Origin of the sequence: Halobacterium rubrum, assembly GCF_021729015.1 — an archaeon.
GTDB classification, from domain to species: Archaea; Halobacteriota; Halobacteria; order Halobacteriales; family Halobacteriaceae; genus Halobacterium; species Halobacterium rubrum.
The window spans coordinates 1-54,651 of sequence record NZ_JAJQQZ010000002.1 but is presented as its reverse complement, the minus strand read 5'-3'; the positions used below and the strand labels follow the sequence as shown (position 1 = coordinate 54,651).

Genomic DNA, 54,651 nt, shown 5'->3' with positions numbered 1-54,651 from the left:
GTAGGGGACGTGGCGGGCGGTGACGTCGGGACCGTCGACGTGCCAGGCGTCGAACTCGTCGCGGTCCCGGACGTCGAGGACGCTCACGGGTTCGTCGCCGCGGAGCCGGTCGTAGAGGTCGCGGGCCGAGATTGCGGGCGCGCTCATGGGGAAGCCTACGCTCGCTGGGGGCAAAAGCTCACGTCAGCCGGCGACCAAGACGGGGACATGGACGCCGACAGCTTCCGGGACGCGGTCGAGGCGCGAACGCAGACCGAACTCGACCGTCTCGGCTCCTCGAAGCGCCTCGTGGCCGTGACCGGCGCCGACCTCTCGACGGAGACCGTCCTCGAGCGCGCGGCCGCCAGCGAGGCCGCGGCGGCCGAGACGTTCGACGTGCTCGCCGCCGCCAGCGACGACCCGGCCGCCGTCGAGACCTTCGAGTCGTTCGCCGCGACGGAGCGCGAGCACTACGAGCGCGTCACGGCCGACCTCGACGACGGGGACGTGGCGGCCGAACCGGGAGCGGTCCACGACGTGCTCCGCGAGCAGACGGACGACGTGACCCGGGCCGGCACGGTGGTCGGCCGCGGCCTCGTCGCCGACCGGACGCTCGCGCAGTTCGTCGGCTTCTTCGTCAACGACGCCGACGAGACTCTGGCCGACCGCTTCCGGGACCTCCGGCGTGACACAGACGACGACACCGACGAGGCGGTCGCCCTGCTCGCGTCGGTCTGCGAGGGCGACGACGACTGGGGGCGAGCCGCCGAAGCCGCAGAAGCCGCCGTCGACGCCGCCTACGAGGAGTACGTAGCTGCCCTGAACGAACTGGGCGTCGACGCGAAGTCGGTCTGTTGACCCGCAACGACTTCCCTCGCGGGGGCCCAGAGACTGGTGTGCCCTCGTTTCGTCGCGTCGCCGACCGGTGGTTCGCGCTCGGGCTCGCCGTCAGCCCGCTGTGGACGATGGTCGCCGGCACGAGCGTCGGCTTCTCGGCCGCCTGGACCGCCGGGCTCGCCTCGCTGACGGTGCTTGCCGTCGCGCTCGTCGCGTACGGCCCCGGCCACGAGAGCGACGACGTCTGGTGGTTCGGCGGCGTGACGCTGCTCGCGGACTTCCTCGTGACGCTTGCCGCCCAGTACGGCTTCGGCGTCCAGCTCGACGACTACCCCGTCGCGGCAGTCGCCGTCTGGCTGGCCGCTCTCGGCGCCGGGCTCGCGGTCGCTATCGACCGTCACAGCCGGCCCTAAGACATTTCTCGGCAGTGAGCGAATCGTCTCCGCGTGAAGTGACGCGCCCTCCTCGCAGTCGCCAGCAGCGGCGCCGCCGGCACACTCGCCGGCGTCTTCGAGCCGACATTCCGGCGTCGTTCGACGGTGGACTCTGCCGGCGCCTCGACTGACGGACCGGCTACGGGAAGATGCTCTCCGGGAGGTACGCCGAGACCGTCCAGTTCGGCGCGTCGACGACCTCGCTGACCTTGAGGTCGACGGCGGCCGAGCAGAGGATGTACGCCTCGGCCCGGGAGAGCCCGCGCTCCTCGTGGAGGTGCGTAATCATGTGCCGGACGGCCTCCTTCGTGGCGTCCATCAGGTCCGGTGCGATGCCGGTCGTGCCGTACATCGGCTCGTCCTCGCCCGTCGCGGTGTAGGGGTGGTCGGACTCGAACTCGGGCTGCTCGATGTCCCTGTCTTTCAGGACGTCGAAGCGCGCCGTGACGAACATCGGCGCCTCGATGCCGGTGACACACACCTCGCCGTCGCCCTGCGCGGCGTGGCAGTCCCCCGTCGAGAACAGGGCGCCCTCGTTCTCCACCGGGAGGTAGACCGTCGACCCCTCAGTGAGGTGTTTCACGTCCATGTTCCCGCCGACGTCCCGGGGCGGGAGCGTGTCGTGCTCGCCGGCCTCGCCGGGCGCGTTCCCGATGGTGCCCGGGAACGGGTCCAGCGGCACCTCGATGCCGTCGACGAAGTGGCCGACGTCGCCGTCGAGCTCCCACGCGTGGTAGCCGGGGTCCTCGAAGTCCTCCGGCAGCAGCCCGAGACCCATGTCGCCCGGCATGAATCCCGTGTACCCCCAGCCCTTGTGCTCGAAGTCGAGCAGTTCGACCGCCAGCACGTCGCCGGGCTCGGCGCCCTCGACGTACACCGGCCCCGTGAGCGGGTGGACGGGGTCGAAGCTCACCTCGCCGAACTCCTCGGCCGTAGCCTCCATCCCGACCTGGCCGTCGACGGCGTCCCGGCACTCGAAGCGCACCACCTCGCCGGGCTCGACGGTCAGCACCGGGTCGAGGGAGTTGTCCCACGCGTGGTGGACGTTCGCGTCGTCGTCGCTCAGCTCGTAGTCCGGACTGACGTCTGGTGACATACACCGAACACTATCACGACGGCCGACATAAAGCCGCACCCGGATGGAATCGGGTGGCCGCTTCGCTACGCCTCGTCGAACGTGGTGAGACGGTCGCTCACTCCTCGTCGAACGCCGACAGAACCACTGCGCTCGCCTGTCGAGCTCGACCCGGCTACGCCGGGTCGAAGAGGGTCTCGCCGTCGACCATGTGCGCCTCGACGGCGTCCATGTCCAGCGTCAGGCCCAGCCCCGGCTGCTCGGGAATCTCGATGTAGCCGTCCTCGATGACGTCCTCCTCGACGAGGTCCGACCACCAGTCGAGTTCGTAGGAGTGGTACTCGACGGCCAGCGAGTTCGGGATGGCGGCGCCGACGTGCGCGCTCGCCATCGTCGCCACCGGCGAGGAGACGTTGTGCATCGCCACCGGGACGTAGTACTGGTTCGCGACGTCCGCGACCTTCCGGGTCTCCCGCATCCCGCCGACCTTCGGCAGGTCGGGCGCGACGATGTCCACGGCCTGGTTCTCGACGAGCCGGCGCTCCTCGGTCACCCGGTAGCGGTTCTCGCCGACCGCGATGGGCGTCGTCGTGGACTTCGTGACTTCCTCCTGGACCTCGAGGTTCTCCGGCGGCACGGGGTCCTCGAGCCACCAGACGTCGTACTCCTCCAGCTCCGACGCGAGGCGCTTCGCGGAGCCGCCGGAGAACGTCCAGTGGCAGTCGAAGGCGACGTCCGCGCGGTCTTTCACGCGCTCCGTGACCGCCTCCACGATGTCGACCTTGTGCCGGATCTCGCCCGGGCGCAGGTGACGGTTCGCGCGGTCCTTCTCCAGCCCGCTGGGGACGTCGAGGTCGAACTTGAGGGCGTCGTAGCCCAGTTCCTCGACGACGCGCTCGGCCTCGTCGGCACAGGCCTCGGGGTCGGCCTCCGCCTCGGTGTGGCAGTCACAGTACACCCGCACCTCGTCGCGGTACTTCCCGCCGAGCAGCTGGTAGGCGGGGACGCCCAGCACCTTCCCGGCGAGGTCGTGTAGCGCGAGCTCGATGCCGGAGATGGCAGTGACGGTGACGCCCTCGACGGAGCCCTCGCCGCTCATCTTCTGGACGAGGTGCTCGAACAGCCGGTCGATGTCGAGGGGGTTCTCGCCGACGACGAACGGCTTCATGCGCTCGATGAGCTCGGGGACGCCGGCGCCCCAGTAGGCTTCGCCGGTGCCGACGACGCCCGCGTCGGTGTAGACGCGGACGAGCGTCCACGGGAAGTTCCCGTCGACCATCGTGGTCTGAATGTCCGTGATTTCGAGGTCGCGGGGCGCCGGCCGGGCGTCGTCCGCGCCCATCGTCTCGGCGGACAGCTCCCGCATGGTGTACTCCGCGTTCGGGTCGTGGAGGTCCGTGTAGTCCTTCGTCATGGATGAATGTTCACTCGGGTCCGTGTAAACCTACTGTTCACAGCAGGTCGAGGGCCGCGAGGTCGGCCTCGAGGGCGGCGCGGTCCTCGGCGTCCATCCCGCGCAGCGGCGACCGCAGCGGCCCTGCGTAGAACCCCTGGAGGTCCAGCGCGGTCTTCACGCCCGCCATGTAGGGGCCGCGCTTGAGCGCCGACCGGACGTCGTAGACAGTGCTCTGGAGGTCCTTCGCGCGAGCCACGTCGCCGTCGTCGTAGGCCTCGTAGAGGTCCACGACGAGTTCGGGGAAGGCGTTGGCGACGGCCGACACCATCCCGGAACAGCCGAGGTCCAGCCCCGGCGCGAGCAGGGAGTCCGAGCCCGCGAGGAACGTCAGCTCGGGGTGGCCGTCGACGGCCTGCCCGAGCCACGGCACGTCCTTCGAGGAGTCCTTGAGGCCGGCGAGGTTGTCGATGGCAGCGAGCTCGTCGAGGGTCTCGAGCGAGAGCTCGTTGCCGGTCTTCGACGGGATGTGGTAGACGTACACCGGGCAGTCGACGGCGGCCGCGACCTCCCGGTAGTGCTCGACGGCGGCCTCGCCGTCGAGGGGGTAGTAGAACGGCGTCACGACGACGACGCCGTCCGCGCCGACCGACTCGGCGTGCTCGGCGTGTGCGACGGTCTGGCGGGTCGACGGCGCGCCGACGCCGGCGATGACCGGGACGTCGCCGCCGACCTCGTCGACGACCGCCTCGACGACGCGGTCGCGCTCGCCGGGCGTCAGCAGCGGGAACTCGCCGTTCGTCCCGAGCGGGAAGACGCCGTGCGCGCCGGCGTCGACGACGAAGCGGGCGTGTTCGGCGGTGGTCTCGACGTCCAGCGACTCGTCTCGGTCGAAGGCCGTCACCGTCGGCGGGACGACACCGTGCAGGTCGAGTGGGTCGTCGCTCCCCGGGGCTGGCGCGTGCGTGGGCATGGCTGGTGGGTCGCCCGCCGCCAGCATAAACGCCGGGATTCTACGATAACTTGTTCGGTCCCGAGTAAACTTTTAGTCGATGGGGTCGTTGCGTGTGGACATGGACGTGGACGTGAAGCTCACCGGCACGCTCGCCGCCCGTACGGGCACGCACCGCGCCCGGGTCGGCGTCGGCCCGGAGGCAACCGTCGCGGACGTCGTGGACGCGCTCGCCGAACAGTTCGGCCCGCAGGTCCGGTCGGGAGTCCTCGAGGGGTCCCGGCTGCGCACGGACACAGTCGTCGTCCGCGAGTCCCCGGACGGCGAGCCGCTGTCCGCCGGCAGCACCGTCCACGACGGCGACACCGTGCGCTTCCAGCTCGCCTAACTGAGTCGGTCCAGCGCCCACACCGTTCTGAGAATCTCGTCGGCGGCGCCCTCGTCGAAGACCAGTTCGTCCGTCGACTCCACGTGCGCCAGCACGCGCTCTGAGGCGTGCTCGGGCGCGGCGGCGATGCCGGCGTCGCGCTCGTCGACGTACTCCATCACGCGCAGGTCGCTCTTCGAGTCCCCCATCACGAGCGCGAACGGGTCGTCGACGTCCAGCACGTCGAGCGCCGCCTCGACGCCGACGACCTTGTTGAGCTCGCGGGACGCGATTTCCGCGGCGTCGGCCTCGTAGTACGCGACGTCGACGCGCTCCAGCGTCTCCCGCAACTCCTCGGGGACGGCTTCGCGGTCGCTCACCTGTGCGCCCTCGGCGTCCAGCACGCCCGCGATCTCGGGGTCGGCGTCGGCGTAGAACGCCCGGACTACTTCGGGGTCGGCGTCCAGACAGTTCGCGAGCAGGTCCAGCAGGTGGACGAGCGCGTCGTCGATGAGCCTTCGCGCGCGCTCGCTGCCGGTCTCGTAGTTCGGCTTGAGCGTGACGTTGAACTCGTTGCCCTGGAGGTGGCAGCCCCGGCGGACGTCGTCCGGCGCCGACGGCAGCACGCGGGACCGGACTTCGTCGAAGACGCCCCGGACGGACTCGTCGAGGTCCTCGTAGAGCAGCTGTTTGGTGTCCGGGCCGTGGCCGGGCGTGAAGACGCCCGTGCCCGCCTCGTAGACCACCGACAGGCTGCCGGAGTGGACGAGTTCGTTGCCGAGGCCCTGACTCAGGAAACCCTTGACGTTCTCCAGAGTCTGGCCCGTGCAGATGACGATGGGGACGCCGGCCTCGTGGAACTCCGTGAGCAGGTGGAGCGTCGCGCGCGGAATCTCGTTGTCCGTGCTCCCCGCAGAACGCAGCGTCTCGTCGACGTCGAGGACGAGGACGTTGACGGCCCGGTCGTACTTCCCGAGGAGGTCCAGCGCGGTGAACGCCTGGTCGCGGCTGGCGCGCGCGGCCACCGCCGCGAACGCGCCGTCGTCGGGGAACGCCGCCCGGATCTCGTCTTTCCGGTCGGCGAGCTCCTCGCTTGCCGACTCCCAGTACTCCAGTGCCACCCGGGAGTCGACCGGCGGGAACAGGTCAACGAAGTCCTGGTGGGCGCGCAGCCCCTCCGCGTCGAACTCGTCGTAGAGGGCGTACAGCCGCTCGTGGCGCTGCATACCACAGTGTTGGCCGGCACGCACTTCAACCCCACAGCCTCGCAAGAAAATTACTCGGAGTAGAATAAATTTTGTACGTGGGGCGTGGAGTCCCGTACATGGACGCAATCGTCGTGTCGCGAGACGACCGAGAGCCGCGGGTCGTCGACCGACCGCGGCCGACCCCCGCCCCCGGTGAGGCGCTCGTGCGCACGCTCCGCGTCGGCGTCGACGGCACCGACCACGAGGTCGTCGCCGGCGACCACGGCGGCTTCCCCGACGGCGCCACCGAACTCGTGCTCGGCCACGAGGCGGTCGGCGTCGTCGCCGACGCGAACGACACCGCGCTCTCCGAGGGGCAGGTCGTCGTGCCGACTGTCCGCCGGCCCCACGGCGAACCCTCCCCACACTTCCAGCGCGGCGAACCGGACATGGCCGAACCCGGGGCGTACGTCGAGCGCGGCATCGAGGGCGCCGACGGCTTCATGGCCGAGTACTTCACCAGTCCCGCGGACTGCCTCGTCCCCGTCCCCGAGCACCTCGCCGACCTCGCGTTCCTCGTCGAACCCATCTCTATCACGGAGAAAGCCCTCGACGTGGCGTTCGCCTCGCGGTCGTCGTTCGACTGGCAACCCGAATCCGCCCTCGTGCTCGGGAACGGCTCGCTGGGTCTGCTCACGCTCGGGATGCTCGACCGGCGTGCGGCGTTCGAGTCGCTGTACTGTCTCGGGCGCCGCGACCGCCCCGACCCCACCATCGACGTCATCGAGGAACTCGGCGCGACCTACGTCGACTCCCGGGAGACGCCCGTGAGCGACCTGCCCGACGCCCACGAGCCCGTGGACCTCGTCTACGAGGCGACCGGGCACGCGAGACACGCCTTCGAGACGGTCGAGGCGCTCGCGCCGAACGGCGTCGGCGCGCTGCTCGGCGTCCCCGCGGGCGACTGGGAGTTCGACGTCCCCGGCAGCGAAATCCACCGGCAGCTCGTCCTCCAGAACAAGGCGCTGGTCGGCAGCGTCAACTCCAACGCCGGCCACTTCGCCGCCGCCATCGACGCGCTCGCCGGCCTCCCGGACTGGCTGCTCGACGACGTGGTGACCGGCGTCCACGGCCTCGAGGACTTCCGGGCAGCGTTCCGCGACGACGAAACGACCATCAAGACGGCGGTGCAATTCGACACTCGATGAAGAACGTGGACGACCTCATCGACGACGCAGCGGAGCTCGCCGCCCGCGGGCTCGCCCGCGGCGAGATCGCCGACGAACTCAACGTCTCCCGCGAGACCGCGGCGTGGCTCGTGGAGCGCGCGGACACCAGCGCCGGCTCTCAGGCCACGTCTGGGGGAGCCGGCGACGCCACTGCGGACGACGGGCCGCAGGACGTCCACGTCGACTGGAGCAACATCGGGGAGGCGGGCGCCCGGCTGTCGGCCATCGGCGTCGCACTCGCGGACGCGCTGCGCGACCACAGCCACGACGTCGACCTCGTCGTCGGTATCGAGAAGGCCGGCGTCCCGCTGGCCACGGCCGTCTCGAACGAGCTGAAGACCGACCTGGCGACGTACACGCCCCGCAAGCACCAGTGGGAGGAAGGCGACATGGCGGACCTCGGCGGGAGTTTCTCCCGGAACTTCGCGCAGGTCGAGGGCCGCGAGTGCTTCGTCGTCGACGACACCGTCACCTCCGGCACGACGATGACGGAGGCCGTCGACGCCGTCCGGGAGGCCGACGGCTCGCCGGTCGCCTGCGGCGTGCTCGCGGACAAGCAGGGGCTCGGCGCCGTCGACGGCGTCCCCATGGAGGCCCTGCTGCAGGTCATCCGCGTCGGCAGCAACGGCAGCGGCGGCGACAGCAACTGACAGAGCAAGGCCTTTCCTCGCCGACCCCCGAAGTCCGGGTATGGCTTTCGACCCGCTCGACTCCTCGATGGACCAGGAGGCCGTCGACGACATCGTCGACGCCGCCATCGAGAACAACGACGTCGTGCTGTTCATGAAGGGCACGCCCGCCGCTCCCCAGTGTGGGTTCTCCGAGCGCGCCATCCGCCTGATTTCGGACTACCGGCCGGACGTCCACACCGTCGACGTCCTCCAGAGCACCGAGGAGTTCCGGACCGCGCTCGAACGACACAGCGGCTGGGAGACCACGCCGCAGGCGTTCGTCGAGGGCGAGTTCGTCGGCGGCAGCGACATCCTCGCAGAACTCGAGGAGAACGGTGACCTCGCCGACGAACTGAACGCCGACGACGTCGACCCCGACGCAGTCGACGACAGCGACGACCTCGACGCCGACATCGACGCCCCGTTCTGAGTCTCCGGAGCGGTGCGTCGCTGTGCGGAGCGGTGCCGTGCTGTGCAGAGCGGTGCCGTGCTATGCAGTGCTGTCGCGGTCGAGCATCCGCGAGCGCCGGCGGCGCAAGCGGTTCACTGTGAGCGAACGCAGTGAGCGAGCAGGGTTTTTAACGTCTTGGCGAGCGTAGCGACCGCACTCGACGAGAAAAACGGGACAGGGGTACGTCCTAGTAGATGAGCTCGTCGTCGTTCTCCACCATGTAGACGGTCCGGGCGGAGATGTTGACGGCGTGGTCGCCGATGCGTTCGAGGTCGCGGACGGTGAGCAGCAGCCGGGAGACCTCCTGCATGAGCGGTTCGACCTCGTCTTCGGCGGTGGCGTCGTCGATCTCGGTCTCGATGAGGTCGCGCATGACCGTCTCGGACGCGCGCCGGCAGCGCTCGTCGAGGTCGTCGTCGCTGCCCGCGATGTCGTAGCAGGCGTCGACGTCTTCCTCGGCGTACGCGAGCATGGCGTCCTCGACCATCTCGGTGGTGGTGTCGCCGATGGCCTGGATGTCGACCTCGGGGAACATGTCGCGCTCGGCGTCCAGCGTGTACTCGGCGAGGTTCGTGGCGAGGTCGCCGATGCGTTCGAGGTCGGTGATGATCTTGAACGAGGACGCGATGAGCCGGAGGTCGCCGGCGACCGGCTGCTGGAGCGCGAGCAGGTCGATGCAGTCGTCCTCGAGGTCCAGATAGAGCTGGTTGATCTCGTCGTCGCCGTCGATGACGTCCCAGGCGGTGTCGTCGTCCTTCTGTGCCATCGCCTCCAGCGCCATGCGGAGGCGGTCGGTGACAACCTCGCTCATGTAGAGGACGTCGCTCTGCAGCGTCTCGAGTTTCTCCTGGTAGCTGTCTCGTGCCATATTCGTCACCCGAACTTGCCCGTAATGTAATCTTCGACGCGCTGGTGCTCGGGGTTCTCGAAGATCTGCTCGGTGTCCCCGAACTCGACGAGTTCACCGCCCGTGAGGAAGACGGCGGTCTTGTCGCTGATGCGGGCGGCCTGCTGCATGTTGTGCGTGACGATGATGACGGTGTAGTCTTCGGCGAGCTCCTCGATGAGGTCCTCGACCTGACTAGTCGCCACAGGGTCGAGGGCGCTGGCGGGCTCGTCCATCAGGAGGACCTCGGGGTCGGGGGCGATGGCGCGTGCGATGCAGAGGCGCTGCTGCTGGCCGCCGGACAGCTCTAGCCCGGAGCTGTCGAGCTGGTGGTTCACCTCGTCCCAGAGGGCGGCTCGCTTCAGGGACTCCTCGACGATCTCGTCGTGGTCGCCCTCGACGTCCTGGATGTCGAGGCCGTAGGCGACGTTGTCGTAGATGCTCTTCGGGAACGGGTTTGGTTCCTGGAACACCATGCCGACGCGCCGCCGGAGCGCGACGGGGTCGACGTCGTCGTCGTAGACGTTCTTCCCGCGCAGGGAGAGTTCACCCGTCACGCGGCAGGAGTCGATGCGGTCGTTCATCCGGTTGACACACCGGAGGAAGGTGGACTTCCCGCAGCCCGACGGTCCGATGATGGCTGTCACGCGGTTCTCCGGGATGTCGATGTCGATACTGTCGAGGGCCCGCTCTTCACCGTAGAAGACGTCGAGGTCACGCGACCGGATGATGGGGTCCGGGGTAGCTGTCGAGTCCCGGTCGTCGGTCGCGCCCGCGACGTCTGTCTCGATGACCATCTCGTCGTTCGTGGGGTCGGCGGTCGTCCCGCCGTCCGATTCGGCTCTCGTCTCTGAGGTGTTCTCTGTCATTGTGTCGCTAGTCTCCGACCTGGTACTTGTTTCTGAGGACGATGGCGATGGAGTTCATCGCGAGCAGCACCGCGACCAGCACCACGACGCCGGCCGGCACTACCTTGTTGTAGAAGTTCGGGCCGGCGTAGAGGCTCGACCACGCGTACACCTGGAGGGGCATCGCGCTCGCGGCCTCAGAGAAGCTGGTCGGGAGCGAGTACGTCACGTTTGGTGCGCCGATCATGATGAGCGGCGCCGTCTCACCGATGGCGCGCCCGAGCGCGAGAATCGTTCCGGTGAGGATACCGGAGAACGAGCGCGGCAGTACGACGTTCTTCACGGTCTGCCACTTGGTCGCGCCCATCCCGTAGGAGGCGGCGCGCTGCTCTTCGGGTACGGACCGGATCGCTTCCCGGGCGGAGATGATGACGATGGGGAGGATGAGAAGTCCGAGCGTGAGGCCACCGAGCAACACCGTGCCGTCGGGCTGCCCGAGGTACGTCACGAACAGCCCGAAGCCCAGAAGGCCGTAGACGACGGAGGGGACGCCAGCGAGGTTCGAGATGTTGACGTCCACCACGCGCGTGAACCGGTTGTCCGGCGCGTACTCTTCGAGGTAGACGGCGGCGCCGACGCCGACGGGGAACGCGAAGACGGCGACGGTCACCATCAGGAGAATGGAGCCACCGATGGCGGGGTAGAACCCAGCGTCCTCGGCGGTGTTACTGTGCGATGCCGTGAGGAACGCCCAGTCGACCCACGACTGCGGGCCGGCGAACCCGGCGAGGTCGACGGCGAACGCGCCGACGAGTGCGCCGACGATGATGGTCACCGGAATCAGGAGGGCCACGCGCTCGCGGGGGACGTTGATGGCGACGTTCGCGGCGTAGACAATCGGTGGGACGAAGCCTACGGACGCGACGACGGTCGCCGGAAGCGGGTCGACACCGACGAACGGACCGACGATGCCGCCGGCGAGTGGGACGGCGAGGATTCCCGCACCGGCGAAGAGTCGTGCGCGACGACCGCGGTCGCGGGCGACCAGACTGCCGCCGACGGCAGCCAGTGGCAGACCAACTGACAGCACCGCGAGCAGCCACGGTGCAGGCGCCAGCGGGACGCCCGCGAGCAGGCCGAAGACCCCCGGCACGACGGACGAGATGCCGGCAGCGGCGCCGAGCGGCCCGGGGACGCCGAACAGCGAGAGGTAGAACGCCGCCACGGTGACGGCGAACTGGCCGAGGAACGGAATCCGGTCGTCGTAGGCGACGACTGCGAGCGTGACGACGCCTGGCACCGCCACCGCGACGAGGAACGCCAGGAACGTCAGTGGCTCGACGATGTCCGCGAAGATCATCGCCGCCCCGCCGCTGAACATCAGCGATACGACGGCGAGGCCGATAGCGAGTGCGCCCGTCTGGAACGCCTCGCCGTCGCGGCGGTAGACGTATGCGCCCGCCGCCAGCGTCGGGACGACGAGCGCGAGGAAGAACGTGAGGTGCCAGCCGGGGTCTGCCGTCAGGGGCTGGATGGCGTCGTTGGCGACGTAGACGAGCAGAATCGTGACGAAGACGAGTCCGAAGAGGGTCGCGGCGAGCAGGAGATAGCGGAACAACTGGCCGACCGTCCGGCTGACCTGTCCGAACCCGCCCGCGACCTCGGTCGTGGTGTCGGTTGCCATCTCAGTACTCCTCCCTGTAGTGCTGTGCGACGAGGTCGCTGATGACGTTCATGGCGAGTGTGATGACGAAGAGGGTGATGCCGATTGCGAACACGCTCCGGTACGCGACGCCACCGCCGGTCACGTCGCCGCCGACGAGTTTGACCATCGCGGCGGTCATCGGGAGCGCTCGCTCGGTGTACGCCGCGGGGTTGAGGACGTTCAGGAACTGGGCGGTCGACCCGGCGGCGATGGTGACGGCCATCGTCTCCCCGATGGCTCGCGAGAGCGCGAGGATGAACGACGAGAAGATTCCCGACAGCGACGCCGGGACCACGATACCCGTCGACACCTCGAACTTCGTCGCGCCCATGCCGTAGCCGGCCTGCCGGAGCGACTCGGGGACGGCGGACATCGCGTCCTCGCTGATGGACGCGACCATCGGGATGATCATGATGCCGACGACGATGCACGCCGACAGGATGTTGAACGTCCCGAGCCCCGGCACGAACGGCTGGAGCGCGGGCGTGATGTAGATGATGGCGAAGAAGCCGTAGACGACCGTCGGGATGCCGGCGAGGATCTCGAGCCCGGGCTTCAGAACGCCGCGCAGGCGCGGGCTGGCGTACTCGCTGAGGTAGATGGCCGTGCCGACGCCCAGCGGCAGGGCGAGCAGCGACGACCCGATCATGATCATGAGCGTCGCCGACACGAGCGAGAGCACACCGAAGTTCCCCTCGGTCGGCCCCCAGTTCGTCCCGGTGAGGAACTCGACGACGCTCGCTGTCTCTCCAGTCACGCCGACCAGCGGGGCGGAGAACGAGAAGAACTTCGCCGCCTCAGTCGTCAGCAGGACGATGAGGCCGATGGTCGTCGCAATCGAGAGCGCAGCACACACGAAGAAGAACGACCGGGAGAGCAACTCGGGGGGCGCGTTGGCTGTGCGTGTGGTCAGCGCCTCCTCGAGACTGTCTCCGCTCATTGGTTTGATTCGGTCACAGTGGGCGTATAAGTTCTTTGTTGGGCTGTTCGCGGCTAGTTACCGGCATCCTCGATGGCGGCCTCCAGCGCGTCCAGTTGCTCCTGCTGGTCGTCCTCGCCGAGCGGGACGTACCCGACGCTCTCCGCGACGAGCTCCTCGCTGGTGGCGTTCTCGAGCCAGAACCGCGCGAACTCCGCGACGTGCTCCTCGGTCAGCGATGACTTCGCGGGGTACGTGAACAGTGGCCGCGAGAGCGGGGTGTACTCGCCGCTCCGCGCGGTCTCGAGGCTCGGCTCGACGGGTTCGCCGTCGCCGTCGTCGATAGCCAGCGCCTTCACGCGGTCCTTGTTCGTCGAGTAGTACGCGTACCCGAGGTAGCCCATGGCGTTCTCGGAGCCCTCGACGCCCTGGATGATGGTGCGGTCCTGTTCGGTGCCGGAGTAACCGCTGAGGTGGCTGTACTCCTCGTCGCCGGCGTGCAGGATGGACTCGATGAAGTAGTCGTACGTGCCGGACGCGTCCGAGGGGCCGTACAGCTCGAGGGGCTCGTCCGGCCAATCCGAGTTGACGTCCGACCACGTCTCGGTCTCGACTTCCGCCGCCCAGATCTGGCGGAGTTCGCCGACCGTGATGGAGTCGATGTCGAGGTCGTTGTTGACGATGACGGTCAGCGCGTCGGTCGCGACCGTGAGCTCGACGGGTTCGACGTCGTTGTCGGCGCACTGCTGTTCTTCCTGCTCCCGGATGGCTCGGGAGGCGTTGTTGAAGTCCGTGTTACCGGGACAGAAGTGGTTCGCGAAACCGCCGCCACTCCCCGTCGACTGGATGTTGAACTCGACCTCGCCGTGCTCCGATTTGAACTCCTCGGACATCGCGGTCGCCAGTGGGAACACCGTGGAACTACCAGCGATGTCGATCGTGCCCGAGAGCTCGTCTCCGGACCCCTCGCCGTCCCCCGTACTCTGACAGCCCGCCAGCGCCGCTGCCCCTGCGGCCCCGACTCCAGCGAGAACCTGGCGGCGCGTGCGAGTGTCGCGTTCGACGTCGTCTCTTGACATCACCGTATCTTCGACGCGAGTCGAATAAATACCCTGCTATTATATCTATATATCCGTACCCATACAGACGTTCACATCCTCGTAGTGGCACACAAAACGCGCCTCAGTCGAGCGGATATAGTCTCTTTTTGACGGTCAAGAAGGTCTGAAAGTACCTTTTGGGGCTGGCGTTCGGCTACCTATGTATAGTGTGTGGGGTTTATGTTGTGTGGGGCGATAGGTGGCGTATGGAACGACGGAAGGTCCAGGTGACCGGTGGCTCTACGTTCACCGTCTCGATCCCGAAAGACTGGGCGCGCGACCACGACGTCGAAGCCGGCGACGAGGTCGGCTTCCACCCGGACAGCGGGTCGCTGCTGTTGACGCCCGTCGACGGCGCCGACACCGACGAGGGTACCCTCGACATTGCCGACATGACCGGCGACGAGCTCATGCGCGCGGTCATGACGATGTACGTCAGCGGCTTCGACGTGCTCGCGCTCGAAGCCGACCAGATAAACCCCGACCAGCGCCGTGTCATCCGGGACGCCACCCAGAGCCTCGTCGGCCTCGAAGTCCTCGAAGAGACCAACGAGCGCGTCGTCATCCAGGACCTGCTGGACAGCTCGGAGCTCTCCGTCCACAACGCCGTCCGCCGCATGCACCTCATCTCCGTCTCCATGCTCGGAGACGCCGTCGACGCGCTCGCCGCACGCGACTCCGACGCCGCCAGCGACGTGATGAGCCGCGACGACGACGTCGACCGCCTCTGGTACGTCGTCTCCCGCATCTTCCGCGGCGCGCTCCGATCCCCCACGGTCGCCCAGGAGATCGGGGTCTCTCGCGAGGTCGCGTTCGACTACCACTCCAGCGCCCGCCAGCTCGAACGCGTCGCGGACCACGCCGCCAAGATCTCGGCCACCGCTCAGGACCTCGACGACGACGTCCCCGAGGAGGTCGTCGCCGCCCTGAAGACGCTGCAGGCCGACGCCGCCGACATCATCCAGACCGCGATGGACGCCCTGTTCGCCGACGACCCCGACGAAGCCACGCGACTCGCCAATCAGGCGCGGGCCGACGTCCGCGACATCGACGACCAGACCCGCCAGATCGACGACCTCCTCCACGACCTCGACGCCCACCACGCCCAGCACCTCGGGCTCGTCGTCGACTCGCTGTCCCGGAGCGCGGACTACGGCGGCAACATCGCCGAGACCGCTCTCCAGAAGGCCGCCCCCACTCCCAGCCCGTAGCGGACAAGTGGCGTGTTGCCGTCTCACACGCGCTGGCGGTGGATATCCACAAACCTATAACCTCCCGGAGCGACGCCCGAGCCATGAGCGAGGACTTCCCCGATTACCTCGACGTCGACTACAGCGACGGTGAGGGCGAGAGCCCCGCCGACTACCCGACGCTCGAAGCGAAAATCGAGAAGGCCATCGAAGTCACGCGTGAGGGCCTCGAAGAGTACGACAACCCCGCCATCATGTGGACCGGCGGCAAGGACTCCACGCTGACGCTGTACTTCGTGAAGGAGGTCGCCGAGAAGTTCGACCTCGAAGTCCCGAAGACCATCTTCATCGACCACTTCCAGCACTTCGACGAACTCCACGACTTCGTCGACCGCTGGGCCGACGAGTGGGACCTCGAGGTCGTCTACGCCCGCAACGAGGACGTCGGCGACTACGTCGACGCCAACGACCTCGAACCCGGCGACGACATCCCCATCAGCGAGCTGAACGACCAGAACCAGCACCACATCGAGAACCTCCTCGAGTACGAGGAGGACTCCTTCCCGTTCCTGCTGGACACCTACGTCGGCAACCACCTCCTCAAGACCGTCGCGCTCAACAACGCCCTCGAGGAGCACGACGTCGACGGCATCCTGTCGGGCATCCGCTGGGACGAACAGGACGCCCGCGCCGACGAGACGTTCTTCAGCCCGCGCCACGACCCCGACGTCTACCCGCCCCACGACCGCATCCAGCCGATTCTCCAGTTCGACGAGGCCGCCGTCTGGGACGCCTTCTGGTACTACGTCGTCCCCGAGACCGTCGAGGACTTCCCGGACGACGGCTACGTCCCCCAGGACTTCGACGACCTCCCGAACGACCTCACCCACGACGATATCCCCGTCTCCCCGAAGTACTTCAAGGGCTTCCGCTCGCTCGGGAGTGAGGTCTCCACGGACAAGGCCGCCGAAGAACCCGCATGGCTGCAGGACCTCGAGAACACGACCGAGCGCGCCGGCCGCGCCCAGGACAAAGAAGACCTGATGGAGCGCCTGCGCGACCTCGGCTACATGTAGTACCTTTTTGCTGCGGTCGCGCGCCTTCGGCGCGCTCCCTGGCAAAAAGCTACGCTAAAAAGCCTCCTCACCACCTCGGCCGCGCACAGCGCGGCCTCGATGGTTCGTCGGCCCGAGCGCGAAGCGCTCGGTGAACGACGCGCTCACTACGTTCGCGCGTCGATGCTCCCTCTGTGACGGTTTCTCCCGGCTACGCAGGTTCGCAAATCATACGTACGTGGACGAACGACTCGGCAGTAGCGACGATGACGGCGACACACACCGGTCGAATCGCGCGACGCCAGCCGCGGTGTCGCTGTGGTCGTGGTCGGGGTGTCGCCGGCAGTAATGCGCCTGCGTGAGCAGGCCACCAGACATTCTACCGACGACTGACCGGACTCGCCGTCGCGACGCGCCGACAACCACCACCCGCTGGACACTACACCAATGCTCGAACGAACCTACATCGAAGACGTATCGCCCGAGGACGACGGCGAAGAGACGACTATCGCCGGCCACGTCCACGAACTGCGCGACCTCGGCGGCATCCTGTTCGTCATCGTGCGGGACGGCACCGGCCGCCTGCAGGTCGTCGCCAAGGAGGACGACACCCCCGAGCTCTTCGAGACGGCGGAGAACCTCGACAGCGAGGACGTGATTCAGGTCACGGGTACGCTGGAGGCCAGCGACCAGGCGCCCGGCGGCGTCGAACTCGCGCCCACCGAGCTCACCGTCGTCAGTGAGGCGACGGACGTCCCCTCGATCGAGATCTCGAAGGACGTCGAGGCCGACCTCTCGACGCGCCTCGACGAGCGCCACCTCGACGTGCGGAAGCCGTCGACGAAGGCGGTCTTCTCGCTGCGCTCGAAGGCGATGCAGGCGATGACCGACTGGTTCTACGACAACCGCTTCGAGGAAGTCGACACCCCCGAACTGTCGACCGCTGGCGCCGAGGGCGGCGCCGACCTCTTCCCGGTCGTCTACTACGACAAGGAGGCGTACCTCTCCCAGAGCCCCCAGCTCTACAAGCAGATTCTCGTCGCCTCGGGCTTCGACCGGCTGTTCGAGGTCGGGCACGCGTTCCGCGCCGAGGACTTCGGGACCTCCCGCCACGTCTCCGAGATCGCGATGTTCGACGTGGAGCTCGGCTACATCGAAGACCACAACGACGTGATGGACGTCCAGGAGGAGTCCCTGCGACACACCATCCGGCACGTCGCCGAGAACGCCCAGCGCGAACTCGAGGAGCTGGGCGTCGACCTCGACGTCCCCGAGGAGGACTTCCCGCGAATCACGTTCGAGGAGGCCCGCGACATCCTCGCCGACGAGTACGACCACGTGCCGGAGGACGACAACGACCTCGACACGAAGGGCGAGCGCCTGCTCGGCGAGTACTTCGAGGAACAGGGGCACCCCGCAGTCTTCGTCGTCGGCTACCCGGACGAGAAGTTCTACTACCGACAGGACGTCGAGGGCGACGACATCGCCTCCCGGAAGTTCGACCTCCTGTACCGCGGTCAGGAACTGTCCTCCGGCGGCCAGCGTGAGCACGACATCGAGCGCCTGAAGGCGGTGATGCGCGAGCAGGGCGTCGAGCCGGAGAACTTCGAGTTCTACCTGGACGCGTTCCGCTACGGCGTCCCGCCCCACGGCGGCTACGGGCTGGGCATCGACCGCCTCGTCCAGCAGCTCGCCGGCCTCGACAACATCAAGGAAGCCATCCTCTTCCCGCGGGACCCCGACCGCCTCGAACCGTAGACCGGTCGAACGACCCGCCGACCGACCCGGTTTTTCTCACTCCAGGTCGTCGATGAGTCCCTGGAGCGTCTGGACGTGTTCTTCGAACATCGATTCGCCGTCCTCGGTGAGCACCGCCGTCGTGTGCGGGCGCTTGTCCACGAACTCCTTGCGGACCTCGACGGCGCCGGCGTCCTCCATGCGCTGGAGGTGACTGGAGAGGTTCCCCTCGGTGAGGTCCAGGTCGTCAGTGAGGTCGCCGAAACTGGACTCGCCGTGCCGGTAGAGGTACGCGAACAGTTCGAGCCGGGTCGGCTGGTGGACGAGCTTGTCGAGGTCCATCCTACGGTCGAGTCAACACCCAGTAGGAGGCTGCGGCGTAAACCACGTACGATGCGCCGAAGGCGGCGTAGCCCCACGTGTGCAGGACGTCGACGTTCGGGATGGCGACACCGACGACGAGCAGGACGACGCCGCCTGCGTGCAGCGCGTACCGGTCCCGGGCGCGGATGCGGTAGGCCTTCAGCGTCTCGCCGGCGACGAGGTAGCCCAGCCCGAGCATCACCGCGACGAGGCCGAGCACGAACGCGTTCTCGGCGAGGTAGCCCAGTTCGGCGAGGAACGGCCGTGCGACGAACTGCGTGGCGAACGACCCGAAGTAGACGACGAGAATCTGGAAGCCGACGTTCGGTTCGTTCGCGCCCGGGCCGTAGGAGTAGTCGTAGCGCCGCGAGAGCACGACGCCGCTCGCGCCGAACAGCCCGAGCCACACCACGGGATACCAGAAGCCCGCGGCACGCTCGAACAACAGCACCTGCGAGATTGCGCTCCCGACGGCGACCAGGGCGCCGAACAGCAGCCACTGCTCGGGGGCACCCTCGTAGCGCTCGGCGATGCCCATCGCGTCCTTGATGCGGTCGAGGTCCTGCTGGAGGCGTCGGGGGTCGACGTCTTCCTCACTCATCGTCGGGGGCTGCGTGGACGTAGTAGTTGAACGCGTCGGTGTAACTCGGTTCGACCGTCTCGACGGTCGCGTCGCCGGCGGCCGCCCGGACGTCGTCGACCGTAGCGTCCGCGCGGAGGAACCCGCGGCGTTCGTCGCCGTGGTAGAACGGCTCGCTGACGACGTGGGGGTCGAGCGCGTCGCTGGCGGCCGCGCCACCGACGACACGGACGACGGTCGGGACACCGTCGAGCAGTGCGTCGGGGGTGTCGACCGCGAGCACGCCGCCGCCGTCCACGAACGCGACGCGGTCGGCGAGGTCGGCGTCGACGGGCCGGTGGCTCGTGGCGACGACAGTCGCTCCGTCGTCGACTCGGTCGCGGACGACCCGGTGGAACGACTGCACCATCGAGAGGTCGACGCCGGCGGTCGGCTCGTCGAGGAGGTACAGCGGCGCGTCGACGGACAGCGCCAGCGAGAGCTCGAGCTTGCGCTTCATGCCCTCCGAGTAGTGCTTGGTGCGCTTGTCGAGGTCGCCGGCGAGCCCGAGGTCGTCGACGTACTCCCGCCAGCGGTCCGTGAACTCGGGGTGGAGGCGGGCGTAGAACGCGGCGGTCTCGCTGCCGGAGAGGGTGTCCACGCTGGCGCCGCCCTGCAACAGCAACGAGAGGCTGTGGCCGCCGTCCTCGGCGACCGGCGTCCCGAACACGGAGATGGAGCCGTCGGTCGGTTCGATCGCGCCGGCGAGACACGACAGCAACACCGTCTTCCCGGTGCCGTTGGGCCCCATCAGCAACAGCACTTCGTTCTTCGAGACGGTGAGGTCGACGCCGTCGAGGACGCCGTCGTCTCCGAACTCCTTGCGGACGTTCCGGGCCTCGAGGACGGGCTGGTCGGCGCTCACTGGACCTCACCCCGGTAGAGCGAGCGGCGCGTGGCGACGACCGCCAGTCCGAGGCCGGCGACGGCGTAGCCGGCGAGCAATGCGAGGTGGCCAGTGCCGGTCGGCGCTCCGGGCGCTGCGAGGCCAGCGCGCGTCCAGTCCCCGACGGGGACGACGTGGTGGACAGCCAGCCGGGTCGCCAGCGCGTTCGGCACGACGTTGACGAAGTCGGCTGCGCCGGCGAGCATCCCGGGCTGGACGCCGTTGTAGCCGGTGAGGAAGAACGCGAGCATGACGACGCTGACCGCGACGATGCTCGCGAACTTCGCGTCCGGGACGGCGGCGACGAGGACGACGGCGACGCTCGCGGCGAACAGCCCGAGCGCCAGTAGGCCCAGCAGCGCAATCGGCACGGAGAGCGCCGACCGGAGCGCGTACTCGGCACCGGTGGCGGCGCCGACGCCGAGCACGGCGAGGACGGCGGCGACGGCGAACAGGTAAGCGGCGGCGAACCGCCCGAGGAAGTCGGCGGCGGGGACCACCGGGAGCGCCCGGAACTGGGCGTACCGGCCGTCCTCGACGTCGGCGACCAGCGACTGCGAGAACGTGTTCAGGAAGACGGTCAGCGCCGCGAACGTCCCGTAGGAGACGGCGTTCGTAGCCTTCACGACGCTGGCCACACCCTCGGGCATGCCGCTGGTGTCGATGAAGAGGTACACCGACAGCAGGTAGAATCCGGCGGGAAACGCCACCGCCCAGAAGAGGACGGCGCCGTTGCGGCGGAGCGTCTGGAGGGTTCGCACGGCGAACGCCGTGGTCTGTTCGGTGAGGCGGCCTACAGGGGGGAGGCCGCGCGTCTCGATGCTCATACCACACCCACCGGCACCCGCCCACAAATAAGTTTGCAGCACAAATTGACTTTGCGACGCAAAGTTTGGTGGCAGTCGTGGTGCTGCCGGCAGTCACGTCGCTCTCACCGCAGGGTGCCGCCACAGTCGACACTCGTAGCCGTACTCCTCCGGCGAAAAATTGTCGTCGGGCGGTCGCTTGCTCGCTACTTCCGGTTCAGTTCCAGGGGCCGAAGTCGGGGTCGACCTGCCGGTCGCGACGGTCGATGCCGTCGACCTTCGCCACGTCCTCGTCGTCGAGTTCGAGGTCGAGGCTCGCCCAGTTGTCGGCGATGTGGTCCTCGCCGGTCGCCTTCGGGATGGCCGTGACGCCCTTCTCGCGGACCCACGCCAGACTCACCTGCGCCTCGCTGACGCCGTGCTTCTCCGCGACGTCCTGAATCTCGGGCACGTCGAAGACCTCGCCGCGGGCCAGCGGCGAGTACGCCACTAGCTCGATGTCCTCGCCGTCGGCGTACTCCCGTAGCTCGTCCTGCTGGAGGAGCGGGTGGAACTCCACCTGGTTGGCGAACGGCAGCTCGCCGAGCACGTCCCGCGCCTCGTCGAGGTGCCGGGGTTCGAAGTTGCTCACGCCGATGCGGTCGGTCACGCCGTCGGCCTGCAGGTCGGCGAACGCCGACAGCGTCTCCTCGGCGTCGTACTCGTTGGCCGGCCAGTGCACGTACAGGAGGTCGACGGCGTCGACGCCGAGCTTCTCGAGGCTCTCCTCGGTCGACGCCACGACGTCGTCGGCGCCGAGTTCGCTCGTCCACACCTTCGTCGCGAGGAAGACGTCCTCGCGGTCGACGTCGGCGGCCGCGATGCCGTCGCCGACGGCGTCCTCGTTCCCGTAGATCTGGGCGGTGTCGACGTGCCGATACCCCATCTCGAGGGCCGTCTGCACGCTGTTCGCACACGCCTCGGGGTCCTCGTTCTGCCAGGTGCCGAGCCCGAGTACGGGCATCTCGTTCGCGAGCGGTGCGCGCTGCTGCGCGTCCTGTGACATACAACACGCAAGACCCGGCGCGCGGTTAGGGGTTGGGGCTCCGGCGAACCACCCGGTCGGCGATTACTCCTCGAGGCGGTCTCGCGCGAACCGCGCGAGCAGCGGGATGTCGCTGGTGTGCACGAACTGCAGCAGCGACCGCCAGCCACCCTCGTTGGCACCGGACAGCGTCTCGATGTCCGCCGACTCGAGGTCCCGCATCAGTCGGTCGTAGCGGTCGTTCGACGCCAGATACAGCAGCTGGGTCATCGTCAGCCGGGTGCGGGCGTTCGGGGCGACGCGATTGTGCCAGAGGTCGTCGTAGATGGACAGCGCTTCGGCGGACGTGTCGGGGTCGGACGCCATGAAGCAGCGGTCGGCGGTGACGGCGGCCGCGCGAGCGGACTCCATGCACTTGTGGATGCCCTCGCCCCACAGCGGGTCGATGGTCGGGACGGTGTCGCCGATAGCCATGAAGTTGTCCGTCGAGAGGCTCGCCGGCATCTGGATGTGGGCCGAGCCGCGGTGCTGTTTGCCGGCGAGTTTCTTCGCGTCGGCGAGCCGCGGGTCGGTCTCCATCCAGTAGTCGAGGTAGTCGTCGATGCTCTTGGAGCCGTCTCCGAAGCGCTGGTAGCTCTCGTTCTGGATGTAACAGATGCCGACCTTCGCGGTGTCCCCGCCCGTGTGGAAGATCCACGAGTAGCCGCCGGGCGCGAGGTCGTGGTCGAGGCGCAGCATCATCGCGTCGTGGAGGTCGGCGTAGCCGTCGTGGTCCACGTGGACGTTCTCCATCTCCCACTCGATGCCGATGGCCTGGTTGCTGCGCCGGAGGTCCGTGACGCCGAGCTTCTTCGCCAGCGGCGCTGCGGGACCGGTGGCGTCGACGACGATGTCGCCGTAGACCTCCTCGTCGCCGGCGTACTTCACGCCGACAATCTCCCCGGCCTCCGTGATGGGGTTGTTCACGCGCGCCTCGAACCGGTAGTCGGCACCGTGTTTGCGCCCTTCGGCGACGAGCCACTGCTTGAACTCCGCGAACTCCAGGACTGCTCCGGGCTGGTCCTGGACGAAGTACTCGCTGGGCGACTCGAGGACGACGTCGTCGGTGTACTGCATGACGACGTCGTCGGGCACGCCGAACGCGCCCATCAGCGACGCGAACGTGCCCGCAGTGGACTTGTTCGACTGGCGAGGGAACTCGTCCTCGGGTTCGGCTTCGAGGACAACCACGTCGTAGCCTCGCTGGGCGAGGTCCCGCGCGCACTGTGCTCCTGCCGGGCCGGCGCCGGCGACGACGACGTCGTAGTGGTCGGACATGGATATCTTCGGTCTCGTAGTCGACGCGGGTCGGCCGCTGTGGAGCGCGACCGACCGCGACAGCCTGCCGCCGGCTGCACCTCCGTGGCCGGCGGCGACCCGCGCGAGTGCAGTTATTCGTCTGGAACCGCGCCGGGGACTAAAAACACGCGGGAACGTTCCTGACGCCCGCGAAGGGGCGGAATCTGCCGGAGAGTGGTTCACGCCACCCAGTCAGGACAGTCGGTACGCCCGAAGCTGGGTCACTGCCACTCGGTAGGCGGCCGGGAGCGCGACGGCGACCGCAATCAGGACGGCTCAGGCGGCCGCCACGACTCCGCTCGCGTCGATACTTCAGCCGAACGGGAGTGCGTGCGAGGCCGGCACAGCCACCACCTCGCCGGCGAAGTCGCTGTGGACGGCAGCGGCCGCAACGACCGTCGCGGTGAGTGCGGCAGAGAATGCACCGTACGCGACTTTACCGGGCGGGACGGCGCGCGGAAGTCGACGCCGTCGACGGTCGGCCGTGGCCGTAGTGTTTCGTCGGCTCGTCGGCGTGGCTTCCTGACGTTACTGTTTCTCCAGACGGGCGACGAGAGTCAACAGACCGTACAGTACTGCCAGCGTCACGGGGAACAGCGCCAGCACGCTCGCGGTGTCGCCGAGGGGGAGCAACTCAGTGACCTCGTTCGCGAGGACGACAGTGAGCGCGCCGACGAGGAGGGCGTGCCAGCGCGAGACGGCGTCCAGTCGTTCCTTCAGTCGCGCGTCGACCGGGTTGCCGGCGCCGCCGGCGCAGTCAGTCGTCGTGCTGTCGGCACCGGGGTCGTCGGCTGTCCGCTTTTCCGTGTCGTGCTGTCGGGGGTGTTGTGGGGTCATGGCTGGAACCGGCTCGCCGTGTAAAGCGAGCTTTACAGTAAAGCATGTTTTACACTCCTACCTAAACCTATCGGTGGGTCGAACGGACGCGCCGAGTGGAGGCTCGGCCAGCTAGTCGCCGAACTCGGGGTCGAACAGGTCCTCGACTCGGCAGTCGAAGAACTCCGCGAGCTTGAATGCCAACTCGATACTGGGGTCGTAGCGGTCGCGTTCGATGGCGTTGATGGTCTGGCGGGTGACGCCGACGGCGGCCGCGAGGTCTGCCTGGCTCAGGTCGGCCTCGTCGCGGTGTTCGCGCACCTCGTTTTTCATCGTCGGTAGCGGACGGCAGTGTAGACGGCGCCGTAGACGACGAACAGCGCCGAGATGGTGTAAAAACCCCCGACGGCCTGTTCGGGCACCGCCACTGACGGCAGCTGGTCGGCGACGACGAGCCCGGTCATCGCCACGAGGCCGACGCCTCCAGCGATCTGGAGCGTGCGGAGACTCGCACGGCGCTCCAGTTCCAGGTCACGCTCGTCGTACAACGTGACGGACGTGCCCTTCCAGACGCCGAGGAACGCGAGGATGCCGGTCCAGTACACCACGAGCCCGACGAACGGGTAGTCGAGCTCCACCGCGACGAGGAACCCGGCGACACCGGCAGCGATGCTCCCGTACATCAGCCGGCGGTAGCGTCGAATCGTCGCCACTCGACTTCCCCCGGTCGATCCGTGGTCGCTCATTGACACAATCGTAAAACGAGCTTTACGCCCGGGCCGCTTGTAGGTTTCCACTCTCCGACACCACTGCTATCTGGCTGGCCCTCCAGACACCACTGTGGCCGTGATTCACGAACACTACCGGCCGACGACGGACGACTACCCGCCGGGCGTCTACCGGGTCGTCGGTACGCCAGACCCTGCAGCGCTCCTCCGGGTGACGGACGCCGACGGTCGCCGCGCCAGCACCGGTCACCTCGAACGCGTCCCACGCGGCGACCTCGAAGACTGCTTCGAGCCTGCGACCGACCCCGACGCGGGCATCGACCCCGTCCGCGGGGTGAGGAACGCGCTCCAGGGGCTGTACTGGCAGGTCCGGAAGTTCCTCTGAACGCGCCCCAGCAGTCCCGGAGCGACCACCACACGTGAGCCGTCAGCAGACCGCCTGTACGGCAGCCAGCGCCCTCACTGGGCCGACGGTTCTCCGGTGACGGGAACCGGAAACTACGATTAAGTGTCACGGATACTAATTTTCGGACGCAATGCCTGTATCCGACCTCGCGCGGGACGACGTCGTCACCGTCGACCCGTCCACCCCCGTCACCGAAATCGCATCGACGATGGCCCGAGCCGACGTCGGCAGCGTCCTCGTCACGTCCAGCGGCCAGCCCGTCGGCATCGTCACGGACCGCGACCTCACCGTGCGCGTGCTCCCGGACGCAGGCGACCCAACCTCGCTCACCGCCGAGGACGTGATGTCCGACGACCTCCACGTCGTCGACGACAACGCCGGCTTCTTCGAGGCCGCCGAGACGATGAGCGACCACGGCGTCCGCCGGCTCCCGGTCATCGACGGCGACGGCGACCTCGCCGGCATCATCACCATCGACGACCTCACGGAACTGCTCGCCGACGAAGAACAGCACGTCGCGGAGGTCCTGCGCGCACAGCGGCCACCGTACTGACCACAGCACGGTCTGCCCGAGCGGTAACGCGGCGTCTCGAGGCACTGCGAACGGAGACCGGGGAGAGAGAAACGGGCGCGTCGGCGACGCGACCTAGTAGAACTCGCGGACGAGGTCGGTGGCGCCGTCGGGGGCGCCGTCCGGAATCTCGGCCATGTTCTCGGTGACGCCGTGGGCTTCGTGGTACGGCGTGGAGTCCTCGTCCTGGTAGAGGACGCCCATGTACTCCTTGTCGGCGTCGAGGATGGCGTCCTTGGCCTGGTCGTAGTCGTGGCGGTCGTAGTCGTCGTCCTCGCTGAGGTCCACGAGACTGTCGCGGAAGTAGTCGTACGTGTCGACGTCGTTGAACGTGACACACGGCGAGAACGTGTTGACGAGGCTGAAGCCGTCGTGCTCGATGGCCTCCTCGACGATCTCCTGGTGGCGAAGCGCGTCCGAGGAGAAGCTCTGCGCGATGAAGCTCCCGCCGGCAGCCATCGCGAGCGCGAGCGGGTTCACCGGCGGCTGCTTCGGGCCGTCCGGGGACGTCGACGTCTCGAAGTCCGGCCGGCTGGTCGGGGACGCCTGCCCCTTCGTCAGCCCGTAGATGCGGTTGTCCATCACGACGTACGTGATGTCGACGTTCCGGCGGACAGCGTGGATGAAGTGGCCGGCGCCGATGGAGTAGCCGTCGCCGTCGCCGCCCGCGACCATCACTTCGAGGTTCGGGTTCGCGAGCTTGGCGCCGGTGCCGACGGGGAGCGCGCGACCGTGCACGCCGTGCAGCGCGTACGACCGCATGTACGTGCCGATCTTCCCCGAACAACCGATGCCGGCGACGACGAACGTGTCGTCGGGGCTGTTGCCGGTCTCGGCGAGGGCCTTCATCATGCCGTTCATCGTGCCGAAGTCACCACAGCCCGGACACCACGTGGGCTGCTTGTCGGACTTGAAGTCGGTGAAGCGGACGTTCTCTGAGCTCATGCTAGGGTCTCCGTGATTTCGTCGGCGAGTTCGTCTGCCTTGAAGTCGACGCCGTCGTACTTGTTGATTCGGCCGACCCGTTCGAGCACGTCGTGTTCGACGATGTCGGCGAACTGGCCGGTGGCGTTGGCTTCCACGACGACGACCTGGTCTGCGGCCTGTACCTCGTCAGTGAGGTCGGGCCGCGGGTAGATGTACGGCACCGAGACGACGCGGACGTCCGGGTCGTCCTCGCCGAGGTAGTCGAGCGCCTCGACGATGGTGCCCTCGTTGGAGCCCCACGAGATGACGAGGTTGTCGGCGTCGCCGTCACCGAACTCGCGGTAGTCGAAGTCCTCGCGCTCGCGGGCCGTGTCGACCTTCTGGTAGCGCTTGTCGACCTGTTCGACGCGGACGTCAGTGTCCTCGGTCCGGCGGCCGAGCTCGTCGTGCTCGAGGCCGGTGGACATGTGGACGCCGCCCTCGGTGCCCGGCACGGCGCGCGGGCTGACGCCGTCGGCGGTGACGGCGTGGGGCTTGAACTGGTCGTTCTCGTTCTGCCACGCCGAAATCTCGTCCTCGTCGACGAGCTTCCCGCGGTCGATCTCGACCTCGTCCATGTCGAACTCGTCGGGCGCGTACGTGCGCTCGGTGACCGCCATCGAGAGGTCGGCGGTGAGGTAGACCGGAATCTGGTACTTCTCCGCGAGGTTGAACGCCTCGACGGTCTTGTGGAAGCACTCCGCGACCGACGTCGGTGCGAGGACGAACCGGGGAATCTCGCCGTGGCCGCCCTTCAGCATCATGTTCAGGTCGCCCTGCTCCTGTTTGGTCGGCATCCCCGTGGAAGGGCCCGACCGCATGACGTTCGCGACGACCAGCGGCGTCTCGCTGGTGGCGACGAGGCCGAACGTCTCACTCATCAGGTCGATGCCCGGACCGCTGGTCGCAGTCATCGACCGGGCGCCGGCGCGCGCGGCGCCGAGCGCCATGTTGATGGCGGCGAGTTCGTCCTCCGCCTGAACCACGTGGCCACCGAACTGCTCGATGCGGCCGGTGAGGTACTCCATGACGTCCGTCGCGGGCGTGATGGGGTAGCCGGCGTAGAACCGGCAGCCGGCGGCGATGGCGCCCATGCCGATGGCTTCGTCGCCGTTCAGCAGGACGTAGTCCTCGTCGGTGGTCTCGAGGGAGTACCGCGGGCCCTCGTCGGCGTACTCTTCCTCGACGTACTCGGCGCCGAGCCGAGCCGCCTGCTTGTTGTTCTCGACGATGCTCTCGCCCTTCCCGCCGAAGCGCTTCTCGAGGGACTCGTCGAGGTTCTCGATGGGGAAGTCCGCGACGGCGCAGACGGCGCCGAGCGCGACGATGTTGCGCATGATGGCGCCGCCGGCGTCCTCCGCGAGGTCCTTCAGCGGGACGTCGAGGCCCGTCACCTCGCCGGGCGCCTCGAAGTCCGAGAACTCCGTGCGGTCGCCGTCGTAGATGACGACGGAGTTCTCGTGGAGCTCGTCGAGGTTCTCGTCGACGGTGCGCTCGGTGAGCGCGATGAGGATGTCGAGGCGGTCGACCACACTCTGTACCTGGTCGACCGACGTGCGGACCTTGTAGGCAGTGTAGCCACCCCGGATTCGTGATGCGAAGTCCTTCGAGGTGAACACGTGCCGGCCGGCGCGCGACAGCGCCTGTGCGAAGATCTTGCCGGTGGACGCGATTCCATCGCCGGCTTCGCCGCCGATGGCCCAGTTCAGGTCGTCGTGCATGTGGTTACCGGCTACCCGCGCCGCCAGCAAAAAGGCTTCTGAAGGCGTACCCCGGCAAGAATCGAACGGAACGCTCGGCCGAGACGACGAAACTGGACGCGCGTCGGCTCCCGGCCGATAGCCCTGCACGTCCACCGTGGGAGTGTCCGGGAACCGTGAACCCCGGAAGTTAGATTCGAACTAAATCGTGGGGTGGACCGGTGCCGCGGTCGCGGTGAAACGAACGGATTAGGTGCGTGGCTCACCAGACGGCGGTATGGACGAGACACCGGTGACGGTGCGGGCGGTCGAGGACGTGGGCCCGGAGACGGTCGCCGTGACCTTCGAGACACCGGAGGGGTTCGCGGCCGAACCCGGGCAGTTCGTGCGCGTCGTCCGCGAGTTCGAGGACGGTGAGTCGGAGGGCCGGTACTACACGCTGTCGTCGCCGACCGTGGCGGAGACCTTCGAAGTGACCGTCGGCGTGGACCCCGAGGGGACGCTGGGGCCGTGGCTGGCGAGCCGCGAGCCCGGCGACGAGGTCACCGTCGAGGGGCCGTTCGGCGACGAGTACTATCAGGGCGAGCCGTCGGTGCTCGTGCTCGCGGGTGGCCCGGGCGTCGGCCCGGCCGTGGCAATCGCCGAGCGCGCCGTGGAGGCGGGCGCCGAGGTCGCTCTCGCCTACGAGGACGACCAGCCCGTCCACGAACCCCGGCTCGCCGCGCTCTCCGAAGCGGGCGCGTCCGTGCTCGTCGTCAGCGACGCGTTCGAGGACGCGGTCGCGACGCTCGCCGACGCCTCCGACCAGGCCGCGTTCGTCTACGGCTTCTCGGCGTTCTGCGGCGCCGCCACCGACGCGCTGGAGGCCGAGGGATTCGACACCGACGCCGCGAAAGTCGAGAGCTTCGGTCCCGCACCCTGACTCCGAGGTCACCTTCGTGTCGGCACCAATCAGCGTCCGCTCGCGACGCGCTATCGACCAGCGACTCGACGAACTCCGCGAGGCTCACGCGCCGTTCCCGTGCCACACGGAGACTGTCGAGAACGACCCGGCGCTGTTCGCACACGGCCAGACGTTCTTCGACGCCGGCGGGCGCGGCGGCGCCGGCGCCCGAGTCACCGACGACGACGGCCGCCTGCTCCTGATTCGCCACCCGCGAGCGCCGGAGACGTGGACGCTTCCGGCCGGCGGCCACGAGCCCGGCGAATCGTTCGCGGAGACGGCTGTCCGGGAGGTCTGGGAGGAGACGGGCGTCGAGTGCGAACTGACGGGGGTCTGGCAAGCGAAGCGCCGCCGGTTCGTCCACCGGGAGGACCCCGAACGCCGCGGCTACCTGCTGTCGGTGTTCTTCACGGCGGAGTACGTCGGTGGCGACGCCGGCCGCTACCCGGAACGGTGGGACGACGACGCCGACGAGGAGATTCTCGCGGTCGAGTGGTTCGAGAACCCACCGGAGAACACCGCCGGGTTCGTCACCGACCCCGACGTCCCGGAGCGGGACCCAGTGAGCGAAACCTGACCGGTCAGTGCTCGACGAACTCGATTAGCGCGCCGCCCGTGTCTCTCGGGTGCAGAAACGCGACGTCGTGGCCCCACGCGCCGTCCCGGGGTTCGTCGTCGATGAGCGCGACGCCGGCGTCACGGGCGGTCTGGAGCGCGGCCTCGATGTCGTCGGTGGCGAACGCGACGTGGTGGATGCCGCCGCCCTGCTTCTCGAGGTAGCTCCCGATGGTCGTGCCGTCCTCGACCGGTTCGAGCAGTTCGACGTAGCCGTCGCCGCCGAGGTCGAGGAAGACGACCCGGAGGCCGTCGAAGGCCTCCTCGTGGGCAACCGGTGCGTCCAGCAGTTCGGTGTAGAGGCCGGCGAGACTCTCGGCGTCCTCGGTGGCGACGCCGACGTGGTCCACGTGCATACTCGCAGGTGGCTCGCGGGCGTCTATCAAGCCACCGACCGACGGGGCCTACGCCTCCGGCTCGTGCGCTGGCTCGGGGAGGCCGAACTCGACGCCGGTGAGCTCCTCGGAGACAGTCCAGAGTCGGCGCGCCGTGTCCTCGTCGCGCGACCGCTCGCTGGACTGCTGGCGCTCGGGGTGGCCGCGCATGTTCAGGAAGCCGCCCGGCCCGACGTACTCGCCGCCGTCGACGCTCGGGTCGGTCGCGGCGTACAGCAGGGGCCACGCGCCCCGCTCGGCGCTCTGGCCGACGAGCGCGTTCGCCGCCTTCATGGCGAGCAGCCGCAGCCGCGACCCCTCGGCCTCGGGGCCGCGCAGCTGGAGGTTCGTGGCGGCGTACCCCGGGTGGCAGGCGACGCTCGTCACGCTCGCCGATGCCGCCCGGAGCCGGCGGTCCAGTTCGTACGTGAACAGGACGTTCGCCAGCTTCGACTGCCCGTACGCCGACCACTTGCCGTAGTCGTCGGTGTGCTGGAGGTCCTCGAAGTCGATCTCGCCGGTCTCGTGGGCGCCGGAGGACTGCGTGACGACACGGGTCTCGCCGCTGGTCCGCCGGAGCACGCCCAGCAGCTCGGCGGTGAGCGCGAAGTGCCCGAGGTGGTTGACGCCGAACTGGGTCTCGAAGCCGTCGGCAGTCTCCGAGCGGGGAATCGCCATCACGCCGGCGTTGTTTGCGAGCACGTGCAGCGCGTCGTACTCGGTCCGGAACCAGTCGGCGAACGCCGTCACCGAGTCGAGGTCGGCGAGGTCCAGTTCCCGCACCGTCAGCGACGCGCCCGGGTACTCTGCAGCGACGTCGTCGCGGGCGTCCTCGCCGCGCTCGGTGCTCCGGCACGCCATGACGACGTGGGCGCCCGCCCGGGCGAACGCCTTCGTCGCCTCGAACCCGATGCCGCTGTTCGCGCCCGTCACCACGACCGTCCGGCCGGACTGGTCCGGCACGTCGGCCGCCGTCCAGTTGGCGTCGTCACTCATGGCTGACCACTGGACGGCCAGCGGGAAAACTCGGGGTGCCGCGGCCAGCCGTGCCGGGACACGCGTCGCCGACGGGCGACCGGCCTATCAGACTGCGGCGCCGGGCTGGTGCTCGCCGAAGACGTCCCGGAGCGTGTTACAGATCTCGCCGACGCTCGCGTACGCCTTCACGGCGTCCACGATGTACGGCATCACGTTCTCGTCGCCCTCGGCGGCCTCACGGAGCGCCGCGAGCGCAGCCTCCACGGCTTCCTCGTCGCGGTCGGCCTTGACATCGTTCAGGCTCTCGATCTGGCGGCGCTCGTCCTCCTCGGTGACCTCCTCGATGTCGGCCTCGGGCTCCTCCTCCTCGACCTCGAACTCGTTGACGCCGACGATGACGCGTTCTTTCTCCTCGATCTCCTGCTGGCGGTCGAACGCCACGTCCTGAATCTGGCGCTGCACCCACTGGTCCTCGACGGCCTGCCGCATCCCGCCCCGGGAGTCGACCTCGTCGAGAATCTCCCGGGCTTCGGCCTCGATGTCGTCGGTGAGGCTCTCGATGTAGTAGCTGCCGGCCAGCGGGTCGATGGTGTCGGCGGCGCCGGACTCGTGGGCGAGAATCTGCTGGGTGCGCAGCGCGGTCCGCACCGACTCCTCGCTCGGAATCGAGAGCGCCTCGTCTTTCCCGTTCGTGTGCAGGCTCTGGGTCCCGCCGAGCACTGCGGCCAGCGCCTGGTAGGCGACCCGGACGATGTTGTTGTCGATCTGCTGGGCGGTGAGCGTCGAGCCAGCCGTCTGCGTGTGGAACTTCAGCTGCTTGCTCTTGGGGTTCTCGGCGTCGAAGCGCTCCTCCATAATCTTCGCCCACATCCGGCGGGCGGCCCGGAACTTCGCGACCTCCTCGAGGATGTTGTTGTGGGCGTTGAAGAAAAAGGAGAGCTGGGGCGCGAACTCGTCGACGTCGAGCCCGGCGTCGAGGGCGGTCTGGACGTACTCGATGCCGTCGCCGAGCGTGAACGCGACCTCCTGGGCGGCCGTCGCGCCCGCCTCCCGGATGTGGTAGCCGGAGATGGAGATGGTGTTGAACTTCGGCGTCTCCGCGGCGCAGAACTCGAAGATGTCCGTGATGACGCGCATCGACGGCTCCGGCGGGAAGATGTAGGTGTTGCGCGCGATGTACTCCTTGAGGATGTCGTTCTGGATGGTGCCCCGGAGCTCCTCGCGGTCGACGCCCTGCTGGTCGCCGACGGCGATGTACATCGCGAGCAGGACGCTGGCGGGCGCGTTGATGGTCATCGACGTGCTCACCTCGTCCAGCGGGATGCCGTCGAAGACGGTCTCCATGTCTGCGAGCGTGTCGATGGCGACGCCGGACTTCCCGACTTCGCCTTGCGCCATCGTGGCGTCGGAGTCGTAGCCCATCTGTGTCGGGAGGTCGAACGCCATCGAGAGTCCGGTCTGGCCCTCGTCGAGCAGGTAGTTGAACCGCTCGTTGGTCTCCGCGGCGGTCCCCATGCCGGCGTACTGGCGCATCGTCCACAGCCGGCCGCGGTACATCGTCGGGTAGACGCCGCGCGTGTAGGGGTCCTCGCCGGGGAACCCGAGGTCCTCGCCGTAGTCGAGGTCTGCGACGTCCTCGGGCGTGTAGAGGGCGTCGACGGACTGGCCGCCGGTGTCGGTCTCGAAGGAGTCCTTGCGCTCCCCGAACCGGTCGAGCGTCGGCCCCAGCGTCTCCTCCTCCCAGTCCTCGCGGGCGTCCCGGATCGCCGCGAGGTCGTCGTCGTCGTACATACCCGGACGGACGGCGGACGCCGCCTTAATCCTTGTACGTTCCTACCGGACGACGACCCGCCGTTCGCTGGGGTCGACAGTGACCTCCCGCCCCACCGGCATCGGCGCGACGGGGTTCGTGTGCCCCCAGTCCAGCCCCAGCACGACGGGCGCGTCGGGGTTGTAGCGGCCGACTTGCTCGGCGACCGCGTCGTATACGTCTTCGCGGTAGGCGTCGCGGTCGCCGCCTGGCGTGTCGCTGGCGTAGCTCCGGGTCGGTGGCCGGCCGACGAGCACGGCGTCGAACCGCTCCAGCAGTCCGCGTTCGCCCATCGCCATGAGGCTCCCCGCGACGTCCCAGGGGAACGGGACGTGCTCGGCGGTCTCGATACAGAGTACCGCCCCGTCCAGCCGCCCGGGGTCGGGGAGGTAGCGGTCGCTCGCGAGGTGCCAGTCCAGGATGGACCGCGAGCCACCCCACAGCCGGCCCGTCGCGGTCTCGTCACCGCCGGCCCACCGCCAGCCCGGGTTCGGCTCGTACTCGGGGCGCTCGCCGAGCAGGCTCGGGTCCGTCCACCAGTGGGTCGGCTCGTCCGTCCACTCGTCGCTGGCTTCGAGTTCGCCGGCGGGGTCCTCGAAGAACATCCGCCGGCAGTACCGCTCCGTGTACTCGGGGACGCTGCCCGGGGTCGCAATCTCGTTCAGCAGCTGGGCGCCGTTGAAGGAGACGACGCCCTCGCGCCAGAGGAACAGCCCGAGGTTCGTGTTGTCGCTCATCCCGTAGAACCGCGTCGGGTGCTCGCGGAGCACTTCGGCGTCGAGGTGTTTCAGCACGCGCAACTGGTCGTCGCCGCCGATGGTCGCGAAGACGCCCCGGATGTCGGGGTCACGGAACGCCCGATGGAGGTCGGCGGCCCGGGCTTCGGGGTGGTCGCGCAGGAAGCCGTCGCGCTGCCGGGCGGTCGGGTAGACCACGGGCTCCAGGTCGAAGACGTCGCGGAGGCGGTCGAGCGCCAGTTCGAGGAGGTGCGGGGCGTCGCGTGCGCCACCCGAAGACGGCGCGACGACGGCGACACGGTCGCCGGGCTCCATCGCGGGCGGCGTGACGAACTCACGGGGCATACACTGTCGCGGACTGTCCGGTGTCAAAAGCGTTCAGTCAGTGTGCAGCCGAGTGGCATCCGGCACTGGGGGACCGTCACCCCCCGGTGTCGTACTTGTACGTCGCGGACTCGGAGTCGATGCCGAAGTCCTCGGCGGTGTCCTCGTCGTCTTCGTCGTCGTCGCCGTAGTCGTCCTCGAAGCGGCGACGCAGGCGCTCGGGCACCTCGAAGGCGCCGAACGCCACGTGCAACGGTTCGGCGTCGGGCTGGTACTCCCGGGTGGCGGCGAGCCGGTCGCCCAGCGGCGCCGGCAGGTCGGCCTCGTCGACGCGCTGGAAGCCGAACTGTTCGAGGTACTCCGGCTCGTCCGTCAGCGCGTACGCCTCGTCGAAACCCTGCTCGCGGGCGTCGTCGACGAGATACTCGAGGAGGTGGGCGCCCACGCCCTGTCCACGCCAGTCGTCGAGCACGCCGATGTTCGTGAACTCACAGACCCGTCCCTCGTCGTCGCCGTCGGTCGCGTCACCAGAGTGGACGCGGAAGCGCGCGAACCCAGCGCGTTCGTTCGTGTCCTCGTCGACGGCCAGCACGTAGTCCCGCGACCGGAACGCAGGGTCCTCGAAGCCGTACTCGTCGAGTCGGTCGAGCAACCACACCTCTTCGTGGTTCTCGGCGTCCCGGGCGAACATGCCAGACGTTTGGACGGCGCCGGGGAAAAGCGTTTGTGGGGGACGGGTCGGCGCAACACCTTACTCGCCGGCTCCGGTCTGTCGGAACGATGACCGACGACCCCGACGACCGGGCGCCGGCGTCCGACTACGACCCCGGCGACCAGATTCTCCCCGGCTGGTCGGCCGACCGGGATGCGACCGCCGAACAGCCGGACGGCGGCGAGTCGGCGTTCGCCCTCGTCGGCAACGAGATCCGCGCCGCCATCGTGGAGACGCTCGGCGACGAGCGCGGCCAGGAGGGCGCCCGGCCGATACTGTCGTTCTCCGAGCTGCACGACGCCGTCGACGTCGACGTCGTCTCCAGCCAGTTCAACTACCACCTCCAGCGGCTCGTCGACAACTTCGTCGACCAGACCGAGGACGGTTACCGGCTCCGCCCGGAAGGCTCGCGGCTCTACCGGCTGATGCGCGCCGGAACCGTCTCCGAGCGCACGACGTTCGGCCCCGTCGACGTCGGGTTCGACTGCCACCACTGCGGGACGCCGGCAGAGGGCGTCTACGCCGACAGCATGTTCACCGTCCAGTGCCGGGCCTGCGAGACGCTGTACGACCTCGTGCTCGTGTCCCCGGGGACGCTGGAACCCGGCGAGAGCGACGGCGCCGACGAGCCGGCGCTCGTCGCTCGCATCGACCAGTACACCCGCCACCGCCGGCTGGCGTTCTCGCGGGGCGTCTGTTCGGTGTGCGCCAACGACCTCGACGTCGCGCTCATAGACGGCGACGAGTCGCCGTTCGCTGAGTACCAGGACCGCCAGGTGGTCGTCCACCAGTCCTGCGGGCACTGCGGCAGCCAGATGTACGTCGGCGTCGGCGAGGCGCTGCTGTACGACCCGGGACTGGTGTCGTTCTGCTGGGAGCGCGGCGTCGACGTCACGAGCGAACTGGTGTGGTCGCTCCCGTGGGCGATGACCGACGACGCCGTGACCGTCCAGTCACGGGACCCGTGGCGGGTCGCCGTCGACGTGCCGGCCGGCGGCGACACGTTGCGCGTCGTGGTCGACGGCGACCTCTCGGTCGTCGAGCGCGAGGCGCGCTGACCGCCGTCACTCGCAGGCGACGGACTCGGCGACGGCGAGCAGCGTCTCCACGGAGACGCCCTCGCCGCGGACGGTGTACCGGTAATCGCCGCAGTTCCAGGAGACCGACGTGGTCGACCCCAGCGAGACGGCGGCGTCGTTGCCGGCGACCTCGGTCTCACGGTCGCCGCGCGGCGGGAACGTCCGGTCGTACTTCGCGACCGACACCGACGCCGTCTCGTTGACGTACTGGAGGCCGACGCCGTGGACCTCGCCGGTCGTCTCGGTGGCAGCAGTCAGCCGCAGCGACCCGGGCACCTCGGGGTCGGGGACGGAGACGTTCGTCTCGGCGGCCAGCCGCTCGACCGACGCGTAGGCGGTGCGCTCGGGCGTCTCGAGCGTCTCGACGGTGGCGTTCGCCGGCGGGTCGAATCTGAACGTCTCGGCGTCCAGCCCGGGGTCGAAGTCGACGTCCTCGTACGTGGTCTCGACGCTCACTCGCTGGCCGTCCTCGTCGGTCCACGTCGCCTGGCGCGCCAGCGGGAAGAAGTGCGACCGGTCGACCCACAGCGTCTGCTCGAAGTCTCGCTCGGCGTCTTCGGGTGCCGCCAGCCGCAGGACGTACGCCTCGCGCCCGTCGACGGCTTCGGTCCCCTCGTAGGAGAGCTGGAGTGCGGCCGTGTCGGTGGCGGTGCTGGCCGCGGGCCCGTTGGCGCCCGCCGGAACGACTGGCAGCGGAGAGACGTCCTCGACCGTCTCCGTGCCGTCGGCGTCGGTGACGGTCAGCCGGCCGAACAGGCGCTCGACGCGGTCGCCGAACGTCGGCCCGGCACCGGTGCCCGACGCCGAGAACTGCGTCGCGGCGTTCTCGTCGCGGTCGTACAGCGTCACCGTCGAGTCGTTCTCGACGACCACGTCGTACCGGCGGTCGGTCGCTTCGAGCACCTCGACGCGACGGCGGTCCGTACCGGGGCGGAGAGCGACGTCGGCGACCGTCCGGTGGACCTCGCCGCCGCGCTCGACAACCGTCGTCCGGGTCGCCTCGACGCCGTCGACGGCCTCGTACGCGTCGCCGGCCTCGGTACCGACCGGCGTCTCGTCGGGGGAAGCCGGGCCGCCGAACGCGACGAGCGCGGCTGCGACGACGGCGACGACGAGGACCACGAGGGCGACGGTGGCGAGGCCGGAGCGCTGTCGGCTCCGTAACATGACCACGAGTGGGTCTGACTCCCTCTTAGTGGTTGTGAACCGCGACCCGGGGACTGCGAAACTACTTTGCACCGAAGGCAAGAGTTGCCACGTATGGATTCCCTCGACGAGGTGGACGAAGTCGTCCACGAGCCGACCCGGGAGTTCGTCGAGTCGACGAACGTCGCCCAGTTCATGGAGGCGTACGGCGTCGACAGCGTCGACGAACTCCGCGAGCGCAGCACCGCGGACCTCGACTGGTTCTGGGGCGAACTCCCGGACTACCTCGGGCTGGAGTTCTTCGAGGACTACGACGCCGTCCGCGAAAGGACCGACGGCCCCCAGTTCACCGACTGGTACCCGGGCGCCGAGCTGAACGTCGCGCACAACACCGTCGACCGGCACGCTGCGGCCGGGAACGGCAGCCGGAACCACGTCGCCTGCATCTGGGAGGGCGAGGACGGCGAGGTCCGCCAGCAGACCTACCACGACCTCCACCGGCAGGCCAACCGGGTCGCGAACGCGCTGGACGAGCGCGGCATCGGGAAGGGCGACACGGTCGGGCTCTACATGCCGATGGTGCCGGAGGTCCAGAGCATCCTCTACGGCATCTTCAAGGTCGGCGCAGTCGCCGTCCCCATCTTCTCCGGGTTCGGCGTCGAGGCCACCGCCACCCGCATCGAGGACTCGGAGTGCTCGGTGGTGTTCACGGGCGACGGCTTCCTGCGACGGGGCGACCGCGTCACGCTCAAGGACACCCTCGACGACGCCATCGAGCAGGCCGGCCACGTCGAACACACCGTCGTCTACGAGCGACTCGGTATCGCCGACAGCGCCGACGAGACGCTGACGTGGACGCGCCGCGACGAGTGGTGGGACGAGGCGGTCGGCGAGCAGCCCGCGACCTTCGAGACGCGCTCGATGGACGCCAGCGACCCCTGCATGCTGCTGTACTCGTCGGGGACGACGGGGAAGCCGAAGGGCATCGTCCACACGCACGCCGGCGCGCTCGTCCAGCCCGCCAAGGAGATTCACTTCGGCTTCGACCAGAAACCCGGCGACCGGTTCTTCTGGGTGAGCGACATCGGCTGGATGATGGGGCCGTGGACGCTCATCGGGAACCACGCGTTCGCCGGCACAATCGTCATGTACGAGGGGGCGCCCGACCACCCCGAGCCCGACCGCTTCTGGGACCTCATCGAGGAACACGGCGTCACCCAGTTCGGCATCTCCCCGACCGCCATCCGCGCGCTCCGCAAGTACGGCGACGAGCACGTCGACGCCCACGACCTGTCGTCGCTGCGCGTCCTCGGGTCCACGGGCGAACCCTGGGACCCCGAGTCCTGGCAGTGGTTCTACGAACATGTCGGCGGCGGCGACACGCCCATCGTGAACATCTCGGGCGGTACCGAGGTGTTCGGCTGCTTCCTGATGCCGATGCCGACGGAGTCGCTGAAGCCGTGCACGCTCGGCGGCCCCGGCCTCGGGATGGACATCGACATCGTGGACGAGGACGGCCGCTCCATCCGGGACGACCACGAGCGCGGCTACCTCGTCGCGCGCTCCTCGAACCCGGCGATGACGAAGAGCCTCTGGGGCGGCGACGACCGCTACCTCGACGAGTACTGGTCGCGCTTCGAGGACGTCTGGAACCACGGCGACTGGGCGCAGATGGACGAGGACGGCTTCTGGTTCCTGCACGGCCGCGCGGACGACGCCATCAACGTCGCGGGCCGGAAGGTCGGCCCCGCCGAGGTCGAGGGCGCGCTCATCGACCACGACGCCGTCAATCAGGCGGCGGCCGTCGGCGTCCCCGACGACACCACCGGGGAGGCCGTCGTCGCGTACGTGATTCTCGACGAGGCGTTCCCGCCGAACGACGAGCTCCGGGAGGCCCTGCGCGAGCACGTCGGCGACGAGCACGGCAAGCCGTTCCGGCCGCGCGAGGTGCTGTTCGTCGACGAGTTCCCGAAGACCCAGTCGGGGAAGATCATCCGGCGCGCCATCGAGGGCGCATACACCGGCGAGGACGTCGGTGACATGTCCAGCATCGAGAACCCGGACGCGCTCGAGGCGCTTCGGGACGCCAGCTAGTCAGAGTTCGTCCAGCAGCCCCTCGGGTTCGAGGGTCTCGCCGTACTTCTCGAAGTCGTCGCGGTGGAGCCACGCCAGCCGCGTCGTCTCGCCGTCCTCGGGGTCGTACACCGTGAACCCCTCCTCCGTGTAGGGCCACGCGGTCCCGAGGTCGGCCTCGAAGACGACGGTGTCCTCGAACGTCCCGATCGGCGCGAGCCACTCCAGTTCGACGCCGAGCACGTCTTCGAACGTCGTCCGGACGGCGTCCTCGGGGTCCTCGTCGGGGGCAACGTCGCGGCCCGGCGGCCGGTAGGAACGGCCGCCCGACGGGGAAATCGTCTCCACCACCAGGAACTCTCCGTCGCGGCGAACGAGGCAGGCAGCGCGCGTGTCAGTCACTGCCGGCACGACCGAATCCGTGCAAAAAAACATTACTGTTCGGGCTGCCGGCGCCGACGGCGCTACGGGTCCGCCGCCCACTCTCGACGCAGCAGGCCGTACTGCACGAAGTCCCGGTAGGCGCCGTTCACGTACTCGGCCTCCCGGTGGCGGTACTCCTCGGTGAACCCCAGCGACTCGAGGATGCGCCGGGACGCCTCGTTGAACGCGAACGCCCCGGCGCCGACGCCGTGGACCGACGTCACGCGGAACGTCCGGTCGACGAGCAGTTCGGCGGCCTCCCGGCCGTAGCCCTCCCCGTGGTGCTCGGGCGTCAGCCAGTACGCGAGGTGCGCTCGCTCGCCGTCGACGTCGTACGCGTGCACCAGCCCGATGGGCGTGGTGTCGTCTTCGCCGGGGTTGCCGCGGGGGGCGTCCGCGTCGTCGAGGCAGACGACGAACGCGAGCCGGTCGCTGCCCTCGTCCATCGCCTCCACGAGCCCCTCGGCCTCGCGCTCGTTGCGGTGCTGGGCGACCCCCAGCGGGTGCCGAACCCGGGGGTCGGCTGCCGCCCGCTGGCGGAACGTCGCGTCCTCGCGCTCGACCGTGCGGAACGTGACGCGCTCGCCCCGAGTGACGACTGGACCCGGCATCTCAGCGCTCGCTACCGGCGTCTCCGTCGTCGTCGCCGTCGCCCATCCACTCGCGACGGAGCACGTCGTACTGCACTTCGTCGTAGTAGTCGCCGTCGATGTACCGGGCTTCGCGGCGGCGCGCCACCTGCGTGAACCCCATCGCCTCCAGCAGGCCGCGGGACGCGTCGTTGAACTCGTAGGCGCCCGCGCTCACGCCGTGGACGCCGTACTGCTCGAACACGTAGTCGATGCCGACCTCCGCCATCTCCCGGCCGTACCCCTCGCTCTGGTGCTCCGGGACCAGCCAGTACGACAGCCACGCCCGGTCGCCGTCGACGTGGCGGGCGTTGAAGCTGCCGACGACCGTCGTCTCGTCCTCGTCGGGGTGGCCGCGGGGCGCGTCGTCGTCGTCGACGCAGACGAGGAACGTGGCGTTCTCGTCGCGCTCCGCCCAGTGCTCGATGCCCTCCTCCTGCTCGCCGCGCGACCGGTGGTGGATCGACCCCAGCGAGTACCGGATGCGGGGGTCCGTGCAGGACCGCTGGAGGAACGCGGCGTCCCCCTCGTCGCGCTCGATGGTGCGGAACACCACGGTCTCGCCCTCGGTCACGACCGGGCCCGGCATCTCAGAGACCCCCCGTTCGCTCGTCCCACTCCTCGCGCAGCAGGCCGTACTGGACGGCGTCCTGGTACCCGCCGTCCGCGAACCGGACCTCGCGGCCGCGGCCCTCGTCGGTGAAGCCGGCGGCCTCGAAGGCCTTCCGCACATAGCTCTCGCCCTCGAGGACTTCGGCGCCGACGGTGTGGGCGTCGTACGTCCGGAACAGCCCTCGAAGGGTGAGTTCGAGTGCGGGGACGGCGTGGCCGTCACCCCGGTGTTCCTCGGGCACCCACAGCAGGAGCCGCGGCCGGTCGCGGTCGACGTGGCTGGCGTACACGAACGCGACCACCTCGGTCTCGTCCTCGTCGGGGTGGTCGAACGGCGCGTCCTCGTCGTCGACGCACGCGAAGTACGCCGCGTTGCTGTCGTCTTCGACCTGCTCCTCCACGAACTCCTCGACCTCGGCCTCGCTCTTGTGGCTGGTCTCGTGGAGCGCCTGCCGCCCGTAGGGGTCCGCGAACAGCCGCTGGAGGAACGCCGCGTCCTCGCGCTCGACCGTCCGCAACACGAGGTCGTCGGCCTCGTCACCGACCTCGAGAATCGGCCCGGGCATCACCGGCCACCTCCCGTACCGTCGGCCTCGCCGTCGTCGCCGTCGTCCTCCCACTCCTCGCGGAGCAGCCCGTACCAGACGACGTCGACGTACTCGCCGTCCCTGAACCGGGCGTCCCGCAGCGTCCCCTCGTGCGTGAACCCGAGGTTCTCCAGCACGCCAACCGAGCCGTCGTTCGGCGCGAACGCCTGCGCCTGCAGGCCCCGCACCTCGTGGGCCGAGAAGACGTAGTCGACGGCGACCTCGGTGGCCTCGGTGCCGTAGCCCTCGCCCTGGTACTCGGGGTGAATCCAGTAGGAGAGCTCGGGCCGCGTGTGGTGGAGGTTCTTGACGGTGACTTTGCCGATGGGCGTCGGGCCGCTCTCGCTGTCGCCGTCCCCGCCAGTGCCGTCTTCGAGGCAGACGACGAACGTCGCGACGTTCGGGTCGTCCTCGACGCTGTCGATGCGGTCCGCAGCAGACGACTCGTTCTCCGGTCGGTCGAGCCCGAGCGAGACGCCGACCGCGGGGTGGTTGTGGCCCCGCTGGACGAACTCGGCGTCTGCTCGCTCGACCGTGCGGAGGGTGACACGGTCGCCGCGCCGGAACACTGCACCTGGCATGACTCGTTGGTCAACGTCTCCCCGTATAGTGGTTCCGAGACTCTGCGACCCACTCACGTGGGGGTCGCGTCGGCCGGCGACACCACACGGGATTCGGGGGCGTCGTCGCTCGCCTCGCGGGCGGCGACGGCGACTGTCCCCTCGCCGCCCGCTGGCGGCAACACGATGGTCGCCCCCGCAATCAGTGGGGCGACGACGCCCGCGACGACGGTGCCGGGGTCTGCCAGCGGCGCCCGGACCGCCACCTCGTCGTTCTCGCCGTAGTGCTCGTCGGCGACGCGCTCGGCCGCTGCCACGACCTCGCCGTGGGTCGCGCCGTCGGCCCGAAGCAGCGCCGTGTCCGCGTCGATTTCGGGCTCGGGGAACGCCGGGTTCTCGCTCCAGACGTCGCGCTCGAAGTACATCCACGACGGGTCCGCCGGCGGGTCGCCCCAGGCGACGCGCTGGCTGCCCGCCGGCAGGTCGTAGCCGCCGAGCTCGGCCGTCGGTCCCGCGAGCACGCGAGCGTCCACGACGGGGTCCGGGCCGAACTCCACGGTCGCTCCGAGCAGCGACGCCCCGAGGAACGTCTGGAGCGCCTGCGGCGTCGGCGCGTCCAGAATCGCCACGCCGGCGTCCAGCCGGACGCCCCGGTGCCGGAGCGCGTTCCCCGCCTTGTACACCCGGTCCCGGGTCGTCCGCGCGTCCACCGGCCGCTTGTGTCGGACCGCCCGCCGCTCCGGGTCGTCCAGTGCCGCGACGACGTCGGCGACTGTCTCCATGCCCGAAGCTGGGGCCGCCGCCGGCTTACAACTGACGCGTCACAGCCCCGACTGAGAAACCGACACCGAGCATCCGCGAGCGAGCGGTTCGGAGAACCCGAGCGACGCGGTTCACTGCGCGAGCAGGGCGGGACCGAAGGTCCCGCTTGAAGCCGGCCGTAGGCCGGCGACGAAGCGAGTGCAGGCCGACGAGCGACCGGAGGGAGCGAGGAGTGCTTTTAGCGTAGCTTTTGCCAGGGAGCGAGCGAAGCGAGCGACCCCAGCAAAAGGTACAAACGGTACGTCTAGAAGGAGTTCTTGAGTTTCTCGAAGAAGCCCTGGTCGACGTCGATCTCCTCGCCGCCGGCTTCCGCGAACTGTTCGAGGGCTTCGCGCTGTTCGTCGTTGAGGGATTCGGGGGTGACGACCTGGACGGTGACGTAGAGGTCGCCGTGGCCGCGGCGCCGCAGTCGGGGCATGCCCTTCCCCTTGAGGCGGAAGGTCTCGCCGCTCTGGGTGCCGGCGTCGAGGTCGAAGGAGGCGGCGCCGTCGAGCGTCGGAACTTCGATTTCGGCGCCGAAGACGGCCTGCGGGAAGGAGACGGCGTGGCGGTGGTGGAGGTCGTCGCCCTCGCGCTCGAAGTCCGGGTGGTCTTCGACCGTGACGTCGACGAGGAGGTCGCCGTTCGGCGCGCCGCGGTCGCCGGGGGCGCCCTCACCGTCCATGCGCAGCGTCTGGCCGGAGCGGATGCCCTCGGGGACGTCGACGGTGAGGGTTGCGCGCTCGCGGGTCTGGCCCTGGCCGCCGCACGTCGAACACGTCTCGGAGTGGAGTTCGCCGTCGCCGCCACAGCGCGAGCACTCCTGACGTTGCTGGACGCGGCCCAGCGGGGTCTGTCGGACCTGCGTGACGACGCCCTGGCCGTCGCACTGCGGGCACGTGCGGACGTTCGCGTCCTCGGGGTAGCCCTTGCCGTTGCAGTCGGTGCAGCGCTCGGGCCGCCGGACGGTCACCTGCTTGGAGACGCCCTCGTAGGCCTCTTCGAGCGTGACCGAGAGGTCGGTGCGGAGGTCGCGGCCCTGCTGGGGCCGGGACTGTCCGCCGCCGCCGCCGCGGCCGCCGCCGCCGAAGAACTGGTCGAAGATGTCGCCCATGCCGCCGCCCGCGCCGGCGCCGCCGCCGCCGCCGCCGAACGGCCCGCCAGCGCCGCCGCCCATGCCGCCCATGCCGCCGGACTCGCCGGTGGCGCCACGCTTCTCGGCCTCCTGGAAGCGGTCGTGACCGAGCTGGTCGTACTGCTGGCGCTGCTGCTCGTCGGTGAGGACGTCTTTGGCCTTCTGTATCTTCTTGAACGTCTCCTCGGCGTCGGGCTCGTCGCTGACGTCGGGGTGGTACTCGGAGACCTTCTCGCGGTACGCCTCCATGATCTCGTCCTCGGTGGCGTCCCGACTCACGCCGAGCACGTCGTAGAAGTCCTCACTCATTCGTTGCCGATACGTATCCCGTTGAGACACTTGAAACGACCGCTTGGGGGAGCTACGCGTTCGAGCCGTCGAACTGGGGGACTGGACGGGGGCGTTCCCGGTTCGGCACCGGCTACGAGGCGTCGCCGGTGGCGCCGGCGAGGTCGTCGCCTGTCACGCGGTAGATGGTGACGGCGTCGTTCTCGTAGACCGCCTCGATGCCGGGGTCGGCGCCCACGTCTGCGACGTCGTAGCGCTCGCGTTCGAGCGGACCGACCCAGACGTACTCGACGTCGTACTTCTGGAGCTGTATCGCCCGGGAGCGGTCGTCGGTCGTCTCGTAGAGGACGGCGACGTCGCTGACGCGCTGCTCGTAGGGCTCGTCGCCCCGGTAGCCGGTCTCGTGGAACCAGCCGGCGACGGTCGGCAGCCCGGTGAGCGTGGCGACGGGGTTCTGCCAGCCCCTGCTCAGCCCGGGTTTCTCGACGAACGTCGGGTGGCCGGTCTCTCGCTCCATCCAGAGGACGGACTGCGTCTCCCCCACTTCGTCCTCGAACCACGCCATTGCGGCGACCTGCTGGGGGTGGTCCGCGCGGTGCTCCGCGTAGCCGTCGAGGGTCGGCTCGACGCCGGCGTCGTGGGGTTCGACGACGTCGGTGGCGACGACCAGCGGCGCGAACAGCGACGACGCGACGAGCACGAACGCCAGCACGACCGAGACGGCGCCGACCGAGAGCACGGTGCCGGCCGACGCACCGGCGGCGTCGAGCGAGAGCCCGGTGGCGGCGTCGTAGACGTCGCGCAGCAGCACGGCGGCGATTGGGCCGGCGGCGAGCCCGGCGAACACCCACCCCTGGATGGCGACTTTCAGCGTGGTGTTCCAGCGAGCCAGCTCGAAGGGGTGGACCTTGGCGTGGACGAGCTCCATCGACAGCAGGAGCCCGACGCCGGCGACGACGAGTGTCGTCTCGAAGCCGGTCGATGCCCGGGTGCGCATCGCTATCCAGGCGGCCGCGACGACCGGGAGGAGCACGGCGATACCGCCGAGGTCGCCGAGCTGTGAGGCGACCGCGACAGCACCACCGAGGCCGACGACGGCCAGCGCCACGCCGCGCGGGCTGGCGTCCTCGATGGCGGCGTACCGGGTGACGAGGTAGGTGACGAACAGCGCGAGCAGCGCGCCGTACAACAGGAGTACGCCGACCGCCGTCGTTCGCGGGGGGAACAGCCCGACGCCATCGTTCGGTGGCACGCTCGCCAGCAGGAACGGCGACGCCAGCGCGTACCCCGTGACGCCGACACCGACGGCGACGACGGCCGCGAGGACGGTCCGCCACGCCTCGGCGACGACCCGGGTGACGACCGACCCGTCGGGCTCGGGCCCGAGGTCGCGGAGCCGCGTCCCGAGACGCCCGGGCAGAAGCGTCGCGGGGTGCGGGTCGGCGTAGACGCAGGCCAGCCACGCCATCCCGACGGCGCTGGGCATCGACCACGTGTTCGTCACGCCGAAGTAGCCCGCGACGGCACCGAGCCCGCCGAACAGCAGGCCGAGGCGCCGCCCTCGCCTGCGCGCTGGCGTCTGCACGTAGGCGTACGCCAGCGCCGCCGACAGCACGAGGAACCCGGTCGTGACGGTGTGGCCGTGCATGTCGGCTTTCACGAACGAGTACAGCGGGAACTCCTGGAGCGTGCCCTCGACGACGTACCGGGTGTCCCACCAGCCCCACGACGCGGGCTGGCCCTGCTCGAACAGCACCTGCGGGTAGTCCGCCCGGTTGACGTTGAACGCGGCACGGCCGTACTCGACGGCGAGGTCACGGGGCAACTGGTTCAGCGCGAACCGCACGACGGTGACGGTGTTGCCGGCGAGCGCGACGAAGAACACGCCGAGCGCGCCGCCGAGACGCCGCGAGTAGCCGCGGTCGTGCGTGAGCCAGCCGGTCAGGGAGTACGCCGCGACGACGAGCGTCCCGAAGTAGCCGGCGACGGTGAGGTTGTGGACGTACTCGACGGAGGTGTCCGTCAGCAGGGCGGCGACGGCGTTGAACGTCGGCAGCCCGTAGTAGTACCGCACCGGCTCGCCGGCGTACCACATGTCCTCCGGCGGGAGCGCTTCGGCGCGCAGCATGGCGTTCAGGAGGCCGGTGTGGAGGAACTTCTCCCCGCCCCAGCCGCTCATCACCGGGTTCATCGCGCGGAACGACAGTACGAACAGGAACCCCGCGACGAACACGCCGAACGCGCCGGCTGCCCGGCGCCACGCGTAGCCGTCGAGGCCGCGACGTTCGCCGGCGACGTGGGCGAGCCCGCCGAGACCGACGAGCGCGACGACGCTCACGAGGGCCGTCCACGGGCCGAACGAGACCTGTCCGACGTAGAACGCGACCATCGTGACGACGCCGGTCGCGACGGGCAGCGCGAACCCCGCGCCGTCGTCGGGCGCCGACGGGAACAGCAGCCGCGCGACCGGCAGCCCGGCCAGCGTCAGCCCCGCGTAGAAGAGGAGCCAGCGAGCGACGAGGGCGACTTCCGACATGCCCGGAAGGGCAACCTTCTCGGGGAAAAGTTTTCTGTCCTCGGCCGTCCGTCACTGCGGCCGCGGCCCGTCACTCGACGGACGGGACGGGGATGTCTGCGCTCCGCGGAGCAACCCAACTCGCGTTACTCGTCGTCGTCAACTTCGAAACCCTCGCCGCGCTCGGGTTTCGAGACACCGAGGGAGCTCCGCTCCCTCGAGCCGACGACAGCGACTCGACTCGCGTTACTCGTCGTCGTCGCTGTCGTCGACGTCTTCGAAGTCGGCGTCGACGTACTCCTCGTCGTCGCCGCCAGCGTCGGCACCACCGGCTGCGCCGCCGGGACCGCCGGCAGCGCCGCCCATGCCACCCATGCCGCCGGCACCGGCACCGCCGGCCGCGCCGGCCTGGGCCTCCTGTTGCTGCTGGTAGGCCTGCTTGCCGATCTCCTGGAGCGTCTCGCTGAGCTCCTCGGTGACCTCCTCCAGGTCGTCGGCTTCGGGTTCGTCCTCGTCGAGGACCGACTGCACGTCCTCGACGGCGTCGTTCACCTCAGCCTCGAGCTCGTCGTCGACGAGCTCCTCGTTCTCGTCGAGGAGGTTCTCGGCGCGCTGGATCGCCGTCTCGGCCTCGTTGCGGGCCTCGATGCGACGGCGGCGCTCCTCGTCCTCCTCGGCGTGCTCCTCGGCCTCCTCCTGCATCTCCTCGATCTGGTCGTCGCTGAGGCCGGCGCCACCCTCGATGGTGATGGACTCGGCGTTGCCCGACCCCTGGTCTTCGGCTTCGACGTTCACGATGCCGTCGGCGTCGATCTCGAACGTCACCTCGATCTGCGGCGTGCCGGCGGGCGCGGGCGGGATGCCGGTGAGGTGGAAGTCACCCAGTAGCTCGTTCTCGTTCGCGATCTCGCGCTCGCCCTGGAAGACGCGAATCTGGACGCTCGTCTGGTTGTCGGCGGCCGTCGTGAACACCTTCGACGCCGTCGTCGGAATCGCGGTGTTCTTCTCGATGAGCCGCTCGAAGAGGCCACCCTTCACCTCGATACCGAGGCTCAGCGGCGTCACGTCCACGAGCACGATGTCGTCGACCTCGCCGCTGAGCACGCCGCCCTGGACCGCCGCGCCGAGTGCGACGACCTCGTCGGGGTTGACGTTCTTCTTGGGCTCCTGGCCGACGAGCTCCTCGACTTTCTCCTGGACCTGGGGCATCCGCGTGGAGCCACCGACCAGAATCACTTCGTCGATGTCGTTCTTCGAGAGGCCGGCGTCTTCGAGGGCCTGCTCCGTCGGACCGACGGTGCGCTCGATGAGGTCCTCGGTGATGCTCTCGAACGTCGCCCGGGTGATGTCCTGCTCGAGGTGGACCGGGCCGGAGTCCGTCGCCGTGACGAACGGGAGGTTGACCGTCGTCTCCTTCCGGCTGGACAGCTCGATCTTGGCCTCCTCGGCGGCCTCCGTGAGCCGCTGGAGCGCCTGGCGGTCGTCGCGCAGGTCGATGCCGTGCTCGTCCTCGAAGGTGTCGGCGAGGTGGTCGATGATGGCGTGGTCCCAGTCGTCGCCACCGAGGTCGTTGTCCCCGTTCGTCGCGACGACCTCGTAGACGCCGCCGCCGAGGTCGAGGATGGAGACGTCGAACGTCCCGCCGCCGAGGTCGTAGACGAGGACGGTCTGGTCCTGGTCCTCGTCGAGGCCGTACGCCATCGACGCGGCGGTCGGCTCGTTCACGATGCGCTCGACCTCGAAGCCCGCGATCTCGCCAGCGTCCTTGGTCGCCTGCCGCTGGCGGTCGTTGAAGTACGCCGGGACCGTGATGACGGCCTTCTCGAGGTCGTGGCCCAGATACTCTTCGGCGTCGCGCTTGATCTTCTGGAGGATGCGCGCCGAGATCTCCTCGGGCGTGTACTCGTCGTCGCCGAGCTCGACCGTGTAGTCCTCCTCGCCCATGTGGCGCTTGATGGACGCGACGGTCTGCTCGGGGTTCTGCACCGCCTGGTTCTTCGCGGGTTTCCCGACCAGCAGTTCGCCGTCGTCGTACGCGACGACGGACGGCGTCGTGCGGTCGCCTTCTTCGTTCGTGATGATTTCGGGGTCGCCGCCCTCCATCACCGCGAACGCACTGTTCGTGGTGCCGAGGTCGATTCCCAGAATCTTCTCGCTCGCCATGTTACCCGATTGTAAGCGGCGTTTTCCGTTTAAGCCTTGCTAGTGAGACCGACTACCACGAAACGGCGACCCGTCGCCGTCCTGCGGTTCTCCGAAACGGGGCGCTGGCGGGCCGAGGAATTTATGTCGAACCGGCAGACGACCGGCGCGTACTCCGGCAGTCGTCGGCGCGGCGACCAGCTACTCCTCGCTGCCGTCGCTGACGGTCACCTGGGCGGTGCGCAGCACCTTCCCCGCCATCTCGTAGCCGGGCCGGTAGACGTCCTCGACGGTGCCTGCCGGCTGGTCGCTGTCCACGCGCATCATCACTTCGTGCCGGGTCGCGTCGACCTCGTCGCCGGCCTCGGGTCGGATCTCGGTGACGTCCTCGCTCTCCAGCACGCGGTCGAACTCCTTCCGGGTGAGCTCGACGCCCTCACGGATGCCCTCTTCGTCGCCGTCCGCGTCGTCCTGCTCCAGCGCCCGGTCGAGGTTGTCCCGGACGTCCAGCAGCCGCTCCACGAGGTCCTCCGTGGCGCGCTCCCGGATCTCGTCCTGCTTGCGCTTCGCGCGCTCCTTGTAGTTCTTGAAGTCCGCCTGCTTGGTCTGCAGGCGCTCGGTCAGGTCCGCGACCTCCGCTTCGGCGTCCGCGAGGTCGGCTTCCAGCTCCGCTGCGTGGTCCTCCAGCGCTGCGACCTCCGCGGCGAGCTCGTCGTCACCGGCCTCGGCTCGCACGCGCTCCGCGAGCGACCCCCCGGTTGCGGCCCCCTGCTCGTCCTCCCCGTCGTGGTCGTCGTCTCCAGCCGCACCGACCGTGGCGTCCGTCTCCGCCGCCTCGGCGGCGTGCTCGGCGTCTTCGCTCATGTCCGGGAGAGGGGGCCGCGTCCGTTTACGGATTTCGGGACGACCCGAGAACTGCCCGGCTGCGAGGGCGACGACTAAGTGCGCGCCGCCGCCTACCACCTCGTGTGTCGACGGTCGAACTGTCGTTCGTGGACGGGACGCTGCGCGTCGAAGCCAGCGACAGCGACGGGGACGACGACCACGCCGGCGAACGTGGCGACGACTACGACGTGACCCGGCTGCCGGGCGTCGAGTACGACGAGCGCACGGATACGGGGCGGGCGCCGGCGATGCGGTACGCCGAGGTGGTCGCGGCACTGGACGCAGCGGGCCTCAGCTACGACGACGACGACGCCCTGCACGTCGACCGCCTCAGCGTGGCGTCGGACTACGAGCTCCGGGGCTACCAGCAGGACGCGCTCGACGCCTGGAGCGCGAACGACCGCCGGGGAGTGCTCGAACTGCCGACCGGCTCTGGGAAGACGGTCATCGGCCTGAAGGCCATCGAGGCGGTCGGCGAGTCGGCGCTCGTCGTCGTGCCGACCATCGACCTCCTGACGCAGTGGCGCCGCGAACTCGCCGCCGAGTTCGACGACTGCGAAATCGGGCAGCTCGGCGGCGGCGAGCAGGTCGCCGGGGACGTGACGGTCGCGACCTACGACTCGGCGTACCTGCGTGCGGAGGACCTGGGCGACCGCTTCGGCCTGGTCGTCTTCGACGAGGTCCACCACCTCGGCGGCGAGGGGTTCCGGGACATCGCCCGGCTGCTCGCCGCGCCGGCCCGCCTCGGGCTCACGGCGACGTTCGAGCGACCCGACGGCGCCCACGAGGTCATCGAGGAACTGGTCGGTCCGCTGGCCTACGACCTCGACGTCGACGACCTCGCGGGCGACCACCTCGCCGACTACGACGTCAAACGCCTCGAAGTCCCGCTGACTGACGAGGAGCGCGAGGCCTACGAGGCCGCCCAGGGGACGTTCACGGACTACCTCCAGCAGTCGAACATCCAGTTCCGGTCGGGCAGCGACTACCAGGAGCTCGTGAAGCGCTCCGGCACCGACCCCCGGGCGCGGGAGGCGCTGCTCGCGAAGCAGCGCGCCCGCCGCATCGTCCGCGAGAGCGACGCCAAAGTCGACGAACTCGAGTCGATTCTGGACGCGCACCGGGACGACCGCATCATCGTCTTCACGGCCTCCACAGACCTCGTCTACCAGCTCTCGGAGCGGTTCCTCGTCCCCGCCATCACCCACGAGACGACCGCCAGCGAGCGCGACACCATCCTCGAGCGGTTCCGGCGCGGCGACTACTCGCGGGTCGTCACGGCGAACGTCCTCGACGAGGGCGTCGACGTGCCGGACGCGAACGTCGCCGTCGTCGTCGCCGGCAGCGGCAGCGAACGCGAGTTTACGCAGCGCCTCGGCCGGGTCCTCCGGCCGAAAGCGGACGGGGGCCGCGCGCTGCTGTACGAACTCGTGAGCGCGGACACCGCAGAGGAACGCGTCGCGGCCCGCCGGCGCTAGCCGCTGTCGTCGTGCTCCTGCAGGTCGACCTCGGGACTGAAACTCCCCGAGAGCTCGTCGAACTTCACGTCGTAGGTGATCGCGAAGCGCTGCGTCGAGTGGGGGTCCAGAGACACTTCCCGAACCTTCGTGATCGGGTTCCCATCCAGTTCGCTGTTCACGTACAGCGTCCCGGAGGCGGCGCGGTCACTGGGGTTCGAGACGGTCACGACGTACTGGAGGTAGCCCTCGTCGTCCTCACCGAACTCCGAGTCCGCGACCTCCAGGACGTCTTCGTCCTCGCCGTCGCGCAGACAGCCCGCGAGCGCGAGGCTCGCGCCAGCCGCCGCGGCCGCCCGCCCGAGGAGGGTCCGCCGGTTCATACGCGGAGATTCCGGCCGCGTGGCAAGTATCTTCTGCCATCCTTTTCACGCTCCCCCGCCTACCGGCGGGCGTGCTCACGAAGGACCTCCTCCGGGTGTCGCGGGCGGGCGGCGGCTACCACCCGCAGTTCGCCGACCGGGACGGCGACGACGAGGCGCTCGCGGGCCGCGCGCTTGGCGTGTTTCAGGGCCACGTCGGCGAGGAACGCGGCGCGCTCCGGGACGCCCTCCGCGACCTCGAGGGGGAGGCCGACGACTTCAAGCTCGTCAGGGGATTCGCGCACCTCGTCGAGCGCGACGCCAGCTTCGAAGTGCGGGCGCCGGTCGACCCCGAACGCGCCCGCCGGGCGGCCTTCGACGCCGCCGAGGACGTGGCCGGCGGGGTCGTTCACGAGGACGAGCGCGAGACGGCGCTCGCAGAGGCGGCCGCCAGATTCCCCGGCGACGTCTCGCCGGCCGACCTCGCCAGCGCGCTGTACGCCGACCGGGAGACCCGGGAGGTGCTCGTCGACGTGCCGGAACGCTGGACCCCCGGCAGCCTCGTCGCCCAGTACAACCTATCGCTGGCCCAGACGGCGCTGTTCGACGCGACCGAGGTCCGGGTCCGGTGCTCGGACCCCCGGCGGCTGGTCTCGGCCGTCAAGCGCCTCGGGCTGCTGTACGAGGTCGTCCCGACCGACGACGGCCGCGAGGTTGTGCTAACCGGCCCGGACGCCGTCTTCCGACACACCCGCCGGTACGGCACCCGGTTCGCTCGCGTACTCCGGAGCGTCGCGGAGACCGCCGACTGGCGGGTCGAAGCCACCGTCGACGACCGCGGGACACAGCGCCAGCTCGTCCTCACCGACGACGACCTCGCCGTGCCGGACGCCGACCCCGTGACCGAGGTGTCGTTCGACAGCGCCGTCGAGCGCGAGTTCGCACAGCGCTTCGACGGCCTCGACCTCGACTGGGACCTCGTCCGCGAGCCCGACGTGCTCGCGGCCGGCGAGCGCCTGATGGTGCCGGACTTCGCCTTCGAGTACGTCCACGGCGACGCCAGAGTGTACTTCGAGATCATGGGGTTCTGGACGCCCGAGTACGTCGAGAAGAAGCTCGGCCAGCTCGCGGAGACCGAGGAGACGCTGCTCGTGGCGGTCGACCAGTCGCTGGGCGTCGGCGAGGAGGTCGCCGCCCGCGACCACCGGGTCGTCGAGTACACCGGCTCCGTCCGTGTGAAAGACGTCGTGGACGCGCTCCGTGACCTCGAGGCCGACCTCGTCGCCGAGCAGGCCAGCGGCCTCCCGGTCGAACTCGCCCCCGACGACGGCGCGGTGACGCTGGCCGACCTCGCCGCCCGCCACGGCGTCAGCGAGCAGGCAATCGAGGCCGTCGACTTCCCCGAGCACGAGCGCGTCGGTCGCACGCTCGTCCGGCCAGCACTGCTGGAGGCAATCGACGCCGACCTCGAAGCGGACCTGTCGAAAGACGACGCCGAGGCGGTCGTTGCCGACCACGGCGTCGACGACGCGAGCGCGGTGTTCTCCCGGCTCGGCTACCGGGTCGACTGGGACGGCCTCAGCGGCGGGACGCTCCGCGAACGCGGCGACTAGAACTCCCGGCGGCGGCCCTTCGGCACCATCGACTGCAGAGTGCCGTACGTGAACAGCCCGACGCCGATAGGTTCGACTCGCCCGGCGACCTCGTGGGCGGCGATCAGGTACCCCCAGTCGCCGTCCCAGTCGAGGTCGAGGTCCTCGCCCGCGAGGAACGTCTCGGCCTGCTCGCGCTCCAGTTCGACCACGTTCGTCGTGGCCTCGCGGCCGAAGCGCTGGGCGGCGACGGTCGTCGGCTTCCAGTGCTCCTGGCGGGTGCGCAGAATCTTCAGGCCGAGCGCTTCCACCGGGACGGGCGTCCCGGGGTCGAACGGGAGGGCCCACACCTTCCCCGCGCCCTTCTCCCAGAACGTGTACTCGGCGAAGGTGTCTTCGGGAACGCCGAACCGGTCGACCCACCAGTCGACGACGGCTTCCCGGCTCGGCCGCCCCTCGACCTCGCGGTCGTCGCCGGTCGCCGGCAACCGGTCGAACTCCCGGCTCACGTTGTCCCTCATGCCGTCACCTCCAGCTTCGCGGCGAAGAAGCCGCCCGTGTCGTTCTGGTGGGGGTAGTAGCGGCGCGTCCGGTCGAGGCTGCCGTCGTAGGACTCGCCGTCCCACTCCGTGAGTCCGGGCGAGGAGTCGAGGCCCACGTCGAACTCGACCAGCCGGCAGTCCGTCCGGTCCAGCACCTCGTCGACGACGGCTTCGTTCTCCTCGGGCGCGAACGTGCACGTGGAGTAGACGACCTCGCCCCCGTTCCGGGTGAGTTCGACCGCGCGCTCCAGGATGTCGGCCTGCAGCCGGCCGAGGTTCCGGCTCGCCGAATGCCCCGCACCGTCCAGCGCGTCGGGGTTCTTCCGAATCGTCCCCTCGCAGGTGCAGGGCGCGTCCACGAGCGCCGCGTCGAACGCCTCGACGTCGGGGAACGCGTCGAAGGTCGCCCGGCGCGCGTCGGTGTTCGTCACGGCCGCCGACGTCACGCCCAGCCGGTCGCAGTTCCCGCGCAGCGCCGACAGCCGCCCGAGGTTGTCGTCGTTGGCCACCACCAGTCCCTCGTCGTCGATTTCGGCTGCGAGCTGGGTCGTCTTCCCGCCCGGAGCCGCACACGAGTCCCACACCACGTCACTCGGCTCGGGGTCGAGCACCCGGGGCGGCACACAGGACACCTCCTCCTGGCCGTGCAGCCACCCGTGCACGTACGGCCACGTGTTGCCCGGCTTTCCCGTGTCGACCTCCAGTACGCCCTCGTTCCAGTCCCGGCGCTCCACCGCCACGTCCTCGGCCTCCAGCGCCTCGACCGCGCGGTCGACGCCGACGGCCAGCGGATTCACGCGAACCGTCGTCGGCAGCGGGCGCTCGCAGGCCGCCAGAAACGCCTCGAAGTCCTCGATAATCGGCTCGTACCGCGACAGCGCGTCCATTGCCCGCTCATACGCCCGAGCCCGGTTTGTGGCTTGCGCTCCGCTTCGCGGCCCGGCCGCCTGCCTCCCCGTCACACCGGTAGTGTTCAGATAAGCTGATTCCATGCGAAGCTGAACGATCTGAGCCAATCTTCGGCAGTTTCTGCTTTGGCGTGGCTGAAACAGTTTGAGAACGAGGAAGTTCGTTGTTTTATCTCTCGAAAGA

57 protein-coding genes and 1 pseudogene (1 of these 58 only partly in view) are annotated in these 54,651 nt (G+C 69.2%); 17 read left to right on the top strand and 41 right to left on the bottom strand.

Translation table 11 applies throughout. The features are described from left to right. A protein-coding gene (locus LT971_RS07820; RefSeq protein ID WP_237006319.1) for an MBL fold metallo-hydrolase crosses the window boundary here: on the bottom strand, window positions 1–147 show its beginning. It extends 984 nt beyond the left edge of the window; only the first 147 of its 1,131 coding nucleotides appear in the window; the start codon lies at window positions 145–147; its stop codon lies beyond the left edge, outside the window. A gap of 60 nt (window positions 148–207) precedes the next feature. On the opposite strand from LT971_RS07820, the gene LT971_RS07815 reads away from it, so the two are divergent. Together LT971_RS07815 and LT971_RS07810 are read left to right on the top strand one after the other, a co-directional pair. After that, window positions 208–837, top strand: a complete 630-nt coding sequence (locus LT971_RS07815) for a rubrerythrin family protein (RefSeq protein WP_237006318.1) — start codon at window positions 208–210, stop codon at window positions 835–837. Between the two features lie 38 nt (window positions 838–875). After that, the gene (locus tag LT971_RS07810; protein WP_237006317.1) at window positions 876–1,229 is read left to right on the top strand and encodes a hypothetical protein; all 354 of its coding nucleotides are present in this window, start codon (window positions 876–878) and stop codon (window positions 1,227–1,229) included. A gap of 160 nt (window positions 1,230–1,389) precedes the next feature. On the opposite strand, the gene LT971_RS07805 is transcribed toward LT971_RS07810, so the two are convergent. The 3 genes from LT971_RS07805 to LT971_RS07795 form a co-directional block, all read right to left on the bottom strand. Beyond that, on the bottom strand, window positions 1,390–2,346 hold the full coding sequence (locus LT971_RS07805; RefSeq protein WP_237006316.1) for an acetamidase/formamidase family protein: 957 nt from the start codon (window positions 2,344–2,346) through the stop codon (window positions 1,390–1,392). 154 nt (window positions 2,347–2,500) lie between these two features. Continuing rightward, window positions 2,501–3,739, bottom strand: coding sequence for a mandelate racemase/muconate lactonizing enzyme family protein (locus tag LT971_RS07800; protein ID WP_237006315.1), 1,239 nt, complete (start codon window positions 3,737–3,739; stop codon window positions 2,501–2,503). Window positions 3,740–3,776: 37 nt separating this feature from the next. Continuing rightward, a complete protein-coding gene (locus LT971_RS07795) occupies window positions 3,777–4,691 on the bottom strand; it encodes a dihydrodipicolinate synthase family protein (protein WP_237006314.1) in 915 nt (304 codons plus the stop codon). A 100-nt stretch (window positions 4,692–4,791) separates the two neighbouring features. Here LT971_RS07795 and LT971_RS07790 point away from each other — a divergent pair, with 100 nt between their 5' ends. Further along, entirely contained in the window at window positions 4,792–5,058 is a 267-nt protein-coding gene (locus LT971_RS07790; protein WP_237006313.1) for a MoaD/ThiS family protein, read from the top strand. Here LT971_RS07790 and LT971_RS07785 read toward each other — a convergent pair. Further along, the gene (locus LT971_RS07785; protein WP_237006312.1) at window positions 5,055–6,263 is read right to left on the bottom strand and encodes an HAD family hydrolase; all 1,209 of its coding nucleotides are present in this window, start codon (window positions 6,261–6,263) and stop codon (window positions 5,055–5,057) included. The two genes, LT971_RS07790 and LT971_RS07785, sit on opposite strands and share 4 nt — an antisense overlap. Before the next feature lie 98 nt (window positions 6,264–6,361). On the opposite strand from LT971_RS07785, the gene LT971_RS07780 reads away from it, so the two are divergent. From LT971_RS07780 to LT971_RS07770, 3 genes are read left to right on the top strand one after another with little or no spacing between them, the layout of a single operon-like run. Next, the gene (locus tag LT971_RS07780; protein ID WP_237006311.1) at window positions 6,362–7,432 is read left to right on the top strand and encodes a glucose 1-dehydrogenase; all 1,071 of its coding nucleotides are present in this window, start codon (window positions 6,362–6,364) and stop codon (window positions 7,430–7,432) included. Beyond that, window positions 7,429–8,103 (top strand): transcriptional regulator GfcR, encoded by a 675-nt coding sequence (gene gfcR / locus LT971_RS07775; RefSeq protein ID WP_237006310.1) that lies wholly within the window; start codon window positions 7,429–7,431, stop codon window positions 8,101–8,103. The genes LT971_RS07780 and gfcR overlap by 4 nt, the downstream gene beginning before the upstream one ends. Window positions 8,104–8,143: 40 nt before the next feature. Then, a complete protein-coding gene (locus LT971_RS07770; protein ID WP_237006309.1) occupies window positions 8,144–8,554 on the top strand; it encodes a glutaredoxin family protein in 411 nt (136 codons plus the stop codon). A gap of 208 nt (window positions 8,555–8,762) precedes the next feature. Here the strand turns inward: LT971_RS07770 and phoU are convergent, their stop codons facing one another. From phoU to LT971_RS07745, 5 genes are read right to left on the bottom strand one after another with little or no spacing between them, the layout of a single operon-like run. Continuing rightward, entirely contained in the window at window positions 8,763–9,443 is a 681-nt protein-coding gene (gene phoU, locus LT971_RS07765) for a phosphate signaling complex protein PhoU (RefSeq protein ID WP_237006308.1), read from the bottom strand. 5 nt (window positions 9,444–9,448) lie between these two features. Continuing rightward, window positions 9,449–10,330: a phosphate ABC transporter ATP-binding protein PstB gene (gene pstB, locus LT971_RS07760; RefSeq protein WP_237006307.1), complete on the bottom strand. Its 882-nt coding sequence runs from the start codon at window positions 10,328–10,330 to the stop codon at window positions 9,449–9,451. A gap of 7 nt (window positions 10,331–10,337) precedes the next feature. Then, on the bottom strand, window positions 10,338–11,993 hold the full coding sequence (pstA, locus tag LT971_RS07755) for a phosphate ABC transporter permease PstA (RefSeq protein ID WP_237006306.1): 1,656 nt from the start codon (window positions 11,991–11,993) through the stop codon (window positions 10,338–10,340). Window position 11,994: 1 nt separating this feature from the next. Next, window positions 11,995–12,954, bottom strand: a complete 960-nt coding sequence (gene pstC, locus LT971_RS07750) for a phosphate ABC transporter permease subunit PstC (protein WP_237006305.1) — start codon at window positions 12,952–12,954, stop codon at window positions 11,995–11,997. A gap of 53 nt (window positions 12,955–13,007) precedes the next feature. Continuing rightward, a complete protein-coding gene (locus tag LT971_RS07745) occupies window positions 13,008–14,012 on the bottom strand; it encodes a PstS family phosphate ABC transporter substrate-binding protein (protein WP_237006304.1) in 1,005 nt (334 codons plus the stop codon). A 227-nt stretch (window positions 14,013–14,239) separates the two neighbouring features. Here LT971_RS07745 and LT971_RS07740 point away from each other — a divergent pair, with 227 nt between their 5' ends. The 3 genes from LT971_RS07740 to aspS all read left to right on the top strand — a co-directional run bounded on the left by LT971_RS07740 (window position 14,240) and on the right by aspS (window position 18,036). Further along, complete coding sequence (locus LT971_RS07740; RefSeq protein ID WP_237006303.1) at window positions 14,240–15,244, top strand: phosphate uptake regulator PhoU; 1,005 nt, start codon at window positions 14,240–14,242, stop codon at window positions 15,242–15,244. Window positions 15,245–15,327: 83 nt separating this feature from the next. After that, the gene (locus tag LT971_RS07735; protein WP_237006302.1) at window positions 15,328–16,299 is read left to right on the top strand and encodes a phosphoadenosine phosphosulfate reductase family protein; all 972 of its coding nucleotides are present in this window, start codon (window positions 15,328–15,330) and stop codon (window positions 16,297–16,299) included. A gap of 426 nt (window positions 16,300–16,725) precedes the next feature. Further along, on the top strand, window positions 16,726–18,036 hold the full coding sequence (gene aspS / locus LT971_RS07730) for an aspartate--tRNA(Asn) ligase (protein WP_237006301.1): 1,311 nt from the start codon (window positions 16,726–16,728) through the stop codon (window positions 18,034–18,036). Between the two features lie 36 nt (window positions 18,037–18,072). On the opposite strand, the gene LT971_RS07725 is transcribed toward aspS, so the two are convergent. The 9 genes from LT971_RS07725 to LT971_RS07685 form a co-directional block, all read right to left on the bottom strand. Continuing rightward, a complete protein-coding gene (locus tag LT971_RS07725) occupies window positions 18,073–18,357 on the bottom strand; it encodes a transcriptional regulator (protein ID WP_237006300.1) in 285 nt (94 codons plus the stop codon). Window position 18,358: 1 nt separating this feature from the next. Continuing rightward, window positions 18,359–18,979: a hypothetical protein gene (locus tag LT971_RS07720; protein ID WP_237006299.1), complete on the bottom strand. Its 621-nt coding sequence runs from the start codon at window positions 18,977–18,979 to the stop codon at window positions 18,359–18,361. Continuing rightward, on the bottom strand, window positions 18,972–19,862 hold the full coding sequence (locus tag LT971_RS07715; protein WP_237006298.1) for an ABC transporter ATP-binding protein: 891 nt from the start codon (window positions 19,860–19,862) through the stop codon (window positions 18,972–18,974). The genes LT971_RS07720 and LT971_RS07715 overlap by 8 nt, the downstream gene beginning before the upstream one ends. Next, complete coding sequence (locus LT971_RS07710) at window positions 19,859–20,710, bottom strand: ABC transporter permease (RefSeq protein ID WP_237006297.1); 852 nt, start codon at window positions 20,708–20,710, stop codon at window positions 19,859–19,861. Before LT971_RS07710 ends, LT971_RS07715 begins: the two co-directional genes overlap by 4 nt. A 196-nt stretch (window positions 20,711–20,906) precedes the next feature. Next, window positions 20,907–21,692 (bottom strand): aldo/keto reductase, encoded by a 786-nt coding sequence (locus LT971_RS07705; protein ID WP_425293289.1) that lies wholly within the window; start codon window positions 21,690–21,692, stop codon window positions 20,907–20,909. A 105-nt stretch (window positions 21,693–21,797) separates the two neighbouring features. After that, on the bottom strand, window positions 21,798–23,030 hold the full coding sequence (locus LT971_RS07700) for a digeranylgeranylglycerophospholipid reductase (protein WP_237006295.1): 1,233 nt from the start codon (window positions 23,028–23,030) through the stop codon (window positions 21,798–21,800). 549 nt (window positions 23,031–23,579) lie between these two features. Then, window positions 23,580–23,888, bottom strand: a complete 309-nt coding sequence (locus tag LT971_RS07695; RefSeq protein WP_237006294.1) for a hypothetical protein — start codon at window positions 23,886–23,888, stop codon at window positions 23,580–23,582. Window positions 23,889–23,999: 111 nt separating this feature from the next. Then, window positions 24,000–24,200, bottom strand: a complete 201-nt coding sequence (locus LT971_RS07690) for a helix-turn-helix transcriptional regulator (RefSeq protein WP_237006293.1) — start codon at window positions 24,198–24,200, stop codon at window positions 24,000–24,002. Continuing rightward, window positions 24,197–24,580, bottom strand: coding sequence for a DUF2178 domain-containing protein (locus LT971_RS07685; RefSeq protein ID WP_237006292.1), 384 nt, complete (start codon window positions 24,578–24,580; stop codon window positions 24,197–24,199). Before LT971_RS07685 ends, LT971_RS07690 begins: the two co-directional genes overlap by 4 nt. A gap of 133 nt (window positions 24,581–24,713) precedes the next feature. Between LT971_RS07685 and LT971_RS07680 the strand changes: the two genes are divergently transcribed. Next, window positions 24,714–24,980: a hypothetical protein gene (locus LT971_RS07680; protein WP_237006291.1), complete on the top strand. Its 267-nt coding sequence runs from the start codon at window positions 24,714–24,716 to the stop codon at window positions 24,978–24,980. 151 nt (window positions 24,981–25,131) lie between these two features. Then, window positions 25,132–25,554 carry a CBS domain-containing protein gene (locus LT971_RS07675; protein WP_237006290.1) on the top strand — a complete coding sequence of 141 codons (423 nt, stop codon included), beginning with the start codon at window positions 25,132–25,134 and terminating at the stop codon, window positions 25,552–25,554. Window positions 25,555–25,647: 93 nt separating this feature from the next. Here the strand turns inward: LT971_RS07675 and LT971_RS07670 are convergent, their stop codons facing one another. Beyond that, window positions 25,648–26,517, bottom strand: a complete 870-nt coding sequence (locus tag LT971_RS07670; RefSeq protein ID WP_237006289.1) for a 2-oxoacid:ferredoxin oxidoreductase subunit beta — start codon at window positions 26,515–26,517, stop codon at window positions 25,648–25,650. Then, on the bottom strand, window positions 26,514–28,259 hold the full coding sequence (locus LT971_RS07665; RefSeq protein ID WP_237006288.1) for a 2-oxoacid:acceptor oxidoreductase subunit alpha: 1,746 nt from the start codon (window positions 28,257–28,259) through the stop codon (window positions 26,514–26,516). Before LT971_RS07665 ends, LT971_RS07670 begins: the two co-directional genes overlap by 4 nt. A gap of 256 nt (window positions 28,260–28,515) precedes the next feature. Here LT971_RS07665 and LT971_RS07660 point away from each other — a divergent pair, with 256 nt between their 5' ends. Together LT971_RS07660 and LT971_RS07655 are read left to right on the top strand one after the other, a co-directional pair. Further along, window positions 28,516–29,160 carry an FAD-dependent oxidoreductase gene (locus tag LT971_RS07660; RefSeq protein ID WP_237006287.1) on the top strand — a complete coding sequence of 215 codons (645 nt, stop codon included), beginning with the start codon at window positions 28,516–28,518 and terminating at the stop codon, window positions 29,158–29,160. A 16-nt stretch (window positions 29,161–29,176) separates the two neighbouring features. Beyond that, window positions 29,177–29,758 carry an NUDIX hydrolase gene (locus LT971_RS07655; protein WP_237006286.1) on the top strand — a complete coding sequence of 194 codons (582 nt, stop codon included), beginning with the start codon at window positions 29,177–29,179 and terminating at the stop codon, window positions 29,756–29,758. Between the two features lie 4 nt (window positions 29,759–29,762). Here LT971_RS07655 and mce read toward each other — a convergent pair whose 3' ends face one another. The 5 genes from mce to LT971_RS07630 all read right to left on the bottom strand — a co-directional run bounded on the left by mce (window position 29,763) and on the right by LT971_RS07630 (window position 34,710). Continuing rightward, on the bottom strand, window positions 29,763–30,152 hold the full coding sequence (gene mce, locus LT971_RS07650) for a methylmalonyl-CoA epimerase (protein ID WP_237006285.1): 390 nt from the start codon (window positions 30,150–30,152) through the stop codon (window positions 29,763–29,765). A gap of 48 nt (window positions 30,153–30,200) precedes the next feature. Continuing rightward, window positions 30,201–31,166 carry an oxidoreductase gene (locus tag LT971_RS07645; RefSeq protein WP_237006284.1) on the bottom strand — a complete coding sequence of 322 codons (966 nt, stop codon included), beginning with the start codon at window positions 31,164–31,166 and terminating at the stop codon, window positions 30,201–30,203. Between the two features lie 87 nt (window positions 31,167–31,253). Then, window positions 31,254–32,939, bottom strand: coding sequence for an acyl-CoA mutase large subunit family protein (locus tag LT971_RS07640; RefSeq protein ID WP_237006283.1), 1,686 nt, complete (start codon window positions 32,937–32,939; stop codon window positions 31,254–31,256). 42 nt (window positions 32,940–32,981) lie between these two features. Continuing rightward, a complete protein-coding gene (locus LT971_RS07635) occupies window positions 32,982–34,040 on the bottom strand; it encodes a S66 family peptidase (RefSeq protein WP_237006282.1) in 1,059 nt (352 codons plus the stop codon). Between the two features lie 76 nt (window positions 34,041–34,116). Continuing rightward, window positions 34,117–34,710, bottom strand: coding sequence for a GNAT family N-acetyltransferase (locus tag LT971_RS07630; RefSeq protein ID WP_237006281.1), 594 nt, complete (start codon window positions 34,708–34,710; stop codon window positions 34,117–34,119). An 89-nt stretch (window positions 34,711–34,799) separates the two neighbouring features. On the opposite strand from LT971_RS07630, the gene LT971_RS07625 reads away from it, so the two are divergent. Continuing rightward, a complete protein-coding gene (locus LT971_RS07625; protein WP_237006280.1) occupies window positions 34,800–35,789 on the top strand; it encodes a DUF7351 domain-containing protein in 990 nt (329 codons plus the stop codon). A 6-nt stretch (window positions 35,790–35,795) separates the two neighbouring features. Here the strand turns inward: LT971_RS07625 and LT971_RS07620 are convergent, their stop codons facing one another. Continuing rightward, complete coding sequence (locus tag LT971_RS07620; protein ID WP_237006279.1) at window positions 35,796–36,977, bottom strand: LolA family protein; 1,182 nt, start codon at window positions 36,975–36,977, stop codon at window positions 35,796–35,798. Window positions 36,978–37,070: 93 nt separating this feature from the next. On the opposite strand from LT971_RS07620, the gene LT971_RS07615 reads away from it, so the two are divergent. Further along, a complete protein-coding gene (locus LT971_RS07615) occupies window positions 37,071–39,050 on the top strand; it encodes an AMP-binding protein (RefSeq protein WP_237006278.1) in 1,980 nt (659 codons plus the stop codon). Here the strand turns inward: LT971_RS07615 and LT971_RS07610 are convergent, their stop codons facing one another. The 10 genes from LT971_RS07610 to LT971_RS07565 all read right to left on the bottom strand — a co-directional run bounded on the left by LT971_RS07610 (window position 39,051) and on the right by LT971_RS07565 (window position 49,585). Continuing rightward, a complete protein-coding gene (locus LT971_RS07610) occupies window positions 39,051–39,431 on the bottom strand; it encodes an NUDIX hydrolase (protein WP_237006277.1) in 381 nt (126 codons plus the stop codon). A 62-nt stretch (window positions 39,432–39,493) separates the two neighbouring features. Next, window positions 39,494–40,063 carry a GNAT family N-acetyltransferase gene (locus tag LT971_RS07605; protein WP_237006276.1) on the bottom strand — a complete coding sequence of 190 codons (570 nt, stop codon included), beginning with the start codon at window positions 40,061–40,063 and terminating at the stop codon, window positions 39,494–39,496. A 1-nt stretch (window position 40,064) separates the two neighbouring features. Next, on the bottom strand, window positions 40,065–40,670 hold the full coding sequence (locus LT971_RS07600) for a GNAT family N-acetyltransferase (protein ID WP_237006275.1): 606 nt from the start codon (window positions 40,668–40,670) through the stop codon (window positions 40,065–40,067). Between the two features lies 1 nt (window position 40,671). After that, window positions 40,672–41,259, bottom strand: coding sequence for a GNAT family N-acetyltransferase (locus LT971_RS07595; protein WP_237006274.1), 588 nt, complete (start codon window positions 41,257–41,259; stop codon window positions 40,672–40,674). Then, entirely contained in the window at window positions 41,259–41,861 is a 603-nt protein-coding gene (locus tag LT971_RS07590) for a GNAT family N-acetyltransferase (protein ID WP_237006273.1), read from the bottom strand. Before LT971_RS07590 ends, LT971_RS07595 begins: the two co-directional genes overlap by 1 nt. A 53-nt stretch (window positions 41,862–41,914) precedes the next feature. Further along, on the bottom strand, window positions 41,915–42,622 hold the full coding sequence (locus tag LT971_RS07585; RefSeq protein WP_237006272.1) for a class I adenylate-forming enzyme family protein: 708 nt from the start codon (window positions 42,620–42,622) through the stop codon (window positions 41,915–41,917). A gap of 284 nt (window positions 42,623–42,906) precedes the next feature. Next, window positions 42,907–44,085: a molecular chaperone DnaJ gene (dnaJ, locus tag LT971_RS07580; protein WP_237006271.1), complete on the bottom strand. Its 1,179-nt coding sequence runs from the start codon at window positions 44,083–44,085 to the stop codon at window positions 42,907–42,909. 112 nt (window positions 44,086–44,197) lie between these two features. Beyond that, window positions 44,198–46,600 (bottom strand): DUF2298 domain-containing protein, encoded by a 2,403-nt coding sequence (locus tag LT971_RS07575; protein WP_237006270.1) that lies wholly within the window; start codon window positions 46,598–46,600, stop codon window positions 44,198–44,200. A gap of 225 nt (window positions 46,601–46,825) precedes the next feature. Then, window positions 46,826–48,742: a molecular chaperone DnaK gene (gene dnaK / locus LT971_RS07570; protein WP_237006269.1), complete on the bottom strand. Its 1,917-nt coding sequence runs from the start codon at window positions 48,740–48,742 to the stop codon at window positions 46,826–46,828. A 180-nt stretch (window positions 48,743–48,922) separates the two neighbouring features. Beyond that, a complete protein-coding gene (locus tag LT971_RS07565; RefSeq protein ID WP_237006268.1) occupies window positions 48,923–49,585 on the bottom strand; it encodes a nucleotide exchange factor GrpE in 663 nt (220 codons plus the stop codon). Between the two features lie 104 nt (window positions 49,586–49,689). Between LT971_RS07565 and LT971_RS07560 the strand changes: the two genes are divergently transcribed. Continuing rightward, window positions 49,690–51,084: a DEAD/DEAH box helicase family protein gene (locus tag LT971_RS07560; RefSeq protein WP_237006267.1), complete on the top strand. Its 1,395-nt coding sequence runs from the start codon at window positions 49,690–49,692 to the stop codon at window positions 51,082–51,084. On the opposite strand, the gene LT971_RS07555 is transcribed toward LT971_RS07560, so the two are convergent. Beyond that, on the bottom strand, window positions 51,081–51,446 hold the full coding sequence (locus LT971_RS07555) for a hypothetical protein (protein WP_237006266.1): 366 nt from the start codon (window positions 51,444–51,446) through the stop codon (window positions 51,081–51,083). The two genes, LT971_RS07560 and LT971_RS07555, sit on opposite strands and share 4 nt — an antisense overlap. Before the next feature lie 71 nt (window positions 51,447–51,517). On the opposite strand from LT971_RS07555, the gene LT971_RS07550 reads away from it, so the two are divergent. Beyond that, window positions 51,518–53,038, top strand: coding sequence for a DUF790 family protein (locus LT971_RS07550; protein ID WP_237006265.1), 1,521 nt, complete (start codon window positions 51,518–51,520; stop codon window positions 53,036–53,038). Here LT971_RS07550 and LT971_RS07545 read toward each other — a convergent pair. The 3 genes and pseudogenes from LT971_RS07545 to LT971_RS07535 form a co-directional block, all read right to left on the bottom strand. Further along, the gene (locus LT971_RS07545; protein WP_237006264.1) at window positions 53,035–53,538 is read right to left on the bottom strand and encodes a DUF7122 family protein; all 504 of its coding nucleotides are present in this window, start codon (window positions 53,536–53,538) and stop codon (window positions 53,035–53,037) included. The genes LT971_RS07550 and LT971_RS07545 overlap by 4 nt on opposite strands. Beyond that, window positions 53,535–54,446, bottom strand: coding sequence for an RsmB/NOP family class I SAM-dependent RNA methyltransferase (locus LT971_RS07540; protein WP_237006263.1), 912 nt, complete (start codon window positions 54,444–54,446; stop codon window positions 53,535–53,537). The genes LT971_RS07545 and LT971_RS07540 overlap by 4 nt, the downstream gene beginning before the upstream one ends. Window positions 54,447–54,532: 86 nt before the next feature. Next, a pseudogene (locus LT971_RS07535) lies at window positions 54,533–54,651 on the bottom strand (IS6 family transposase); the annotation flags it as partial.

What these genes read in the sequence shown, in the direction of transcription:
- LT971_RS07815 (WP_237006318.1), top strand. Translation starts at nt 208, where the DNA reads ATGGACGCCGACAGCTTCCGGGACGCGGTCGAGGCGCGAACGCAGACC.
- LT971_RS07805 (WP_237006316.1), bottom strand. Translation starts at nt 2,346, where the DNA reads ATGTCACCAGACGTCAGTCCGGACTACGAGCTGAGCGACGACGACGCG.
- LT971_RS07800 (WP_237006315.1), bottom strand. Translation starts at nt 3,739, where the DNA reads ATGACGAAGGACTACACGGACCTCCACGACCCGAACGCGGAGTACACC.
- LT971_RS07795 (WP_237006314.1), bottom strand. Translation starts at nt 4,691, where the DNA reads ATGCCCACGCACGCGCCAGCCCCGGGGAGCGACGACCCACTCGACCTG.
- LT971_RS07790 (WP_237006313.1), top strand. Translation starts at nt 4,792, where the DNA reads ATGGACGTGGACGTGAAGCTCACCGGCACGCTCGCCGCCCGTACGGGC.
- LT971_RS07785 (WP_237006312.1), bottom strand. Translation starts at nt 6,263, where the DNA reads ATGCAGCGCCACGAGCGGCTGTACGCCCTCTACGACGAGTTCGACGCG.
- LT971_RS07780 (WP_237006311.1), top strand. Translation starts at nt 6,362, where the DNA reads ATGGACGCAATCGTCGTGTCGCGAGACGACCGAGAGCCGCGGGTCGTC.
- gfcR (WP_237006310.1), top strand. Translation starts at nt 7,429, where the DNA reads ATGAAGAACGTGGACGACCTCATCGACGACGCAGCGGAGCTCGCCGCC.
- LT971_RS07770 (WP_237006309.1), top strand. Translation starts at nt 8,144, where the DNA reads ATGGCTTTCGACCCGCTCGACTCCTCGATGGACCAGGAGGCCGTCGAC.
- phoU (WP_237006308.1), bottom strand. Translation starts at nt 9,443, where the DNA reads ATGGCACGAGACAGCTACCAGGAGAAACTCGAGACGCTGCAGAGCGAC.
- pstB (WP_237006307.1), bottom strand. Translation starts at nt 10,330, where the DNA reads ATGACAGAGAACACCTCAGAGACGAGAGCCGAATCGGACGGCGGGACG.
- pstA (WP_237006306.1), bottom strand. Translation starts at nt 11,993, where the DNA reads ATGGCAACCGACACCACGACCGAGGTCGCGGGCGGGTTCGGACAGGTC.
- pstC (WP_237006305.1), bottom strand. Translation starts at nt 12,954, where the DNA reads ATGAGCGGAGACAGTCTCGAGGAGGCGCTGACCACACGCACAGCCAAC.
- LT971_RS07745 (WP_237006304.1), bottom strand. Translation starts at nt 14,012, where the DNA reads ATGTCAAGAGACGACGTCGAACGCGACACTCGCACGCGCCGCCAGGTT.
- LT971_RS07740 (WP_237006303.1), top strand. Translation starts at nt 14,240, where the DNA reads ATGGAACGACGGAAGGTCCAGGTGACCGGTGGCTCTACGTTCACCGTC.
- LT971_RS07735 (WP_237006302.1), top strand. Translation starts at nt 15,328, where the DNA reads ATGAGCGAGGACTTCCCCGATTACCTCGACGTCGACTACAGCGACGGT.
- aspS (WP_237006301.1), top strand. Translation starts at nt 16,726, where the DNA reads ATGCTCGAACGAACCTACATCGAAGACGTATCGCCCGAGGACGACGGC.
- LT971_RS07725 (WP_237006300.1), bottom strand. Translation starts at nt 18,357, where the DNA reads ATGGACCTCGACAAGCTCGTCCACCAGCCGACCCGGCTCGAACTGTTC.
- LT971_RS07720 (WP_237006299.1), bottom strand. Translation starts at nt 18,979, where the DNA reads ATGAGTGAGGAAGACGTCGACCCCCGACGCCTCCAGCAGGACCTCGAC.
- LT971_RS07710 (WP_237006297.1), bottom strand. Translation starts at nt 20,710, where the DNA reads ATGAGCATCGAGACGCGCGGCCTCCCCCCTGTAGGCCGCCTCACCGAA.
- LT971_RS07705 (WP_425293289.1), bottom strand. Translation starts at nt 21,692, where the DNA reads ATGCCCGTACTCGGGCTCGGCACCTGGCAGAACGAGGACCCCGAGGCG.
- LT971_RS07700 (WP_237006295.1), bottom strand. Translation starts at nt 23,030, where the DNA reads ATGTCCGACCACTACGACGTCGTCGTCGCCGGCGCCGGCCCGGCAGGA.
- LT971_RS07695 (WP_237006294.1), bottom strand. Translation starts at nt 23,888, where the DNA reads ATGACCCCACAACACCCCCGACAGCACGACACGGAAAAGCGGACAGCC.
- LT971_RS07690 (WP_237006293.1), bottom strand. Translation starts at nt 24,200, where the DNA reads ATGAAAAACGAGGTGCGCGAACACCGCGACGAGGCCGACCTGAGCCAG.
- LT971_RS07675 (WP_237006290.1), top strand. Translation starts at nt 25,132, where the DNA reads ATGCCTGTATCCGACCTCGCGCGGGACGACGTCGTCACCGTCGACCCG.
- LT971_RS07670 (WP_237006289.1), bottom strand. Translation starts at nt 26,517, where the DNA reads ATGAGCTCAGAGAACGTCCGCTTCACCGACTTCAAGTCCGACAAGCAG.
- LT971_RS07665 (WP_237006288.1), bottom strand. Translation starts at nt 28,259, where the DNA reads ATGCACGACGACCTGAACTGGGCCATCGGCGGCGAAGCCGGCGATGGA.
- LT971_RS07660 (WP_237006287.1), top strand. Translation starts at nt 28,516, where the DNA reads ATGGACGAGACACCGGTGACGGTGCGGGCGGTCGAGGACGTGGGCCCG.
- mce (WP_237006285.1), bottom strand. Translation starts at nt 30,152, where the DNA reads ATGCACGTGGACCACGTCGGCGTCGCCACCGAGGACGCCGAGAGTCTC.
- LT971_RS07645 (WP_237006284.1), bottom strand. Translation starts at nt 31,166, where the DNA reads ATGAGTGACGACGCCAACTGGACGGCGGCCGACGTGCCGGACCAGTCC.
- LT971_RS07640 (WP_237006283.1), bottom strand. Translation starts at nt 32,939, where the DNA reads ATGTACGACGACGACGACCTCGCGGCGATCCGGGACGCCCGCGAGGAC.
- LT971_RS07635 (WP_237006282.1), bottom strand. Translation starts at nt 34,040, where the DNA reads ATGCCCCGTGAGTTCGTCACGCCGCCCGCGATGGAGCCCGGCGACCGT.
- LT971_RS07630 (WP_237006281.1), bottom strand. Translation starts at nt 34,710, where the DNA reads ATGTTCGCCCGGGACGCCGAGAACCACGAAGAGGTGTGGTTGCTCGAC.
- LT971_RS07625 (WP_237006280.1), top strand. Translation starts at nt 34,800, where the DNA reads ATGACCGACGACCCCGACGACCGGGCGCCGGCGTCCGACTACGACCCC.
- LT971_RS07620 (WP_237006279.1), bottom strand. Translation starts at nt 36,977, where the DNA reads ATGTTACGGAGCCGACAGCGCTCCGGCCTCGCCACCGTCGCCCTCGTG.
- LT971_RS07615 (WP_237006278.1), top strand. Translation starts at nt 37,071, where the DNA reads ATGGATTCCCTCGACGAGGTGGACGAAGTCGTCCACGAGCCGACCCGG.
- LT971_RS07605 (WP_237006276.1), bottom strand. Translation starts at nt 40,063, where the DNA reads ATGCCGGGTCCAGTCGTCACTCGGGGCGAGCGCGTCACGTTCCGCACG.
- LT971_RS07600 (WP_237006275.1), bottom strand. Translation starts at nt 40,670, where the DNA reads ATGCCGGGCCCGGTCGTGACCGAGGGCGAGACCGTGGTGTTCCGCACC.
- LT971_RS07595 (WP_237006274.1), bottom strand. Translation starts at nt 41,259, where the DNA reads ATGCCCGGGCCGATTCTCGAGGTCGGTGACGAGGCCGACGACCTCGTG.
- LT971_RS07590 (WP_237006273.1), bottom strand. Translation starts at nt 41,861, where the DNA reads ATGCCAGGTGCAGTGTTCCGGCGCGGCGACCGTGTCACCCTCCGCACG.
- LT971_RS07585 (WP_237006272.1), bottom strand. Translation starts at nt 42,622, where the DNA reads ATGGAGACAGTCGCCGACGTCGTCGCGGCACTGGACGACCCGGAGCGG.
- dnaJ (WP_237006271.1), bottom strand. Translation starts at nt 44,085, where the DNA reads ATGAGTGAGGACTTCTACGACGTGCTCGGCGTGAGTCGGGACGCCACC.
- LT971_RS07575 (WP_237006270.1), bottom strand. Translation starts at nt 46,600, where the DNA reads ATGTCGGAAGTCGCCCTCGTCGCTCGCTGGCTCCTCTTCTACGCGGGG.
- dnaK (WP_237006269.1), bottom strand. Translation starts at nt 48,742, where the DNA reads ATGGCGAGCGAGAAGATTCTGGGAATCGACCTCGGCACCACGAACAGT.
- LT971_RS07565 (WP_237006268.1), bottom strand. Translation starts at nt 49,585, where the DNA reads ATGAGCGAAGACGCCGAGCACGCCGCCGAGGCGGCGGAGACGGACGCC.
- LT971_RS07555 (WP_237006266.1), bottom strand. Translation starts at nt 51,446, where the DNA reads ATGAACCGGCGGACCCTCCTCGGGCGGGCGGCCGCGGCGGCTGGCGCG.
- LT971_RS07545 (WP_237006264.1), bottom strand. Translation starts at nt 53,538, where the DNA reads ATGAGGGACAACGTGAGCCGGGAGTTCGACCGGTTGCCGGCGACCGGC.
- LT971_RS07540 (WP_237006263.1), bottom strand. Translation starts at nt 54,446, where the DNA reads ATGGACGCGCTGTCGCGGTACGAGCCGATTATCGAGGACTTCGAGGCG.